Consider the following 55,852-nt stretch of genomic DNA (forward strand, 5'->3'; position numbering starts at 1 on the left):
CCGTCGCGAGGTACGTTCGCTTTACTGCGACCCGTTCCGCCATCGCGCCGACGGGCGGCTGGGGAAAAGCGAAGTACACCCGCCGCCCGTCGTCCAGCCTGCCGACACCGTCGACGCTGGGCACGAACGGCGGCGTCCCGGCCGAGTAGTGCGTGCCCTACGCCTGTACGCGCACGAGCGAGCTTAGCGTCGCCGCCCGCACCGAGACGAGAACCTCGCCCGATTGAGCGACCGGCTCCTCGAAGGTGCGGTACTGGGGGGGACGTTCGAACGATTCGACAACAGCTGCGTTCATGGTGGGGGTAAGGGGAAGTGCGAGACGGGGTGTTTAGACGGGCTCCTACACAGGCCACGTTTGCTGCGTCCACGCCTGATCCCAGAACGTCCACTCGTAGCGGGCGCTGGCGACGAAGACCATCACGGCTCGGTCGCGCTCGGCTGGGCTGGCGGCGTCGGCGAAGCGCTGGAGCCGCTCCAGGAGGTGCCGCATGTAGTCGTTGAAGCCGGGGTCCGCGTCCGGTGGCGCGAGAGCGGCGAGATACCCCCGACCGCCCTCTTTGTCGGCTCGCCGTACGACCCCGACGCTCGCTACGCGAAGAAGCGGACGACGCGCTGGACGGGCTACAAGGTCCACCTGACCGAGACCTGCGACGACGAGCGGCCCAACCTCATCACGGCCGTGGCCACCACGGCGGCCTCGGCCTCCGACGACTCCGTGACGTCCTCGATCCACGCGTCGCTCGAAGAGCGTGACCTCCTCCCCGCGATGCACATCGCCGACACCGGCTTCGTAAACGCCCCGCTCCTGGTCGAGGCCAGGGAGCGCTACGGCATCGACCTCATCGGTCCGACCCGTGGAGACAACCAGTGGCAGCTCAAGGAGGGAGCGGGCTTCGCCGCTCGCGACTTCGACTGGGACCGCGAGCAGGCCACGTGCCCGGAGGGGAAGACCAGCTCGAACTGGACGCCGGCCGTCGACCGCCGGAAGAACGAGGTCGTCAAGATCAAGTTCGCCGCGGCCGACTGCGGCGTCTGCCCCAGTCCGGTTCGGTGTACGCGGTCGTTGCCACCGCGCCGGACGGTGACCGTCCGGCACCGCGCCGAGCACGAGGCGCTCCAGGCGGGTCGCCAGAGAGAGCGGACGGCCGAGTTCGCCGCCGAATACGCCCGCCGGGCCGGCGTGGAAGGGACGATCGCGCAGGGGACGCGGTCGCACGGGCTCCGGCGGTCGCGGTACGTCGGGCTGGCGAAGACGCACCTCCAGCACCTGATGACGGTGACGGCGATGAACGTGGTGCGGCGGCTGCGGTGGCTGGCCGGCGAGGTGAAGGCGGAGACGCGGCCGTCAGCGTTTGCGCAGCTCTGCTTGGCGCCGAGCACGGCCTAAAGCGTCGAAACCGGATTCGCCACCAGTCTCAAAGTGCGGAAGAAACGAGCCGGGGTCACTCCACTTGGGGCTACGTGACAGGCCTCCCGGGTCATGCGACATCGGGGTCACCGGGGTCCACCCCAGGGCCTCCTCGACAACCCCCGCCGGCATTTCCGAGATCTCCGCCGCCCTTTGGAGGCGGAGCCCCAGCGCCATCAGAGCCGCCCCCTCCTCCCCAAGACTCGCGACGGTCGACCAGCCTCTTTAGCCGACCCCGTAGCTCAATAAAAGGTGTTTGCCTTCTTTAACGGCTTATACTGCGCCCCCCACACCCGCCCCTCCTAAGGCGCCCGCCCCACCTATGGCTCTCGCTCGACGCCCGGTCTCTCCCGACACCCTCCGCGCGACGGGGTGGGCGCTCGGCGTGACGGCGGTGCTCGCCGTCCTCATCGTGGTCGGCTCCCGGAACCTGGAGCACTTCGACGCCGCGCTCGTCGGGTACACGTTCGCCGTCCTCTTCGCCACCTTCGGGCTGACGTACCGCTACGCGATGTGGCTCCGGCGCCCGCCGACGGGCGCCTACTGGCGGCGCGGGTGGCAGGCCTTTTTCCGGCCGAACCGCTTGGGGCGCAACCTGGGCGTGGGGGCGAAGCGCGTAGGGTCGGAGGTGCTCGCCAACCGGTTCATCTTCAAGCGCGGCACGCTCCGGGGCGTGACGCACCTGCTCATCATGTGGGGCTGCTTGATCGCGGTCGCGATCACGTTCCCGCTCGTGTTCGGGTGGCTCTACTTCCGGCCGGTCCCCGGCGACCTCGCGCTCTACGAGGCCGTCGTGTTCGGCTTCCCGGCGTTCCGATTCCCGCACGGTTCGATCGTCGGCTTCTTCCTGTTCCACGGGCTCGTGTGGTCGTCGTTTCTGGTCATCGCCGGCGTGATGCTGGCAATGCGGCGGCGGATGCGCGAGGAAGGCGCGGCCGCGGTCCAGCGCTACGCCGAGGACTTTATGCCGCTGGTCCTGCTGTTCGCGGTCAGCGTGACGGGCCTGATGCTGACGGCCAGCTACACCTGGATGAGCGGGTACGCGTACGGCTTTATCGCCATCCTGCACGCCATCACGGTCATCGGGACCTTCCTGTGGCTTCCGTTCGGGAAGTTCTTCCACGTGTTCCAGCGACCGGCCCAGCTCGGCGTCGGGTTCTACAAGGACGCCGGGCGGGGTGGCGAGCCGGCCCACTGCCGCCGGTGCGGGCACGCCTTCTCGTCGCGGATGCACGTTGAGGACCTTATCGAGGTCGAGCGCCAGCTTGGCTACCGCTACGAGATCGCCCCCTCGGGTGACGGCGCGGCCGGCGCCGAGGTCGATCACTATCAGTGGATCTGCCCGCCGTGCCGCCGCGCCTCGTTCGTGACCGCCCAGGCGCTCGCCTGGCAGGGCCGGCGGGGCGGCGAGACGCTGCCGCGGACGGCCGGCCCGCTCCCGATGCCGGTCTACGCCAACCCCGGCCCGGGCGAGGGGCCGCTGGGTCCCGAGGACGCCGCCAACTTCCACCCCTAGAGGCCGACCCACCATGCCCACGACCCCCACGCCCAGCCTCGACCTCGACGCCATCCGCGAGTTCGGCCCGTACCTCCAGTACGCTCGCGACATGCGCGTCGACACCGGCGTTGAGCCCGACCGCTACGTCAAGACGCACTGCTGCTTCTGCGGCCAGCAGTGCGGGATGCAGCTCAAGGTCAAGGACGACACGGTCGTCGGAGTCGAGCCGTGGTACGACTTCCCGTTCAACAAGGGCATGATGTGCCCGAAGGGGATCAAGCGCTACCTCCAGCAGAGCCACCCCGACCGGCTCCTCCACGCCTACAAGCGGGACGCGAGCGCGCCGAGCGGGTTCTCCGCGATGGCCTACGAGGAAGCCATCGGGCGCGTGGCCGCCGAGATCGACCGGATCCAGGCCGAGCACGGTAAGGACGCCTTTAGCATCCTGTCCGGCGCGAGCCTGACGACGGAGAAGACGTACCTCATGGGCAAGTTCGCCCACATGGCGCTCAAGACGTCGAACATCGACTACAACGGCCGGCTCTGCATGGTGAGCGCGGCGGCCGGCAACAAGAAGTCGTTCGGGGTCGACCGCGCGGCGAACCCGTGGAGCGACATCCTAGGCGCCGACGTCGTCTGGATCAGCGGGGCGAACGTAGCCGAGTGCGCGCCGATCACGACGAATTACGTCTGGCAGGCCCGCGAGCACGGGGCGAAGGTGATCGTGGCCGACCCGCGCATCACGCCCATCGCACGGACGTGCGACCTGTTCCTGCCCGTCAAGCCGGGCCGCGACACGGCGCTCTTCAACGGGGTCTTGCACCTCATGATCGAGAACGACTGGATCGACCACGAGTTTGTCGAGCAGCACACGGTCGGGTTCGACGCCGTCGCCGAGGAGGTCCACGCCTGGACGCCGCAGCGGACGGCCGAGGTCACGGGCGTCGCCGAAAAGTCGATCCGCCAGGCGGCCGAGTGGTGGGGGCAGGCGTCGACGAGCTTCCTCATGCACGCCCGCGGCATCGAGCACCACAGCCGCGGCGTCCAGAACGTGATGAGCGCGATCAACATCGTGCTTGCCTCGGGGCGCATCGGGCGCGAGCACTGCGGCTACGGGACGATCACGGGCCAGGCCAACGGGCAGGGCGGGCGCGAGCACGGCCAGAAGTGCGACCAGCTCCCCGGCGGGCGCGACCTGGGCAACCCCGAGCACCGCGAGTACGTGGCGGGCGTCTGGGGCATCGAGCCCGACGAGCTCCCCCAGCCCGGCGTCGACGCGTACGAGATCATCCGGAAGATCCACCGAGGCGAGATCAAGGGGCTCCTGTCGGTCTGCTTCAACCCGGTCGTCTCGCTTCCCGACAACAACTACGTCCGCGAGGCGCTGGAGAAGCTGGACTTCTACGTCGCCATCGACTTTTTCCTCAACGAGACGGCCCGCTACGCCGACGTCGTGCTGCCGGGCTCGCTCCAGGAGGAGGATGAGGGGACGGTGACTCAACTCGAGGGCCGCGTCATCAAGATCAACCCGGCCGTCCAGCCACCCGGTGACGCCCGCCAGGACTGGCGGATCATTCAGGACATCGCCAAGGCGCTCGGCCGCGAGAGGGGTCTCACGTTCGCAAACCCGCGCGAGATGTTCGAGGAGCTGCGCGTGGCGTCGAAGGGCTACACCAACGATTACTCCGGGATCACCTGGGAGCGCGTCGAGGACAACTACGGCGTGTTCTGGCCGTGCCCGTCCGAGACGCCCGAGGGCGTGCCCGAGCCCGGCCCGCAGGGGACGGTCCGCCTGTTCGAACCGGACTCGTGGAACCCGATCGCCCAGGGGGCCGGCCCGTTCTACTTCCCCGACGGGAAGGCCCGGTTCAACGTGACCGAGTACGTCGGCCCGACCGAGGACGTCGACGACGAGTACCCCGTGATCCTGACGACGGGCCGCGTGGTGAGCCAGTTCTTGTCGGGCACTCAGACGCGGCGGATCGGCCCGCTCATTGACCACTACCCCGAGCCCCGCATCGAGATGCACCCGCACCTCGCGGCCCAGCTCGGCATCGCCGACGGCGACTGGGCGACGGCCGAGAGCCGCCGCGGCAACTGCACGCTCCGCGCCCAGGTCGTCAAGACGATCCGGCCCGACACCGTCTTCATCCCGTACCACTGGGCGGGGCGGAAGAGCGCGAACCAGCTCACGATCTCGGCCCAGGACCCGATCTCCAAGATCCCCGAGTACAAGGTGTGCGCCGTCCGCGTGACGCGGGCCGAGGCCCCGCCCGAGTACGAGGAGAAGCTCCAGCCGCAGCAGTAACGCCGCCCCGCCCGTAGCCCCGCCGACCCGTGCCCGTCCCCGAGACCCTGGAGTTCTTTATCGACCCCGCCCGCTGCATCGGGTGCCAGGCGTGCGTCCAGGCGTGCGCCGAGTGCGACACCCACAAGGGCCAGTCGATGATCCAGCTCGACTTCGTCGACCGCGCTCGCTCGACCCAAACGGCGCCCGTGGTCTGCATGCACTGCGACTCGCCGACGTGCGCCGAGGTCTGCCCCGCCGACGCCATCAAGCGGACCGAGGACGGCGTGGTCCACTCGGCGCGCAAGCCGCGGTGCATCGCGTGCAACAACTGCGTGCTGGCCTGCCCCTTCGGCGTGCCCAAGATGGACACCGAGGCGCAGCTCATGATGAAGTGCAACATGTGCTACGACCGGACCTCGGTCGGCCTCAAGCCCATGTGCGCCTCGGTCTGCCCCAGCCAGGCGCTCGCCTTCGGGACGCGCGAGGAGATGGCCCGGCTCCGCCCGAACGCCCGCCCCGTCAACACCTTCCAGTTCGGCGCCCAGACGATCACGACGAAGGTGAACCTGATGGTCCCCGCCGACGGCATCGACTGGGTCGACGTGGCCGCCGCCATGCACGAGCCGACGGTCAGCCACGACCTGCTCGACGACGTGTTCGGCGGCGACATGTACCTCGACCTGCTCGCCGACGACAGCCCACCCCGCCCGAGCGCCCCCCTCTCCGACCGCCCCGCCCAGGCATGACTCCCCACGCCCCCCAGACGCCGCTCGACCCGGAGCGCCGGACGAAAGCGCCCGACGGCCGGCCGCTCGACGCCCAGCCCAAGTGGCGCCGCGACTTCCCCATCGACTGGCCGCAGGACGAGTACGTCGGCCGCCGCGACCTCGTCAAGTTCATCGTGCTGACGAGCGTGGCGTTCGTCGTCGGCCAGGGCTACATCGTGGCCAAGAGCATCGGCCGGAGGCGCGTGCCGCGCGTGGGCGGGGTGGCCGTCGCGCGCGTCGACGAGCTGGCGGTCGGCGAGGGCAAGACGTTCCGCTACCCCGAGGGCAGCACGCCGCGCCTCTTGGTGCGGACGGGCGCGGCCTCGTTCGTGGCCTACGACCAGGCCTGCACGCACCTCATGTGCCCGGTCGTTCCGGCCGCCAAGGGCGAGGGCCACGGCGCCGTCGCGGTCTCGCCGGACGGCGGCGGGCTCGCGCTCCACTGCCCGTGCCACAACGGGTGGTTCGACCTCGAGAGCGGCCGCCCGACGGCCGGGCCGCCCCGGCGCCCGCTCCCGCGCGTCACCGTCGAGGTGCGCGGCGGGACCGTCTACGCGACCGGCGTCGAGGGGGGAGCAGCATGAGCACCCCCACCCCGCCCCCCGAACACACCGCGTCCGGCCGGACGACGGCCCAGGGCGCCCGGTTCTCGCGCGCCCAGCGGATGACGATCGTCAACGGCATCCTCGCCATCGTGGTCCTCATCGTGATCCTCCAGCTCTGGCTGCTCACGGCGTCGATGAACGCCATGCTGGGCGGCGACCACGGCGTCGCCGTGCCGGCCGCCCTCGCCAGCCTCGTCTGCCTCGGCCTCAACGCTGGCCTCCTGTGGTACCTCTACCGCCTCGACGGATGACGCCCGACGCTTCCCCCGCTCCACTCGCCGAGGACGACCGCCAGCCAGGCGCCACGCTCGCCCTCGCGCTGGCGACGCTCGCGCTGGCAGTCAACTTCTGGGCCTGGAACCTGCTCGGGCCGCTCGCGCCGACCTACCGCGAGCTCTTGTCGCTCACACCGTTCCAGGTCTCGCTGCTGGTCGCCGTCCCGGCGCTGATCGGGTCGCTGGCGCGCATCCCTATCGGCGCGCTCACCGACCGCCTGGGCGGGCGCGTGATGTTCACGGCCGTGACGGCGCTCACCATCCTGCCGGTCGTGTTCCTGTCGGTGGCGGACGCCTACTCGTCGCTCCTGGTGGGTGGGTTGTTCCTCGGGCTCGGCGGCGCCTCGTTCGCTGTCGGCATCCCGTTCGTGAACGCGTGGACGCCGCCCGCGCGGCGTGGACTGGCGCTCGGCATCTACGGCGCGGGCAACGTGGGCACGGCCGTTTCGGGCTTTCTCTCGCCCTCGATTGCGGAGAGCATGGGCCGGCCCGCCGCGTTCTGGGTCGTCGCCGTGGCGCTGGCGGCGACGGCCGCCGTGTTCTTCCTCCTCGGCCGCGACGCGCCGGGACGGACGCCCTCGGCGGGGTCTATGACCGCGCGCTTCGTCGAAGCGTTCAAGCTTCCCGTCGCCCGCGACCTCGCGTTCCTCTACGCCGTCACGTTCGGCGGCTTCGTCGCCTTCGGCGCCTACCTCCCCACCTTCCTCGTCGATGCCTACGGGTTGGAGGTGGCAGACGCGGCCTTGCGCGCGGCCGGGTTCATCGTGCTCGCCACCGTGACGCGGCCCATCGGCGGGGCGCTGTCGGACCGGTTCGGCGGCGTGCCGGTGCTGCTCGTCTCACTCATCACGATCGGCCTGGGCGCCGTCGTGACAGCGTTCGAGCCCGGCATCGTGACGGCGACGGTCGGATTCCTGGCGATCGCGGCGGCGCTCGGCGCTGGCAACGGGGCCGTGTTCGCGCTCGTCGGACGGCGCTCGCCGCCGAGTCAGGTCGGGAGCATCACCGGGCTCGTCGGCGCGGCCGGCGGGCTGGGCGGCTTCCTCCCGCCGATCATCATGGGACTCGTGTTCCAGGCGACGGGTTCGTACGCCATCGGCCTCATGCTCCTATCGGACGTGGCCTTCGCCGGCGCCATCTACGCCGCGTGGCGGCTCCGCGAGGTTCGCTTGTCGGACGCGTCATGATCACAGTTGCCGAAGCGGACGCCCTCTTGTCCGAGCACGTTCGCGCGCTGCCCGCCATCGCCGTACCGCTGGCGGAGGCGGCGGGCCGCGTACTCCGTGAGGCCGTCGTAGCCGACCGCGACGTGCCTCCATTCGACCGCGTCACGATGGACGGCGTCGCCCTGGCGTCGGCGGACCTGGACCGGCGGCGCTTCCGCGTCGCGAGCACCCAGGCGGCGGGCGAGCCGCCCCACACGCTGTCCGAGGCCGGCGACTGCGTCGAGATTATGACGGGCGCGGCCCTCGCCGAGGGCGCCGACACCGTCGTCCGCTACGAGGACCTAGTCTTGGAAGACGGCTGGGCCTCGCTCCGAGAGGGCGTCGCCGTCACGCCGGGCCAGAACATCCACGGGCGGGGCGACGACCGCCGCGCGGGCGAGCCCGTGCTCGGGCCGGGCGTCCGAATCGGACCGGGCCACGTCACAGCCCTCGCGTCGCTCGGCGCGGCGACGGTCAGGGTGTCGGCCGTGCCGCGCGTCGCCGTCGTCACGACGGGCGACGAGGTCGTCGCCGTGGCCGAGACGCCCCTCCCCCACCAGATCCGCCAGTCGAACGGGCCGGCGCTCCGGGCCGCGCTCGCGCTCCACGGCGTCCCCGACGTCGCGCTTGCCCACGCGCCCGACGACGAGGCGCGGCTCCGCACCGTCTTCGAGGGGGCGCTCCGCACGTCGGACATGCTCGTGCTCACCGGCGGCGTCTCGGCCGGCCGGTTCGACTTGGTGCCCGGCGTGCTGGCGTCGCTCGGCGTGCGCGAGGTGTTCCACAAGGTCCGCCAGAAGCCCGGCAAACCGCTGTGGTTCGGCGTCGCCGAGGACGGGACGCCCGTGTTCGGGCTCCCGGGCAACCCGGTCTCGGCGCTCGTCGGGCTGGTGCGCTACGTGGTCCCGTTCCTGGACGCCGCCGCCGGCCGCCCCGCCCCGCCCCGCCCGCGGCTCCGGCTGACTGCGTTGCCGCGGCGAAAGAACGACTTTACGCACTTCGTGCCCGTCCGCCGCGACGGGCTCGACGCCCACCCCGCCCCATCGAACGGGTCCGGCGACGTCCTCTCGCTCGTCGCCAGCGATGGAATCGCCGAGGTGGCGGCCGGCGTACAGGAGCCGGGTTCCGTCCCCTTCATTCCATGGAGCCCCCTCTAAGCATGGAGCTGCTCCCCGTCCTCACCGATCCCCACGGCCGCCGCATCCGGAAGCTCCGCGTGCAGCTGACCGACGTGTGCAACTTCCGGTGCACGTACTGCATGCCGCTGTCAGTGCGGTTCCAGCCCAGCGCCACGCTCGTGCCGCCCGACGAGCTCGTGGCGATGGTCGCCGGGCTCGTCGGCGAGGGCGTCACCCAGGTCCGGCTCACGGGCGGGGAGCCGTTCTCGCGGCGCGAGTTTCAGGAGATCGCCGAGGGCGTCGGCGCGCTGCCGCTCCAGAAGTACGGCCTGACGACGAACGGGCACCGCTTGGCCGAACACCTCCCGCTTCTAGACGCCGTCGGTTGCCGCCACGTCAACGTGAGCCTCGACAGCCTGCGCGCCGAGCGGTTCGAGGCCATCACCCGAACGCCGTTCTTCGACCGCGTCGTCGGCGCGCTGTTGGAGGCGAAAGCGGCGGGCTTCCCCGTCAAGGTCAACTGCGTCCTGATCCGCGGCGCCAACGACGACGAGGTCGAGGACTTCCTCGCGTTCTCGGCCCGGCACGGCATTCCCGTCCGCTTTCTCGAATACATGAAGATCGGGCCGCAGCGGGGGGAGCACGACCGCCTGTTCGTCTCGGCCGGCGAGATCATCGACCGGCTCCGCCAGCGGCACGCGCTCGTCCCCGTCGGCGCCGAGCCCGACGCGACGGCGTTCTCGTTTCGCACCGACGACGGCGCCGAGGTCGGCTTTATCGCGTCGGAGAGCCGCCCGTTCTGCGCGACGTGCTCCCGGCTCCGCCTCACGGCCCGGGGCCACCTCCGGGCGTGCCTCATGTCCGAGGACGGGCGCGACCTCCGGGGCGTCCCGCCCGAGCACTACGCCGCCGTCCTGACCGACGTGATGGCGATGAAGCCGACGGGCCGGATTGAAGAGATCGCCCAACCCATGCACGAGATCGGCGGGTGACAACATGAGACACGGCCAGCGTCCCCGCTTCACCTTCCACCCCTTCGAAGTCGCCCTGTGCGGCTACTCGGGGTCGGGCAAGACGACGCTCGCGTGCCGGCTTTTGGAGCGCTGGCGTGACCGCTACCGCGTCGGGTTCGTGAAGCACGACGTGCACCGGTTCGCCATCGACACGCCGGGCAAGGACACCCGCCGGGCGACTGAGGCCGGTGCGGCGGGCGTGATGATCAACGACCCGCACCACTTCGCCCGAATCAGCACGCTCCCGTACTCGGCCGTCGAGCGGGCATCGGCCTTCATCGATGCCGACTTCGTGGTCGCCGAGGGCTTCAAGCGGTCCGACCTCCCTAAGCTGCTCGTCCTCGACGCCGACGGCCGCGCCGAACGCGAGCACCGCGACGGCGTTTTTTCGAACGTGCTCGCCGTCGTCGGGCCGGACAGCGCGCCCCCCGGCCTCGGCGTCCCCTTCCTCCACCGCGACGACGTGGACGGCGTCGCGGACCTCGTCGAAGGGCACGTTCGCGGGCGGGCTGAGTCGCCGCTCTACGGGCTCGTCCTGGTCGGCGGCCAGAGCCGGCGAATGGGCCGCCCGAAGTGGGCCATCGAGTACCAGGGCGAGCCGCAGGCCGCGCGCACGGCCCGGCTCCTGGGCGACGTGTGCGAGCGCGTTTTCCTGTCGGTCCGGCCCGGTCAGACAACCGAAGCGTTGGGCCTCCCCACGCTCCCCGACCAGTTCCCGTCGTGGGGGCCGGCCGCCGGGATCCTAACGGCCATGGAGGCCGAGCCCGGGGCGGCGTGGCTCGTAGCCGCGTGCGACCTCCCGTTCCTCGACGCGCCCACGCTGGCGGCGCTCGCCACCGGGCGCGACCGGCTCCGCATCGCCACGGCCTACCGGAGCGCGCACGACGGGCTCCCCGAGCCGCTCTGCACCGTATGGGAGCCCCGCGCCCGCCAGCGGCTCTTGCAGGCGGCCTCCATCGGGATAGCCTGCCCGCGCCGCGTCTTGCGCGAGTCCCGCCCCTGCCTCCTCGACCTGGACGACTCGCGCGCACTCGACAACGCCAACACGCCAGCCGATTTCGAGGCCGCCCGCTCCGCCCTGACTGACCCATGAAGAACTGACCCATGAAGAAACGCATCGACCTCCTCCACTTCGCCGCCTTCAGCCAGGCCCGCGGGTGCTCCGACGAGACCGTGACGACGGGGGCGGCCACGCCGCGCGACCTCTACGCCGAGTTGGGGCTGGAGACGACCCACCCGCTGGTCGCGCTCCGCGTCGCCGTGAACGACCGGATCACGACGTGGGACCTCCCGCTCAGCGACGGGGACCACGTCGTCTTTCTGGCCCCGTCGTCGGGGGGCTGACGTGTTTGAGATCGCCACCGAACCCATCGACCCCGCCGAGCTTCGCCGAGCCCTCGCGGCCGACGCCGCGGGCGCGTTCGTCGCCTTCGAGGGCTGGGTCCGCGACCACAACGGCGGTCGGGCCGTGACCGCGCTCGAGTACGAGGCCTACACCGTGCTGGCGGTCTCGGAGGGCGAGAACGTCTTGGCCGAGGCTGCCGAGCGGTTTGACGTCGAGGCCGTCCGCGCCGTCCACCGCACGGGGCGGCTCGCCATCGGCGAGCTCGCCGTCTGGGTCGGCGTCTCGGCCGCGCACCGCGGGCCGGCCTTCGAGGCGTGTCGCTACGTGATCGACGAGGTCAAAGCGCGCGTCCCCATCTGGAAGCGTGAACACTACGCCGACGGCGCCGCCGGCTGGGTGGACGGCCTGACGGGCGCTCCCGGACCGACGTCGCCCGCACCGGACGAGAGCGAGGGGCCGCCCCGCTAGCTCAGGATCATCTTCAGCCCTGCCACGACGAGCACGATGGCCAGCGTGCGGCGCACGACGCGCGCCGGGAGCCGACGGCTTCCCAGCCACGCTCCGATGGCGCCTCCGACGACGGCGGCGACGGCTAACACCGGAAGAAACGTCGGCAGCGTCGCGCCCTGCGTCGCCTGCCCGAGCAGGCCCGCGAGCGAGTTGACCAGGATGAACGCCGCCGCGATGCCCGACGCCGTCCGCACGTCCGCCCACCGGGCGAGCACCAGGAGCGGGCTCAGGAAGATGCCGCCGCCCACGCCGACCAGACCGGAGAGCAGGCCGATCGCCGCGCCGCACCCCAGCGCGACGGGCACCGGGAGCGGGCGCGTGTCTCCCGCCGGCGGCGACGGGCGCGCGAGACGGAACGCCGAGTAGAGCAAGACCGCGCCGACGACCGGCCGGTACAGCCCCGGCGGCAGCTCGACGGTCCCGCCGACGAACGCGGCGGGGACCGAGAGCAGCGCGAACGGCCACAGGCGGCCCCATGAGAACCGCCCGGCTCGAACGAAGGCGACCGTTCCGATGCCGGCTACCAACACGTTGAGCGCGAGCGCCGACGGGCGCATGGCCTCGGGCGCCACGCCGACGAGCGCCATCGCCGCGAGGTACCCCGACGCCCCACCGTGTCCGACGGAGGCGTAGAGCGTCGCGGCCACGAACACGAGCCCGACCAGCACCAGGAACGCGGTGGGCTCCATCAGAAGCGTCGGGGGGCGGCCGTTTCGGAGTCTAGGACTCCGAACCTGTACCTTCCCGCGATATGCCCGTCCCCCACTTCCCCGCCGGCACGAAAGGCGAGCTGCTGCTCCTGATGAAGCGTCGCGGCGAGGTCTCGCTCGACGACGCCCAGGCGGCCACGGGCTTGACGCGGCCCACGCTCCGCCAGCACCTCGGTGGGCTGGAGCGCGACGGGCTCGTCGTCCGGTCGACGCAGCGCCAGCCGCGCGGACGCCCGTCGCTGCGCTACGCGCTCGACCCCAGCGCCGAGACGCTGTTCCCCTCGCGCGACGGGCTCCTCTTGGGCCGCCTGCTCGACTACCTCCTGGACCGCGGCGAAGACGACATGGTGCGCGACTTTTTCGAGCGCTACTGGGACGAGCGGCTCCGCGACGTCCAGGCCCGCCTCCGTCAGGTTCCCGCGGGCGACGATGCCGGCCGGCTGGCGGCGCTCGGCGATGTCCTGCGCGAGCAGGGGTTCATGCCCGAGATCCGCCGGAACGGGAGCGTCACGATCCGCGAGTGCAACTGCCCGTTCCCCGAGGCCGTCAAGCGGACGCGGCTGCCGTGCCGGCTCGAGGCCGCCTTCTACGAGCGGCTCTTTGACGACCCCATCGAGCGTGTGACGTATATCCCGGACGGGTTCGCCGCCTGTACGTACGAGTTCGCCGAGCCGCCTGAGGCGTAGCGCTTCGAGATCTGCGTGCGAGAAAATGAGGGCGCGCATCAGGACCGGGGGCGAGGGAGGTCCAAGCTAGCAGCGCCTCGGCCACCGCCCGCGCCACCGAGCGCGGCCATTCCGGCCGCGACCAGGACGGGTCCGGCGGCGCACCCCGCCACGGCCCAGACTACCCACGCCCCGCCCCACGCCGACGGCCACAGCGGCGTCAGCAACACCAAGGACGCCAGCAGCACGCCGACGGCGGCCGCCAGCGCCCAGCGTCCACGCGTGGCCTCAGCTCCCCACACCGCGCGGGCGGCGGCAACGAGCCCAAGCGTCACGAAGCCGAGCAGCATGAGGTGGAGGCAGACGATCCGGAACGCCGGCACCGCGGCCCACCCCGCCCCCACTCCGACGGCCACGACGAGCTGGCCGAGCGCTTTCAGCACGAGGAGTCCGAGCGCGACGCGCCACAGTCCCCGCACGCGCGGCGCCAGCGCGAGCGCCGCCACGACGAGTCCGGCGCCCACAAGCGCGCCGCCGACGCGGGCGAGCGCGCCGAATAGCGGCGGCACGAGGGACGCGGGCATCCCGAGCGCGAACGTGAACGGGACGCGCGCCGCCGCCGCGGCCGCGCCCTATCCCAGAGCGTTCCGCCCCGCCCTGCCGACCGTGCCCCCGGCTTCAGCGGCGGCGAGTCCCAGCACGCCGAACACGAACCACCCCTCCGAGAAGGCATCGAGGAAGAGGTGCGTCAGCGCCGTCTTGAGCGCCGCCCCGCCCACGCCGGTCGCCTGGAGCACCGGGAGCCCCCACGCGCCGAGCGTGGCCAGGACGAGGAAGAACACCGCGAGGTCGAACAGCCGCAGGACTGGCGACGGCGGCGCACCCCGACGGGCGGGGCGGTAGAACGCGACGAACACGTACCACGCGAGCACGTTGAGCTCCGCTGCCATGACTCCGAGCGGGAGCCGGGAGCCGCCGACTTCGGCCGGAGCGTACCCGAACAGCAGGAAGGCCGGGTACGCCAGGAGCGCCAGCGCGAACGTAGCAGCGCCGACGGGACCGGCGCGCGGCGTCACCCGCCCATCCAGGCGGGCAGCCGCCGGACGACGAGCGCGAACAGCGCCGGCGTGGCCCACCCGAAGTACATGCAGGTGCGAGTGCGCGTGGCGGACGTTCATCGGGTCGAGGCCGAACGTGTCGCCCGTCGCCGCCGCGGTCAAGTAGCGAATCTTGTGGGTTCGTGAAAAAGGGCGTGCAGTGGGTCCATGTCGAGATACTTGCGCTCGGCCCAGTCCTCGGAGACCCGTAGGAGCACCGCCGTCGCCAGCGTCTCAGCGCTCTGCTCGTTCGGGAAGACGCCGACGACCCGCGTCCGGCGCTTGACCTCCCGGAAGACGCGTTCCAAGCCGTTCGTCGTGCGGATGAGCCGGTGGTGCGACGACGGGAACGCCGTGTAGGTCAGGGCCTCGTCGAGCCCGCGGCTCAGCGACGCGACCGCCTTGGGGTAGAGCTCGCCGTAGCGCTCGGCGAAGCTGGCCGCCAGCGACTCAGCCGTCTCCCGGCGCGCGGCTTTGAAGACGACTTTGAGGTCTGCCGCGACCGCTTCCGCCTCGGCCTGGGGCACGTGGGCGAGGACGTTGCGCTCGAAGTGGACCACGCACCGTTGCCACGCCGCGCCCGGCAGTTCCACCTTCACGGCCGACTTGATCGACTCGTGGTCGTCGGAGGTCACGAGCTTGACGCCGCGCAGTCCGCGCTCGACGAGGCCCTGGAGCATCCCCCGCCACGTCTCGGTCCGCTCGCCGGCCGCCGCCTCAACGGCGAGCACCTCCCGGTAGCCCTGGTCGTTGACGCCGACGGCCACCAGCAGCGCGACGTCACGGACGGCGCCGGCCCAGCGCGCTTTGAGGTAGGTCGCGTCGAGGTAGACGTACGGGTACGAGCGCTCGCGGTCGAGCTGGCGGCCCCGCCACTCCGAGAACACCTCGCCGAAGCGGGCGACGATCCTACTGACCGCGTCCTTCGAGATCCGTGTGCCGGAGAGCTTCCCGGTGATCTGCTCGACCTTTCGCGTCGAGACGCCCTGGAGGTACATCTCCAGCACGGCCTCCTCCAGCGAGCCCGTCATCCGCCGGTACCGCTCGAACACCTCCGTCAGGAACGGCATCTCGCGGGCTCGGGGCACGCGGATCTGCTCGATGTGCCCGGCGGTCGTGGTGAGCGCGCGGCCGTAGTGGCCGTTGCGCTCGCCGCGCCGGCGCTCGGTCCGCTCGCGGTGCTTGGCCTGGAGTTGGGCCGTCATCTCCTCCTCCATGACTTGTTCGAGCACACCCTTGATGGCGTCGCGGACGCGGTCTTCGAGGGAGGCGGTGGCCTCGTTGGTCCGGTCGTCGGGGGTCATCATCGGTTGGGATGGCTGAACCCACAAGATTCGCTACGCTACCGCCGCCGCCAGACGGAACAGGACACCCGTCGAGCCCGCCAACACGGCGAGGGCGACGTGCCACGCCCACCGCAGCGTCTTGCTGGCGACCGTTGGCGGCGGGGGGGCGAGGCCAACGGACTGGACACGAGGCGCGGACGACTGAATCATCCGGCGTCCTCCGGCGGGTACGTCAGCGCGCCATCGCAGACGCGGGCAAAGCTGGTCAGCGCGTGCGGCGAGACGCGGCCCGGGGCCATCACGTCGAGGACCTCCCAGCCCCGCACCAGGAGCGCATCGGCGACCAGACGGCGGTGGCAGCGCCAGGGGACGGCCTCGGAGCACATCATGGCCGTGCGGCGCTCCAGGGCGGCGGCCTCCAGTTCGGCCAGCCCTTTCTCAAACGCGTCCTCCGCCATGTAGTCGGCGTAGGCGCCGAACGAGGCGACGCGCCAGCCCGTGTTGGGCGAGCCTTCGGTCGGTTTGCCTCGCCGGCCGCCCAGGGCGGGGACGTGCACGTACGCGATCCCACGTCCGTCCAGCGCCTCGCGCAGCGCGTCCCCGCCGAAGTGCGGCTGGCGGCGCGAGCCGGGAAAGCGGCGGACGTCGGCGATCCGCTCGATGCCGGCGCCTTCGAGGAGGTCGAGGAAGTCCTCCAGGTCGCGGTTCGAGTGGCCGACGGTCCAAATGCGTTGGTCGGATGTCATGCCGAGAGAGAAACAGCGGAGAGGCCGGGACGCATGGCGACTGAACCACTATGGGCTGAAAGCCCATAGGTTGGATTCCGGCTGAAAGCCGGGGCCTCGGCTGAAGCCGACGGGAAGATGCACGCTGGAAGCGCGTCACTCCAGAATGAAATTCTCCGTCCCGTTCGGACCCTCGCTGTGCCGGTGATGCTCCAGGTACTCGTCGACCATCGCGTCCGTCCGGTGCTCCACGCCCCGTAGCCGATCCCCCAGAACCCGCCGCCGTACCGGCGCCGCACGCTCGGGTACTCCCGGACCAGCTTCCGAGCGCTCCGCCCCTTGACCTTGCGGACGAGGTCGCTGACCGAGAGCTTGGCCGGGTACGAGAGGTGGAGGTGGACGTGGTCGGCGCTCACGACGCCCTTGAGGACCCGCACGTCGAGCGCGTCGCACGACTGGCGGATGAGGTCCCGGCACCGCTCCTGGACCTCACCGCGGAGGAGCTTGCGGCGGTACTCCGTGATGAACACGACGTGGACCTGGAGGGCGTAGACGCTGTGGCTGCCGCGGCGCTGCTGCATGACCCCAAGCTAGCCGTGCGTGCTGAAAGCCTCGCGCTGAAGCGCGCAGCTTCTACTGGCGTGCTGGGACACTGATGCGTAGCCCCTGGCGACCGCCCTTCCTAACACGCGGGGGCCGCTCGACTAGTAGGGCGTCAAGTCTGATGGGTTATGTTGGACGCTCGCTTCCCGTACGCTCATGTCCGCCCGCTACACCGTCCGCCTCTCCGACGACGACCGCGAGGCCCTCCGCCTCTTCGTTAGCCGTGGCACCGCCCCGGCCCGCGCCATCGCTCGCGCCCGCGTGCTCCTCAAGACCGATGCCGACGGCCCCGCCTGGGACGACGCCCGCGTCGCCGAGGCCCTCGACCTCTGCGCCGCCACCGTGCAGCGCGTCCGCAAGCGGTTCGTCACCGGGGGGCTCGACGCCGCCGTCGAGCGCAAGCGGCCCGACCGCGTCTACGCCCGCGCCCTCGGCGGGCGCGGCGAGGCGGAGTTGACCCGGCTGGCGTGCTCGACGCCCCCGGAGGGCCGGGCGCGGTGGACGCTGCGGCTGCTCGCCGACCGGATGGCCGCGCTCGGTCACGAGGTCAGCCACGAGACCGTCCGCCAGACGCTCAAAAAAACGCGCTCCGACCTCATCTCCACGAGCAGTGGGTGATCCCGCCGGAGCAGGACGCGGCGTTCGTGGCGCGGATGGAGGCCGTGCTCGATCTTTACGAGGAGCCCTACGACCTCGACCGGCCCGTGGTCTGCTTCGACGAGAAGCCGTACCAGATGCTCGGCCATGTCCGCGAGCCCGTGCCGCCGGGACCGGGCCGCGTCCGGCGGACCGACTACGAGTACGAGCGGTGCGGCACCGCCAACCTGTTCGTGTTCTACGAGCCGCTACGGGCCTATCGCCACGTCGAGGTCCGCGAGCGGCGGCGGGCCGTCGAGTTCGCCGACATGATGCGGCTGCTCGTCGACGAACTCTACCCCGAGGCCCCGGTCGTCCGCGTCGTGCTCGACAACCTCTCGACGCATACGGCGGCGAGCCTGTACAGGCGGTTCGCCCCGGCCGAGGCGCGGCGGATCGCGCGGCGGATCGCGCGGCGGATCGAGTTCACGTACACGCCGCCGCACGGGTCATGGCTGAACATGGTCGAGATCGAGAACGCGGCGGTCGGCGCGCAATGCCTGTCGCGGCGGATCGCGAGCATCGAGGCGCTGGCGAGCGAGACCTCGGCGTGGGCGTCGAGCCGGAACGCGGCGGGCGTCGGGACGGACTGGCAGTTCACGACGGCTGAGGCGCGGATCAAGCTGAAGCGGCTCTACCCGACCGATGAGACTTGACGTTCTACTAGACGGATCTCCTAGCTCTACGAGAACCCTGCCGGCTCACGGCCACCGACCTCCCGAAACCTCCTACAACCGGCGTTTTTGACACGGAGCGAAGATCCACCTCCCTCACCTTCAGCGGGACAACGTGATGGGGATTGGCTTGTGTGCAATAACGGTACAACAAGCCCCACCCCGCCCTACCCCCCAAACCGGATCACCTGGATCGGCTCGACCCGCGACGCCGCCCGCGCCGGCACGTACGCCGCCAGCGTGCACAGCGCGACGGCCGCCGCGACCGTCAGCGCCACGTCCAGCAGGCGGACCTCGACCGGCGCCACGCTGAGGTAGTACGCGTCCTCCGGTAGCTCGATGAGCTCGAACCGCGTCTGGACCCATGCGAACCCGAGCGCGACGGCCGCCCCACCCGCCGCCCCGATCACGCCGACGAGGAACCCGAACAGCACGAACATCCGCCGCACCGCCGCCCGGCTCGCCCCCATCGCCAGGACGGTCCCGATCTCCTGCGCCTTCTCGAGCACCACCATGAGCAGCGCCCCAACGATGTTGAAGGCGGCCACGACGACCAGGATCGAGATCACGAGCGGGACGATGCTCTGCTGGAGCTCGACCCAGGCGAAGAGCCCGCGGTAGACGTCCTCGATGGGCCGCGCGTAGACCGGCGGACCGACCTCCTCGGTCACGGCGTCGGCGACGGCCCGGGCCTCTGTCCGGTCGGCGAGCGTGAGGTCGATGCGCGTCGCGTCGGCCGCGCCGAATCGGAACAGCTCGCGGGCGGCGCCCAGCGAGACGAAGGCGTAGCTGTCGTCGAAGTCGCCGAGCCCGGTCTCGTAGACGCCCGCCACGTGGAACTGCTTGACGTAGGGCCGCGAGGCGAGCGCGCCGCCGCCCAGCCCGCGCGTCGAGAACGCTGTCACGCGCTGACCCGGTTCGAGCCCCAGCCGCTCCGCGAGGCGCTGGCCCACGACGAGCCCGGGCAGGCCCTGGGCGTCGGGCGCGAACGAGAACGCCCCGGCTTCGATGTTGCCCGCCACGAACGGCTGCGCGTCCGCCTCGGTCCCCCACGCGAGCACGCCGTCGACCTGGCTCGCCCCGCCCTCGCCGCTCGCGCGCAGCAGCGCGAAGTCGACGACGGCCGGCGTGGCGCGCTCGACGCCCGGGAGCGCCGCAAGGCGGTCCACGAGCGGGGCGGCGTCTTCGAGCGGCGTCCCGAGAAAGCTCTCGACCTGGACCTCCTGCCCGAACCCGACGATCTTGGCCTCGATCTCGCGGCTGAACCCGCGCACGATCATGACGGCCAGGAGCAGCGCGCCCGTCCCCACCGCCACCCCGCCCACGGCGGCGAGCACCACGAACCGCAGGAACCCGCGCCGGGCGTCGCGGCCCTGGGCGCCGCGGAGGTAGCGGAGGGCGAGCGTGCGTTCGAACGGTCCAATCATGGGCGGACCCGATGGGCGGGGCGGGGTGAGCGGGCGGCGGCGCCCCGGGCGGGGTGGAAGATCGCGGAAGAGCGGAAGAGCGGAAGAGCGGAAGAGCGGAAGAGCGGAAGAGCGGAAGAGCGGAAGAGCGGAAGAGCGGAAGGTGCCGTGGGCGGGGCGGGAGCCGCACGGAGCTTTTCGGCCGCCGCCCCGCCCCCTGCTCTACCTGCTCTACCTGCTCTACCTGCTCTACCTGCTCCGGCCCGAGAACGCCGGGCGGGGCGGCGCGTTTATACACCGACACCCCCTCCCCCACCCCGCCCTATGAACAACGCCGTCGCCACCCCGCCCGCCCCCGTCAACGAGACCGTGCTCGGGTACGCCCCTGGGAGCCCCGAGCGCCGAGCGCTCCAGCGCGCCGTCGCCGAGATGCGGGCGACCGAGGTCGAGGTGCTCCCCGTCGTCGGCGGGCGCCGCGTCGAGACCGGGCGGACGGCCACGATGCGCGCGCCGCACGACCTCTCGCACACCCTCGGCACCTACCACAAGGCCCGCACCGAGGACGTCGAGGCCGGCATTCAGGCCGCGCTCGACGCCCGCCACGACTGGATGCGGATGGACTGGACCGACCGGGCCGCCGTCTTCCTCAAGGCCGCCGACCTCCTCGCCGGCCCGTGGCGCGCGCGCATGAACGCGGCGACCATGCTGGGCCAGTCGAAGAACGCCTACCAGGCCGAGATCGACTCGGCGTGCGAGCTCGTCGACTTTCTCCGGTTCAACGCGTGGTTCATGCGCGACATCTACGAGGAGCAGCCGGTGAGCTCGCCCGGCGTGTGGAACCGGACCGAGTACCGCGGGCTCGAGGGGTTCGTGTTCGCCGTCACCCCGTTCAACTTCACGGCGATCGCCGCCAACCTGCCGGCCGCGCCCGCGCTCATGGGCAACACCGTCGTGTGGAAGCCGGCCCCGGCCCAGATGCGCGCCGCCGCCGTGGTCATGGAGCTGTTCGAGGCCGCCGGCCTCCCCCCGGGCGTCATCAACATGCTCCCGGGCGACGGCGCCGACGTGGGCGACCCGGTCCTGGCGTCGGAGCACCTGACGGGCCTCCACTTTACGGGCTCCACGCCGACGTTCAACCACCTCTGGCACTCGATCGGCAAAAACCTCGACCACTACCGGGCCTACCCGCGGATCGTGGGCGAGACGGGCGGGAAGGACTTTATCGTCGCCCACGAGTCGGCTGACCCCGACGCCGTCGCCACGGCCATTGTGCGCGGCGCCTTCGAGTACCAGGGGCAGAAGTGCTCGGCGGCCAGCCGCGTTTACCTCCCCGCCCCGCTCTGGCCCGACGTGCAGGCCGCGCTCGAGTCGCAGCTCGCCGAGATCAAGGTCGGCCCGGTCGAGGACTTCTCGAACTTCGTCAACGCCGTCATCGACGAGAAGGCGTTCGACAAGATCACCGGCTACATCGACCGCGCGCAGGAGGCGAGCGGCGTAGAGGTCGCCCACGGCGGGACGTACGACAAGAGCGAGGGCTACTTCGTCGACCCGACCGTCCTGGTCGTCGACGACCCGGCGTACGAGACGATGGAGCAGGAGATCTTCGGGCCGGTCGCCTCGGTCTGGGTGGCGCCCGAGGGCAAGAGCTTCGACGACGTCCTCGACCTCGTCGACCGGACGAGCCCGTACGCCCTCACCGGCGCCGTCTTCGCCCGCGACCGCGCCGTGCTCGCCCACGCCGCGGACCGCCTCGCCGAGTCGGCCGGCAACTTCTACCTCAACGACAAGCCGACCGGCGCGGTCGTTGGGCAGCAACCGTTTGGCGGCGCCCGCGGCTCGGGCACGAACGACAAGGCGGGCTCCAAGATGAACCTCCTCCGGTGGACCAGCCTCCGCTCGATCAAGGAGACGTTCGTTCCGGCCCAGCACTTTACCTACCCCTTCCTCGCGCCCGACGAGAACGAGCCGGCCGGCGACGGCGCGGCCGAGAAGGTGGTCGTGATGTGAGCACCTCCGGTGGGCACGGGGTACCGGGTACGAGGTACGTCGGACGTCGCCAGGAACCGCCGCCCTGCCCGTTCCACATGGACCCCGCCCCGCCCCGCTCTCAAGCCGCCCCGCCCCGCCCGCCGCTGGGCGGGGCGGTCGTGTTTGCGAGCGTGCACCATCCAGGTGTGGTAGGGCGGCCGTACCTGGCGCTGGAGGCGCAGGCGCGGCCGGTCGCCCTGGCGCTTCTGGTCGTGATGACGGTCGGGCTCGCGGCGGCGCTCCAGGGCGAGGCCATCCTGTGGCCGTTCGTGACGGGCACGGCCCTCGCCTACGCACTCGCCGCGGCCTATGGGCAGAGCACGCTCGTGCGCACGCCGGCCGAGGTCGAGGTGCGCGGCCCGTTCGCCGCCGTCCGCAGCGTGTGGAGCGTGGCCGGCGCGCGCGGGCGGGGCGGGCTGGCGCCGGTCCACTCGGCCCGGCTCGTCCACGGCGAGTTGCTGGTCGGCCTGGGCGACTACGTGACGACGCTCCGCCGCGAGGACTGGCCCGACTTCGACGGCCTCGTCGACGCGCTGCGCGGGGCGGCGGGGGCGGGGCGGGCGCTGGCGGGCGGGGCGGGGTGAGTGGGCGTCCGGGCGAGCCTAATGCCGTGTGCGGAGTATCCGGCAGCACGGGGCGGGGCGGCCCGTGACGCACCCCTGTCCCGCCCCGCCTCTAGCTTCTGCCACCCCGCCCCGCCCTTTCGATTTGCCCATGTCGCTCGACTCGTCCACCCGTTCCCGCGTCGGCGTGCTCACGCGGGGGTCGCTCGGCCAAGGCGTCGAGATGAAGCTGGACCCCGCGCGGTCCGTCGAGTCCGTCCGCGCTGGGACGTTCGTGGTGGTCGAGGGTGAGACGTTCGACTTTTTCTCGCTCATCACCGACCTCTCGATCGACGCCGCCAACGAGGGCATCCTGCTCCGCCCACCCGGCGCCGACGACGAGCTGCTGCGGCGCGTGCTCCAGGGCTCGGGCACGTACGCGACCGTCTCGCTCCGGCCGCAGCTCATGGTCCCGCAGGGGATCGGCGACGAGCCGCCACTGCCGGTCAAGACCGTCCCCGCCCACTTTTCGGCGGTCGGCGAGGCGACCGAGGACGACGTGGCGCGTGTGTTCGGGGCCGAGGCGCTGGACGGCGGCGACCGCTTTTTCCACGTCGGCACGCCGCTCGGGATGGACACGCCCGTGTGCCTCGACCTCGCGCGGTTCGTCGAGCGCTCGAACGCCGTGTTCGGGAAGACCGGGACGGGCAAGAGCTTCCTTACGCGGCTGCTCCTGGCCGGCACGATCGCGACGGGCCGCGCCGTCTCACTCGTGTTCGACATGCACAACGAGTACGGCGACCGCGCGCGCCAGGAGACCGACGGCGACGCGACGGCCTTCGTGCCCGGGCTCCGGCAGCTGTTCGGGCCGAAGGTCCAGATCTTCTCGCTCGACCCGGAGAGCACGCGCCGGCGGGGCGGCTCGACCGACGTTGAGCTCCACCTCTACGCCGACCAGGTCGAGCCCGAGGACGTCCTCCCGCTCCGCGAGACGCTCAACCTCAACGCGACGGCGACCGAGAGCGCGTACGGGCTCAAAAAGCAGTACGGCCGGCGGTGGCTGGCCCGGCTCCTGGAGGCCGCCCCGCCCGAGGTCGAGCAGATGGCCGAGGAGACCGGGGCGCACCCGGGCTCGCTCGCCGCGCTCCGCCGGAAGCTCGACCGCCTGGACGGCCTGCCCTTTTTCCACCTCGAAGAGCAGCGCGGGAAGCAGGACGCCGTCGACGAGTTGTTCCAGACGCTCGACGCCGGGCGCTCGGTCGTGCTCGAGTTCGGCCGCTACAACTCGCTCCTCGTCTACCTCCTCGTCGCCAACGTCATCACGCGGCGGCTGCGGCACCGCTACGAGGCCAAGATGGAGGCGTACGAGAAGACGCAGAACGAGGCCGACAAGCCGCAGCAGCTCCTGATCACCGTCGAGGAGGCCCACAACTTCCTCGGGCCGGAGACCGCCCGCGAGACGCCGTTCGGGAAGATCGCCCGCGAGATGCGGAAGTTTTTCGTGTCGCTCCTCATCGTCGACCAGCGGCCGTCGGGGATCGACGAGGAGGTGTTGAGCCAGATCGGGACGAAGCTCGTGGCCCAGCTTAACGACGAAAAGGACATCGCGGCGGCGCTCGTGGGCTCGCCCGGGGCCGGCGGGCTGAGGCAGATCCTGGCGTCGCTGGACTCGAAGCAGCAGGCGCTGCTCCTGGGCCACGCCGTCCCCATGCCCATCACGATCCGCACGCGCGACTACGGCCCCGACCTGTTCGCCGCCGTCAAGGCGCGGGCGGGGCGGCCCGAGGCCGAGTCGGCGGCCGAGATCCAGGAGGCGATGGGCACGCTGTTTTAGGGCAGCGGGCAGCGGGCAGCGGGCAGCGGGCAGCGGGCAGCGGGCAGCGGGCAGCGGGGGCAAGATGCGCCACCCCGCCCGCGACGTGGGCGGGGCGGGGTCGTAGGGGCGACCGGCGGTCGCCCGTCCGGGCACGGCGCGTGATGCAGGGCGGGGCGGCATCGGGCGGGGCGGTGCCAGGCCGAACCGCCCCGCCCTCGTCACAACCATCCCTAGCCCCTCTTGGCTGCGCCGACGCTTCGCGGTGGCCAGGAGGGGGACTGCCGCCGCCGCCGGTTAACGGCGGCCTCGCCGGTCACCACCCCGCCCAGGTGTGGACGGGGCGGGGCGAAACAAAACGGGCACCACCCCGCCCGCGCGCCCTTTTTCCCGAGGGCGGGGCGGGGCAGAACAAACGGGCGGGGGGCGCATAGTCAGCCGCCGCCCCCGTTGTCGACGGCCGCCCCGCCCGCCGCCATGCCAGAGCTCCCGCGCCTCCGCGCCGCCCTCGCCGTTTGCCTGCTCGTCGCGCTCGCCGGGTGCGCCACGTCGGGCGCCCCGGTCGGCTCGCGGCTCCCAGACGCGGCGGCCCACGCGGAGGCGGACGGGCTGGCCCCGTTCGACACGACGGCCCTCAACTTCCTCGTCGTCGGGGATTGGGGCCGGAACGGGTTCTTCAACCAGCGCGAGGTGGCCCGCGGGATGGGCGAGATCGGCGGCCCGATCCGGAGCCGGTTCACGATCTCGACCGGCGACAACTTCTACACGTCCGGCGTGTCGTCGACGAACGACGTGCGGTGGGAGCGGTCGTTCGAGGACATCTACACGGCGCCCGCGCTCCAGAGCCGGTGGTACGCCGTGCTCGGCAACCACGACTGGCAGGGGAACGTGCCGGCCCAGATCGCCTACACCCGCCGGAGCGACCGCTGGTACATGCCGGCCCAGTACTACGCCGAGGAGATGACGCTCGGCGACGACTCGACGCGCGCGCTGTTCGTGTTCCTCGACACCAACCCGCTCGCCTACCCGCCCGAGGACCGGCGGCGGTACAGCTCGACCGGCGACTGGGACCCCGAGGGCCAAATCGCGTGGCTCGAGCGAACCCTGGCCGCCTCCGACACGCCGTGGAAGATCGTCGTCGGCCACCACCCGATCTACGTCGGGTCGACGAGCTACAGCGACAACCCGCGGCTGGTCGACTCGCTCGTCCCGCTGTTCGAGCGGCACGGGGTCCAGGCGTACTTCGCCGGGCACGACCATAACCTCCAGCACCACCGCCCGCCGGGCTCGAACGTCGACTACTTCGTGTCCGGCGCGGGGTCGCTCACGCGCGAGGTGATCCAGACGCCGAACACGCTGTTCGCGCTCCGCACGCCGGGCTTCATGGCCGTCTCGCTAACGGCCGACGTCATGGCCGTCCACGCCCACGACGCGGACGGCCGCCTCGTCTACCGCGCCGACGTCCCGCGCCGCCGCGGCGCGCGCCTCCCGCTCCCGTTCGGGATCTCCAGCGAACCGAGCGGGGGCGACTAGCCGCTGGGCACGGGCGGGGCGGGGAGCGCGGACCGCCCCGCCCACCGAAGCCAAGGCGATGTCGAGGGCGGGGCGCCGCCCGCCCCGCCCTACGCGGCGGCCGGGGCGCCGGTGCGGGCGCGGACGGCCTTCTCGATCGTCGCCGCCAGGAAGCGCGGGGCGACCGGTTTGGCGAGGTAGTCGTCGCACCCGGCGTCCAGGCACCGCTGGCGGTCGCCCTCCATCGCGTTGGCCGTGAGCGCGACGACGGCCGGCGCCGGGTGCGGCCCGGGGTCCGACCGGATGGCGCGCGTGGCCTCCAGCCCGCCCATCACCGGCATCATGATGTCCATGAGCACCACGTCGTAGGGCTGGCGGCGAACGGCCTCGACGGCTTGCGCGCCGTCCGAGACCACGTCCGGGCGGTAGCCCAGGCGGCGCAGCGTGAGCAGGGCCACCTTCTGGTTGACCGGGTTGTCCTCGGCGAGCAGGAGCCGCGCCGCCGGCAGGATCGCGTCCGCCGACATAACGACGGCCTGGGACGGCGGCGGCGGTCCGTCCGCGGCCTCCTCCCCGCCCTCTGCGGGCGGGGCGGGCGCGGGCGGGGCGACGGCCGGCTCAGGCTGCTCGGAGGCGGGGCGGGACACCCACGCGGCCGAGTCGGGCGGGGCGGCGTCGGCGCGCTCGGCGGGCGCGTCCGCAGAGACGCGGACGGCGACGGTGAAGCGGAACACGGAGCCCTCGCCGGGCACCGACTCCGCGGTCAGCTCGCCGCCCATCATCTGGACGAGCCGGCGGCAGATCGCGAGGCCCAGGCCGGTCCCCCCGTGCGTCCGCGCCGTCGACGGGTCGGCCTGCGTGAAGCGCTCGAAGACGGCGTCCAGGCGGTCCGGGGCGATCCCGACGCCCGTGTCCTCGACCTCGAACGCGAGGGCGGGCGGGCCGCCCGCCGGCGCCATCCGGGCGCGGACGCATACGGAGCCCTCCGCCGTGAACTTGACGGCGTTCGAGAGCAGGTTGACGAGCACCTGCTGCACGCGCGTCGCGTCGCCGCCGACGGCCTCGGGCACGTCGTCCGCCACCTCCGACGTCAGGTGGAGGCCCTTGGCGGCCCCCTGCTGCGCGACCATGCTCAGCGCCTCCTTAACGGCGCGGCGCGCGCTGAACGGCCGGTCTTCGAGCTCGAGGAGTCCGGCCTCGACCTTCGAGAAGTCGAGGATGTCGTTGATGATGGTGAGGAGCGCGTCGCTCGACGTGCGGACCGTGTCGACAAAGTCGCGCTGCTCGTCGTCCAGGTCGGTGTCCAGGAGCAGCGTCGTCATGCCCGTCACGCCGTTCATGAGCGTGCGGATTTCGTGGCTCGTCGTGGCCAGGAACTCGCTGTTGGCGCGGGCCGCCGCCTCGGCCGCCCGCTTGTCGTCGAGGAGTTGGGCCTCGGCCGCCTTCTGCGCCGTCACGTCGCGCGAGACGGCGACGAGCCCGACGACGGCGCCGGCCGCGTCGCGCACGGGGACGCGCGTGGTGAGGCGGACGCGCCCGGACGGCCCGGACTCCTCCTGGTCCACCGGCTCGCCGGCGCGCATGACGGCGTCGGCGGCCCGCCACTGCGGGGCGGGGAGGGTCCGGCCGGAGCCGCCCTCGCGGGTGCCCGCCCGGTTCCGCAGGACGACCTGGCCCGATCGGTCGACGGCGACGACGGGGTCGGGCACGGCGTCGACGACCGTGCGGAGCACGCGCTGCCGGCCCTCGGCGGCCGCGAGCGCGGCCTTGGCCGCCTGCGCCGGCCGCGCGTCGCGGACGCACACGCCAAACAGCGCCCGCCCCGCCCCGAGTTGGACGGAGACGTCGGCGGGGATCTGGGTGCCGTCGGCGCAGACGACCATCCGCCGGTCCGCCGCGGGCGCTCCGGCGTCACCGGACGGGCGGAGCCGGGCGCGGTGGGCGTCGCGGTCGCCGGGCGCGAACAGGGTCTCGGCCAGGGCGGCGCCGGCGAGCGCGTCGGGGTCGTACCCGAGGAGCGTCCGGGCGGCCCGGTTCGCCACCTGCACCCGGTCCTCGGTGTCGACCACGAAGACGGCGTCGGGGACCGCGTCGAAGGCCGCCGCGAGCAAGTCGCCTGAGTCGTCCGCTGGCTCCTCCGAACCGGCCGGCTCCTCAGGCACGTCCGCGGTCCCGCGGAAGCGGCCGGTGACGCGCCGCAGCCAGGACTCGGGCGCCGCCGCGAGGGCCGCGAGCACGGCCGGAGCGGCCGCGTCCGCTCCGACGTGCAGGGCGACCCACAGGCCGAGCAGCCCGACGACGAGGGCGACGCCGCGGGTCGGCTCGTCGGCCGTGGGCGGGGCGGTCGGCGCGTCGGCGGGCGGGCGGCGCTGCGAAGGGATCGGCATAGGGGGATCGAGACGTTGCACCTGGGTATCGGCCGGGGGCGGCCGGGGTTAAACGCCCGTCTTGTTTATGGGGCGCGACCGCCCGGCCGATTCCGTTTGACTACGACCTGCGCCACCGCGGTAGTTTTCTCCCCCGATGGAGCGCCCCCCGGTCCCCACCCGTTTATGCCCCTGGTTTACGCCGCCGTCGCGGTTCTCGTCGCCGCCCTCTGGAGCGCACCCGTCGCGCCGGGCCTCGCGCCCGCCCCGCCCCGCCCGGCCGCCGCGCCGTGGGCCGAGGCCCGTCCGCTCGCCCGGCTAGACACGTTGTCGCTGGAGGCGACCGTCGGGCAACTCGTGGCCGTCCGCGCGGCGGGCACCAACGTCGCCGCGCTCGCGCGGGCGGGGCGGGTTGGCCGCGTCGTCGTCAACGAGCGCGACCTGGGGCGCCACCTCGACGCCCTCCGCGCGTGGCAGGACGGGGCGGCCGTTCCGGTCCTCGTCGCTACGGAGGCGGCGGGCGGGGCGGTCGGGCTGGGGCTGAGCGAGACGCCGCGGTTCCCGCCGGCACTGGCCTACGGAGCCGCCGACCGCCCGGACCTCACCTACCTCACCGGGCGGGCGCTCGCCGACGTGGCGCGCGTCGTCGGCGTTCAGTCGCCCGGAGTCCCGCTCGGCGCGGGCGCGTCGCCGTTCGGCGACGGCTCTGCCGACCGCTCGGGCCTCGCCGTCGCGCTCGCGCGCGGCCTCCGCGACGGCCAGACGATCCCGTCGGCCGACGTGCAGGCCGCGGACCTCGACGCGGGGCGGGGCGGCGACCTCGACGCGCTCCTCGGCGCCGGGCTCATGGAGGTCCGCCTGACACCGGCGCCGGCGTCGACGCAGGCCGCGCTCGCCGCGGCCGTCCGCGGGCTCCGCGAGGGGCGCGGGTTCGCCGGCCTCGTCGTCGTCGACGTCGAGGGCCGCGACTCGCTCGCCGTCGCCGCCGTCGCGGCCGGGGCCGACCAGGTTCTCACCGCCCGCCCCGCCCCGCTCGCCCGCCAGATCGCCGCGGCCGTTCGGGCGGGGCGGCTGGACCGCGCCCGGCTGGACCGCGGGGCCGAGCGCGTGCTCCGGGCCAAGGCGTGGGCCGGCCTCGCCGCCCCGCCCCCGCGCCGCGCCGGCGAGGGCGGGGCGGGCGGCCTCCGCGTGTCGCCGTGGCGGCCGCCGTCGGCGGCGCTGCTCCACCGGGCCGGGCTCCTGAGCGGGGAGGTGGCGCGGCGGTCGATCGCCGTCGTCGAGGACGGGCGCGGGCCGATCCCCGTGGTCGGCGCGGCCGTGCCCGAGCGCGTGGTCGTGGTGACGCTCGACGCCGGGGCCGCCCCGCCCCCGTTCGCGGACGCCGTGGGCGGCGCGCTCGCCGTCCGGTCGTCGCACCGGCTGGCGCTGGGCGCCCCGGACTCGGCCTACGCCGCGGCCGCCGAGATCGCCGTCGCGGCCGCCGAGCGGGCCGACCTCGTCGTGCTCGGCGCGTTCGCCGACGGCGGCGAGCTGCCGCCCCGCCACCGAGCGGTCGCCGAACGCCTGCTGCGGGGCGGGGCGCCGGTCGCGGTCGCCGCGTTCGGGCCGCCGTCGCTCCTCGTGGGTCTCCCCCGCCCCGCCGCGCTCGTCGCGGCCTGGGACGACTCGGCGCCGGCGCAGCGGGCGGCCGCCGAGGCGGTAGCCGGGCAGATCGCCGTTGCGGGCCGGCTGCCCGTCTCGGTCGCTGGGCTCTACGCTGCCGGCGACGGCGCCCGGCTCCCCCAGCAGCGGCTCCGGCCGGGCACGCCCGAGGAGGCCGGCCTCGACGCCGACGCCGCCCGCCGCCTGGACGACGCCGTCGAGGCGGCGCTCGCGCGGAGCGCCTTCCCGGGCGCGGCCGTCGCCGTGGGCCGCGACGGCGTGCTCGTCCGCCTCCGCGGCTACGGGCGGCTCACGCCGGGCGGGGCGGCGGCCACGGAGCAGACGCCCTACGACCTCGCCTCGCTCACGAAGGTGGTCGGCACGACGGCCGCCGTCATGCGGCTCGTCGAGTCGGGCGACCTCGACCTCGACGCGCGCGTGTCGACGTACGTCCCGGCGTTCCGGCCCGAGGGCGGGGCGGCCGTGACGGTCCGCCAGCTCCTCACGCACGCGGCCGGGCAGCGCCCGTTCTACCCGTTCTACGCCCGCGGCATCCTCGACCGCGCCGGCGTGCTCGACTTCGTCTACACCGACACGCTGCGCTACCGGCCGGGCTCGAAGTCGGTCTACAGCGACTTCGACATGATCGTGCTCGGCGAGGTGATCGAGGCCGTGACGGGCGAGCCGCTCGACCGGCACCTCCAGCGGGCCGTGTTCGGGCCGCTCGGGATGGACGCGACCGGCTTCCGCCGGCCGGGCGCCGTCGACCGCGCGGCGGCCCCGACCGAGGTCGACGGCGTGTGGCGCGAGCGGACGCTCCAGGGCGAGGTCCACGACGAGGCCGCCTCGGTCATGGGCGGGGTGGCGGGCCACGCCGGCCTGTTCTCGACGGCCGAAGACATGGCCCGGTTCGCGTTCCTGCTCGCGAGCGGCGGCGAGGCCAACGGGGCGCGGCTGTTCCGGCGGACGACGCTCGACGCGTTCACCGAGCGCGCGCCGGTCCGCGGGCGCTACGCGATGGGGCTCGGGTGGATGCTCCGGCCCCGGGGCGGCGGCGCCTCGTCGTCGGGGAGCCGGTTCGGCCCGCGCTCGTTCGGGCACACCGGCTTCACCGGCACCTCGATCTGGGTCGACCCCGACGAGGACCTGTTCGTCGTTCTCCTGACCAACCGCGTGCACCCGACGCGCCGGACGCGCGGCATCCGCGAGGCCCGCGCCGCGCTCGCCGACGCCGTGGCCGGCGCGGTCGCCGCCCCTCCCGGCGAGCCCGCGCGCGCCTGGGGCTTCGGCCCCGTCCCCGCGGACCTCTAGAGCCCGCGGCTCCGTCCCCCACCCCGCCCGCGCGACGCGCAGGCCCTCCCCCCGCTCCCGCCATGCCCACGTACGAGTACCGCCGCCCCGACGGCACCACCTTCGAGGCGTTCCAGAAGATCTCGGCCGCCCCGCTCACCCACGACCCCGAGACGGGCGAGCCGGTCACGCGCGTGATCTCGGGAGGGGCGGGCCTCCAGTTCAAGGGCGACGGGTTCTACGAGACCGACTACGTCCGCAAAAAGGGCGCCCCGAACCCGTCGGAGTCGAAGGGCGAGACGTCCGAGGGCGGGGCGGACAAGAAGGCGGACGACGCGCCGAAAAAGGCGAAGAAGGCCGAGACGACGTCGACCGCGAAGGCGGACGACTAAGATTCGGTTTGGCAGAGGTTCTCCTTCCCCCACCGGGGGAGCAGGGCTGTTAAGTTCTGAGGATCGCGAGCATCGTCCCCACCCGGTTCGCTAGCCGAGACCGCGCCGCCGTCGGCGACCACTCCCCGTTGTGGCGGAGCACCGACAGCGTGGCGCCCCGGATCAGCGACAGCACCGCCGCGCCCGCCTTCGAGCGCACGCCGCCTGCGTCCTCGTTCTGCAGCGCGTCCTTGCACCAGTGCAGCCGGTTCTCGACGTGCCAGTGCCACCGGATCACCTCGCCGAGCACGGCGGCCCCGTCGGTCCGGCTCGTCACGTACAGCCCAGTCCGCTCGTACGCCCCGCCGTCGCGCGCGCCCGAACGTGTCACCCGCACCACCCGGCCTATGTCGGGCCAGTCGCCACGCCACGCCGGCGGGGCGTAGACCTCGACGACACGCCGGACCACGCGGCCCCGCGTCCGCTCGGTCGTGTCGCTCACCGACAGCGGGTCGCCGACGGTCTGCGCCTCGCACTCGGCGTAGAGCCGGGGCGCGTTCCGCTTCAGCTTGACGAGCCACTCGCCGCCGGCGTCCCGGACGCTGCCGAGCGTTTTTTTGTGCAGTGGAGCGCGTCGAGCGTCACCGTCGTGCCGCGCAAGTCGAGGGCCGCCGCGAGGTCGGCGACGAGGTCCTGGGCGGCCGCGACCTCGCTCGTGTCGCCGTTACGGTAGGCCGTCGCCGAGGCGACGATGCCGGAGCGGACGCCGTAGGCGGAGACGAGGGCCACGAAGTCCTGCTCGGTCGTCGGCCGGCCGTCGGCGTCGTGGCCGGAGACGGTCGAGCGGACGGCCTTGGCGTCGACGGCGAGGACCTCGCCGTCGGGGAGCCGGGCGGTGGCCCAGGCGCGGAAGGCGGCCGAGAGCGCGGCGGGGTCGACGGCCTGCAAGACGGCCCGGACGGTGACGTGGGACGGGAGCGCGTGGCGCTTGAAGCCGAGGTGCTCGCGGAGCGCGTCGGCGTTGTCGCGGAGGAAGCGGCTGATGGGCCGGTAGCCGTGGTGGCCGCTCATCGTGGCCATGACGGCGCCTGCGAGGATGGCGTGGAGCGGGTGGCGGAGCCCCTGGGGGCGTCGCGGGTCAGGGACCGTGGCGAGGTGGTCGAGGAGGGTCATGCACAGAACTTACCAGCCCTGCACCGGGGGAGGGCTGGGGAGGGGGACGGGCATCGGAGCGGCCGCCGAGGGCGGGGCGGTCGCCCCAGGTCCCCCCTGGCTGCGCCGACCTGGCGGTTCTCGACCTCCCCCCGCTGACGGGAGGGGATTCGGAGCCGGTGACCAAACCGTTCCTGAGCGCGCCGCCTGGGCCGCCACCCCGCCCAGGCACCCGCCCCGCCCGCTACGGCACCCGCCCCGCCCGCCACGCCGCCCGCGCGGCCCGCCAGGCGTCCTCGTAGCGGCGGTCGCGGCGGAGCGTGAGCACGTCGAACGGCGAGCCGCCGCCGGCCCGCCCTGCGGTCCGGTCGAAGACGACCTGGGGCGGGGCGGTCTCGCCGCGCCGGTACGTCCACGTCTCGGTGGTCGCGGTCGCCGCGACGGCGTCGGGCGGCCCGAACACGACGTAAACCAGGCCGGGGTCGGTGGCCCACCCCGCCTTCTGGTTGCTGAAGAGCCGGTTGGCCTCCTCGACGCGGCCGTAGAACGCGCGGAGCGCCTCGGCGGCCCGGCCGCGGTCGTCGACGTGGGCGCCCCAGAAGGCGTCGAACGTCCGCTGGCCGCCCCGCCCGAGCGCCTCCGTCTCGCCCGCGTCGGCGAGGTAGACGAGCGGGGCGATGAGGTCGCCGCGGCGCGTGACGAGCGGGAAGTCTCGCCGCCGCACGACGACCCGCCGCGAGACCGTCGCGAGCATCTGCCCCGCCGCCCCCCGCAGCTCCAGCCGGACGCCATAGACGCCCGGCGCGAGGGCGGGGAGGTCCACGCCGACCGCCGACACGCCAGCTGGCACGGCCTGCTCCACGGCGGCGACGGTGTCGGCCGCGCCCACGTTGACGCCTCGGGCTGCTAGCGACGTCGGGGGCGTCGTGGCCCCGGACGGGGGCGCCGCGACGGTCGTATCGGCCTCGAAGCGGACGACGGACGCGGCGAGCGACGAGCCCTCGGGGGCCGCCGCCTGGACCACGACGCGGACGGAGTCGAGCCGCGCCGGCACGCGGAGGGCGTCGAGCGGCCGGCCGCTCGCCCCCACGAGGCGCGGCCCGCTCAGCCACGCGCGATCGCGGGCCGGCCGGACCGTCACGGCCTCGGCGCGGCGGGCCGTCCGGTCGGCGCCCACGTCCGTGACCGTCGCCTCGACGCGGTACGCGCCGGGCGCCACCTCGACGCGCTCGGTCCGCACGTGAGGCGGGGCGGCGCGGGCGGCCTCGGCGCTCGCCACGCGCACCGTGTCGACGCCGCGGACGAACTCGCTCCGCCCCGCCCCGCCCACGCGCAGCGTCCACTCGGCGACGGCCTCCAGCGAGTCGCGGGCGGGGCGGTAGGTGAGCGACGCCGGGTAGACCGTGAGCACGGCGTCGACGCCGGTCGAGCCGTCGCGGACCGCCGCCACGGCGTCGAAGGCGATGTCGGGTGCGCCCGCCTGGTAGGCCCGCGCGGAGCCGTCCAGCCGGGCGCCGCCGCCGCACCCGGCCAGGAGCGCGAGGGCGAGCGCCCCGCCCCAGAGCCGCCCGGGGCGGGGCGTCATCCGGCGCGGCGGGCGCCGGCGTCGTCGGCCGCCGCGACGATCTGGGCAAAGTCCGAGGCGTCGAGGCTGGCCCCGCCCACGAGCGCGCCGTCGAGGTCGGGCTGCGCGAACAGGTCGGCGGCGTTGCCCGGCTTCACGCTGCCCCCGTAGAGCAGGGCCACGCCCCGCCCCGCCCCGTCGAACCGCTCGGCGAGGCGGGCGCGGACGGCGGCGTGCACCGCCTGCGCCTGCTCCGGCGACGCCGTCCGCCCCGTCCCGATCGCCCAAACGGGCTCGTAGGCCACGACGAGCCGGTCCGCCGATGCCAGCTCGACGCCGTCGAGCGAGGCGTCGAGCTGGGCGAGGACCGTCGCCTCGGCGTCGCCCGCGTCGCGCTCCTCCAGCGTCTCGCCCACGCACAGGATGGGGACGAGCCCGGCCCCCATCGCCGCCCGCACCTTTTCGGCCACGAACGCGCTCGTCTCGCCGAACAGCTGCCGCCGCTCCGAGTGGCCGACGACCACGAGATCCACGCCCAGCGCCGCGAGCATGGGCGGGGCGGTCTCGCCCGTGAACGCGCCCTCGGGCGCCGGGTGCACGTTCTGCGCGCCCAGGCGCACGCGGCTCCCGCGCACGCGCTCGGCCACGGCGTCGAGCCACACGGTCGGCGGGCACACGCCGACGCCCGACGCCGCCCCGCCCGTCTCGCGCACCACGTCGGACGCGAGGCGGACGGCGCCGTCGAGGTCCGTGTTCATCTTCCAGTTTCCAACGACGAGCATAGCAGAGGGGCAGCCGGGGGGCGGGGCGGAGAGCGGCGGGTACGCGCGGACGCGGGCCGTGGTTTGCGGACGGCGCTAGTGCCGCTTCAAGCGGTCTCTGACAGATCCGCCTCGGCCGGTTGTGTGTTCCGTGTTGCGTATCGGACTTCAGGACACGCACCACGCGATACGCAACACGTCGCCAGCCCGACAGAATGGCCGTGACGCTGCACTAGAGGTCGAAGGCCTCCACCTTGCCGAGGATCTCGGCCGCGTGGCGGTCCGTCTTCGGGCGCTTAAACACGTGGCGGACCACGCCGTCCGGGCCGATCAGGAACGTGCTCCGCTTGACGCCGACGCTTTTGCGGCCGTAGAGCGTCTTCTCGCCCCACGCGCCGTAGGCCTCGAGGATCTCGTGGTCCGGGTCGGCCAGGAGCGGGAACGGGAGTCCGTGGTTCTCCGCGAACGCCGCGTGGCTCTCGACCGAGTCCGGCGACACGCCGACCACGGCGACGCCGGCCGCCTCCAGGTCGGCCCAGCCGTCGCGGAGCGCGCACGCCTGCTTGGTGCAGCCGGGCGTCTCGTCCTTGGGGTAGAAGTAGAGCGCGAGCGTGCGCCCGGCGAAGTCGCTCAGGCGCAGCGTGTCGCCGGCCTGCGTCGTGCCCTCGAAGGGCGGGGCGGGCTGGCCGGGCTGCACGCCAGCGGGGGCGGGGCGGTCGGACATGGGGAGCCGTTGGAGGCGGCCGCCCCGCCCTCGTGGCGGGCGGGGCGGCCTGGGTGGTGGAGAGAAAGGGGACAGCGACCTGCCCCGCCGGCCTAATCGGGAAGGCGGAGGTCGAGGGCGCGGACGGCGTCGAGCGCGGCGTGGGCCGTGAGGTCGAAGTGGAGCGGCGTGACGGAGACGTAGCCGGCGGCGACGGCCGCGAGGTCGGTGTCGTCGCCGCCGTCGAGGTCAACGAACCGGCCGCCGAGCCAGTAGTACGGGCGGTCGAACGGGTCGCGGCGCTCCTCGAACTCCTCCTCCCACCGCGACCGCGCCTGCCGCGTCACGCGGAGCCCGGCGAGCTCGCCACGCGGGCGGTCGGGGACGTTCACGTTGAGGAGCACGTTCGGCGGGAGCCCGTCGGCCAGCACGCGCTCGGCGAGCGCCCGCGCCACGCGCCCGGCGTCCTCGAAGTCCGCCGGCCGCCACGCGTCGTGCGACACGGCCATCGAGGGCACGCCCAGGATCGCCGCCTCCGTCGCCGCGCTGACGGTCCCCGAGTAGAGCACGTTGACCGCCGTGTTCGGCCCGTGGTTGATGCCCGAGACGACGAGGTCGGGCCGCCGGGGGAGCAGCTTCTGCACCGCGATCTTGACGCAGTCGGCCGGCGTGCCCGTGATGGCCCGCGCCCAGACCGCCCCGCTCGGCCCGTCGAACGGCGTCACGTGCGACCGCATCGGGTCGCGGACGGTGATCGCGTGGCCGACCGCGCTCTGCTCCTCGAACGGGGCCACGACGGCCAGCGTGCCGACCCCGTCGAGCGCGGCCGCGAGCGCGGCGATGCCGGCCGCGTCGATCCCGTCGTCGTTCGAGAGCAGCACGAGCGGCCGGTCGGCGGGGGCGTCGAGCGGGGTGGAGGTCGTCACGCGGGCGGGGCGGAGTGGGGCCGGAAGGTCGCCCCGCCCCACCCCGCCGGGTTGAACGCGCCCGGAAGTTTGCCAGTGGGCAGCGGGCGCGACATACGCCGCCCCGCCCACGACGCGAGGGCGGGGCGGTCGTCGTAGCGGCGTTGCATGCAACGCCGTCGGGCCGCAGCACGGGCGGGGCGGCGGGCGTAGGGGCGACCGGCGGTTGTCCGTCGGCGGGCATGACGGACCCGATTCGTAGGGACACCACGCGTGGTGTCCGCATTCGCCCGGCGGCGCACCACGCCACGGGCGGGGTGGCCACGGTCGGGGCGGCGCCTGCCCAGGCCGCCCCGCCCGCAGCGACAACCACCCCTAGCCCCTCTTGGCTGCGCCGACGCTACGCGGTGGCCAGGAGGGGAACTGCCGCCGCCCTGACTCACCCCCGGCGTCCGTCTCCGACCACCACGCCCTCGTCTGCCGCGTGGGCGGGGCGGAACAAAACCGGCACCACCCCGCCCAGTCCCCAGTCCCCAGTCCCCAGTCCCCAGTCCCCAGTCCCCAGTCCCCAGTCCCCAGTCCCCAGTCCTCAGTAGCTCTCGTCGGCGCTCGGGAAGGCGCCCGCGCGGACGTCGGTGACGTAGCGGCCGACGGCGCCCGTGACCGTCTCGGCGAGGTCGGCGTAGTGGCGGACGAACCGGGGGTTGAAGTCCTGCGTGAGCCCGAGGAGGTCGTGCGTGACGAGGACCTGCCCGCTGCACCCCGCCCCGGCGCCGATCCCGATCGTCGGGACCGTCAGGCTCTGCGTGAGCTCGGCCGCGAGGGCCGCCGGGATCTTCTCGAGCACGACCCCGAACACGCCCGCCCGCTCCAGCTTCAGGACGTCCTCGCGGAGCGTTACGGCCTCGTCCTCGTCGCGCGCGCGCACCTTGTAGGTCCCGAACTTGTAGATGCTCTGCGGCGTGAGCCCGAGGTGGCCCATGACCGGGATGCCCGCGTCGATGATCCGGCGCACCGAGCCCACGACCGCCGCCCCGCCCTCGAGCTTGACCGCGTGCGCGCCCGTCTCCTTCATCACGCGGATGGCCGAGCGGAGCGCCTCGCGGCTCGACCCCTGGTAGGACCCGAACGGGAGGTCGACGACCACGAGCGCCCGCTGGACGCCGCGCACCACGCACTGGGCGTGGTAGATCATGTGGTCGAGCGTGATCGGGAGCGTCGTCTCGTGGCCCGCCATCACGTTCGACGCCGAGTCGCCCACGAGGAGCACGTCGACGCCCGCCGCGTCCAGGAGCCGGGCGCTCGTGTAGTCGTACGCCGTCAGCATGGCGACGGGCGTGCCCTCGGCGCGCATCTCCTGGAGCGTCTGCGTCGTCACGCGGCGGACTTCAGCGGCGGTGCCGACGGGGACGGTCTGGGTGCTCATAGTGGGGCGCGGGCGGGGTGGGCGAAAGGGTCCCGAGGATACGGCCGCCCCGCCCCGCCCGGAAGTCAGCAGAGCCCCCGCCCCGCCCATGCCCGCCGGTGGCGCGGGCGGGGCGGACACAAAAAAGGCGCCGCCCCCGAGGGAGCGGCGCCCGAGGCCAGAGGGCGGGGCGGCTAGCGACCGCCCGGGGCCTGCCCGCCCGGGACCTGCTGCCCGTCGACGGCGCCCGGCGTGGTCGGCTGGGCCTGCTGCTGGCGCGTGAGCGGCTCCGACTCCGGATCGACTCCGAGCCGCTCCATCACGGCCACGGTCAGGTCCTCGACGCGCGGGCTCCGGTAGAGGAAGACCGGCGCGTTGTTGGCGACCGTCGGGAGCACGAGGTCGAAGTTCTGGGCCTCGGCCTCGGCCGTGATCGCCTCGTCGACCTGCGTGAGCACGGGCTGGAGCAGACGAGCCTCGACGTAGCTGAGGTACTGGAGGCCCTCGGCCTCGGCCCGCTCGATCGAGCCCTGGAGCTGGGCCAGCTCCACCTGCCGCTCGCGGCGGGCGTCGTCGGTGGCGACGGCGCTCTGGGCGAACGTCTCGTAGTCGGCCACCTTCGTCTGGAGCTCCTGGCCGAGCGAGTCCTGGACAAACCGGACGCGCTGGCCGACGGCCTGCTGCTGCTGCTGGAGCTGGGTTTGGACGTCGGCGAACGCCGGCATCCGGATCACGATCTGGTCGGTGTCGACGTAGCCGACCTTGAACGCCTGAGCGGCGGCTGGCGGCGCGAACGCGCCGAGCGCGAGCACGGCGGCGAGGAGGGAAACGGTGCGGGTCATCGGGGTCATGGGGGGAGAGACAGTCCGGGGGGGAAGAAGCCGCTAGCGGCCGGGCGAGCCGACGCCCACGCCGAGCTCGTCGAGGACGCGGTCGGTGAGGTCGTTGGCGGGTGCGGCGAACAGGAAGAGGTAGTCGCCGTCGCGGTCGAACACGTAGTCGTAGCCGCCCTCGCTCGCGACGGCCTCGACGGCGGCCAGGAGCCGTTCTTGGGCGGGGCGGAGAAGCTGCTGTTGCTCGCGGAACAGCTCGCCCTCGGGGCCGAAGTACCGACGGCGGAGGGCGTCGACGGCTTGGCGGCGGTCGGCGAGCGCGGCCAGCGCGCGCTCACGCTCCTCGTCGGTGTAGAGGATCTCGCGGGCGGTAAACTCGGCGGCGGCCTCGTCGGCCTCGCGGGCCGACGCGTCGACCTCGGCCTGGTACCGCTCGCCGAGCCGGTCGACTTCCTGCTGGGCCGACTGGAATTCGGGCATCTGCTCCAAAATCACGGCCGAGTCGACGTGGCCCACCCTCTGCTGCGCGGCGGCGGCCGGCGCGAGCGCGAGGAGGACGAGCCCTACGAGCGGGATCTTCGGCATAGCGGGCGGGGCGGCCGGGCCTAGCGGCCGCCGAGCGAGAACTGGAACAGCCACTGTGGCTCGCGCAGCTGCCGCACGCCGTCTTCGATCTCGAAGACCGGGTCGATCTGGTAGCCGTAGCTGATGTCGACGGCCCCAACGATGGGGAGGAACAGCTTGGCCCCGACGCCGACCGAGCGGTACAGCTCCGACGGGTCGAAGTCGCTGAACCCGGCGTAGGTGTTGGCCGCGTCGGCGAAGAGGTACGGGGCGGCCGAAAGCTGGGGCGTCTGGAGCAGGAGGTACGAGAGCTCGGCCTCGTACTTGGTCAGGATCTGGCCGCCGACGGCGACCCCGTCGCGGTACGGGGTGATGGACTCGGCCGGGTAGCCGCGCAGGAACACGAGGTCGCGGCCGATCCCCTGCCCCACGCCGTTGGCCGAGCTGGCCTCCAGGAGCGTCCCGCCGACGAGGTAGCGCTGGAACCGGACGGGGTCGCCGGTGAGCGACCCGATGTAGCCGGCCCGGGTGGCCACGCTGGCCGAGAGCTTGCCCGCGACCGGGGTGTAGAAGGCGGCGTCGAAGTCCGTCTTGTGGTACTGGATCGACTCGCCGATGGGCGGGGCCACGGTAAAGCTCAGGTTGAGCGACGAGCCGGCGCGCGGGAAGGTCGGGTTGTCGAGCGCGTTGCGCGAGAGCGTCTGCGTCAGCGTGACCTCCTGGCTGAACCCCTCCGGGAGCCGCGTCCGCGTGCCCTCGCCGACGTCGTAGAGCCGGTAGCCGATCGACGTCCCCGTCTGGAAGTAGTCGTCGGGCCACTTCAGGCGCTGCCGGTAGAACACGTTGGCGCTGGCGAGGCCGAGGTCGTAGGTGGCGAAGTTGGAGTTGGAGTAGCTGAGCGAGAACCCGATGGGCGTGGGCCGGCCGCGGAACCACGGCTCGGTAAACGAGACCGAGTACCGCTGCGACCGCGTCCCGTAGGTCTGGACCTGGAGCGAGAGCTGCTGGCCGTCGCCGGTCGGGAGCCCGCCCTTGAACCCCTGGAGCAGGTTCTGGAGGCTGAAGTTGGTGAACGTGACGCGGGCCGTGAGGATGAGCCCGAGGTTGGCCCCGCCGTAGCCGCCGGAGAGCTCGAGCTGGTCCGACGACGTCTCCGAGAGGTTGTAGACGAGGTCGATCGTCCGGTCCTCGTCGTCGATCGCCGTCTCCGGCCCCTGGCCGAACGAGGCGGGGTCGAAGTAGTTGAGCGTCGAGAGCTCGCGGATGGACCGCTCGATGGCCTGGCGGCTGTAGGGCTGGCCCGGGACCGTCCGGATCTCGCGGCGGATGACGTGCTCCTTGGTCCGCGTGTTGCCGGCGATGCGGACGTCGCCGAACTCGTAGACCTCGCCCTCGAACACCTCGAACGCGAGGTCGAGCGAGTCGCCGGGCGCGACGGTGACCTCGGGCTGGACGTTGAACCGGAGGTAGCCGCGGTCGGCGTAGAGGCTCGAGACGTCGGTGTGGTCGGGGGCGTAGTACAGGTTGCGCTCGAGGAGCGTGCCGTTGTACGTGTCGCCGCGCTCGATGCCCAGGGCCAGCCGGAGCTGGTCGTCGGTGAACACGGTGTTCCCCTCGAAGGTCACGTCGCGGACGGCGTACTGCGGCCCCTCCTCGACCTCGACCTGAACGACAAGGTCGCGCGTGCCGTCCTCCGTCGGCTCAAAGAACACCGAGTCGCGGACGACGCGGGCGCCGTAGTAGCCGCGGTCGTTGTAGAAGCGGACGAGGCTGGCGAGGTCCTCCTCGAACGCGTCCTCGTCGAACGTCTCACGCTTCCAGAACCGCCACCACCGCTTTTCGGGCGTGTTCGCGAGCTGCTTGCGGAGCGTGCCGTCGGAGAACACGTCGTTCCCCTGGAACCGGATCGACGCGACCGCCACGCGCTCGCCCTTGTCCACGTTGTACGTGAGGGCCACGCGGCCGTCGGTGTCAGTCCGCTGCTGGACGTCGACCGTCGCGAGGCGGAACCCCTTGTTGCGGAGGTAGGACTCGATCTCCATCCGCCCCCGCTCGACGTCGGCGGGGCGGACGCTGCGGCCCCGGAGGAGCGGGATGGCGTCGGCGAGGTCGTCGCGCTCGCCGGACTTGACGCCCTCGATCGTGAACGACCCGAGCCGCGGCTGCTCGACGACGGAGACCGTGAGCGCGACCGCCCCGCCCTCGGCCTCGCCGGCCTCGACGGAGGCGTCGGAAAAGTTGCCGCGGGCGTAGAGGTTGCGGACGGCCTCGGCGAAGGCGGGGTCCCACGGGAGCTGGACGCGCATGCCCGGGCGGAGCCCGCTGACCTGGCGCGCGAGCGACTCGCTGTTCGCGTCGGCGGCCCCCTCGATGGTCACCTCGGTCACCTCGTAGGTCTGAGGCGCGGCCGAGGCCGGAGGAGCCGGGGTCTGGGCGCTCGCGGCGGGCGCCCCGAGGGCGGCGGCGAGGGCCGCCAGGCCGGCAAAGCGGGCGAGGAACGTGGTCGCGGTCGGACGGGGCATGCGGTCGAGCAGAGCGCGTGGGGCGGACCCGAGGGGCGGGCGTCGGAAGATATCGGGGCGTCCCCGAGGGACCGGCGCAGAGGCAGCGAAGACGGCGCTCTGGAGCGGCCCGGGTCGAACGGCACCTCCAATCCTTTATTGCAGCTGGGGACGCCGAGATGCCCCACCCCGCCCCCGAAAGCGGCGAGCGGCGAGCGGCGAGCGGCGAGCGGCGAGCGGCGAGCGGAAGATGCCCCACCCCGCCCTCGCAGCTCGCGGGCGGGGCGGCCGCTCAGCCAGAGCAAAGCACAGAGGTACAGGGTACTCGGTACGAGGTACGCGCGCTGAGGCTCAGATCGGGCCGTACCCGGTACCCCGTACCCACCCGAAGGGTGCTCTAGTTGCCGAGGGCGGGGCGGCGCCCGCGATCCGCCCGTGCGGCGAGGGCGGGGCGGACATAGGACGGACATGATGACACGAGGGCGGCGACGCGGCAGCGTAGGCTGTCCCTCCACCTACGCCCCTCTCCTCATGGACACCCTCTTAACGCCAGACCAACTCCTCGACCACTGGCTCGGCCACCGCCGCCTCACACGGCGCACGATCGAGGCGTTCCCGAGCGACGACGCGTTCACCTCGTTCTCGGTCGGCGAGATGCGGCCGTTTGCCGGCCTCGTGGGCGAGCTCCTCTCGATGTCGGTCCCCACCCTCACGGGCGTCGTCTCGGGGGAGTGGCCGATGGAGCAGGCCACCCCGCCCGCGACCCGCGAGCGCGCGCTGGCGCGGTGGGACGCCGACACGGAGCGGATCGAGGAGCTGTGGCCGCAGATCCCCGACGGCCGGTTCCAGGAGGTCGACACGGCGTTCGGGCAGTGGACGATGCCGGTGTGGGAGCTCCTGTTCTACGTCGTCGACAACGAGGTCCACCACCGCGGCCAGGCGTACGTCTTCCTCCGTGCCCTCGGCGTGGAGCCCCCCGCGTTCCCGGACCGGGCCTGACCGGCCCCTCCCCCACCCCGCCCCGCGTCTCGTGGGCGGGGTGGCCGGGCGGGGCGGGCTAGCCCTCGCGCACGCCGCCGAACCGGCGGTCGCGGTCCTGGTAGCTCCGCACGGCGTCGTAGAGCGCGTCGCGGCGGAAGGCCGGCCACGGCCGCTCGGTCACGTAGAGCTCGGCGTAGGCGATCTGCCAGAGGAGGAAGTTCGACACCCGGAACTCGCCGGCCGTGCGCACGAGGAGGTCGGGGTCGGGCAGGCCGCGCGTGGCGAGGTGGGCCTCGACGGTCTCCTCGGTCACCGCGGCCGGGTCGAGCCGCCCCGCCGCGGCCTCCTCGGCGATCTGGCGGGCGGCCCGGGCGATCTCCCACCGCGCCCCGTAGCTGAGGGCGAGCGTGAGCGTCATGCGCTCGTTGGCGGCCGTGAGCTCGCACGCCTCGCGGAGCTCGCGCTGGCCCCGATCGGGGAGCCGCCCGAGGTCGCCGATGGCGTGGAGGCGGATGCCGTTCTCGTGGAGCTTTTCGGCCTCCTTGCGGACCGTCCGCACGAGGAGCTCCATGAGGGCCGAGACCTCGGCGGCCGGGCGGCCCCAGTTCTCGGTCGAGAAGGTGTAGAGCGTGAGGTAGCCCACGCCGATCTGGGCCGCCGCCTCGGTCACGTCGCGGACCGAGACCACGCCCTCGCGGTGGCCCGTCACGCGGCGCTTGCCCTGGGCCTTGGCCCACCGCCCGTTCCCGTCCATGATGCACGCGACGTGCGCGGGGATCGGGCCGCGCGCCTGGAGCGCGGCCTGCGCGGCGCGGTCGGACTCGGTCTGCGTGACGCCGGTGAGGGCGACGGCGGGCGGGGCGGTGTCCATGCGGCAAGGTACCGCCCCGCCCGGGCGGGGCGGAGGGATGGGCAATGAGGGATGGGGCAAGAGGTCGTCCTGTTCAACCGCCCCGCCCAGCGGACGCCGCCCCGGCCCTAGCAAAGCGCTGGGCGGGGTGGCCGGTCTCACGCCGCCCCGCCCAGCGCGGGCCGCGCCTCTCCCCTCTTCTGAAGATTCCCGGGCGGGGCGGTAGAGGTCGCGGAGCCACCGTGCCCAGCGCGACGCCTCTTCTCCTCCTCCCCGCCTTTTCCCCCCCGCCTCCCGCACCCGAGGGCGGGGCGGCTCCGACGGCGCCACCCCGCCCCTCTGCCCGTTCCCAGTTCCTATTCCCCAGTTCCCGGCGAGCCCGGCGAGCCCCGCGAGCCCTACCCGAACCAGCGGACGGCGTCGTTGAAGATGACGAACACCATGAGCGCCAGGATCAGCGCCACGCCCACCTGCTGGACCACCATGCGCACCTTGAGCGACGGCTCGCGCCGCGCGACGGCCTCGTAAGCCAGGAACACGAGGTGGCCGCCGTCGAGCGCCGGGATCGGGAGCACGTTGAACACGGCGAGCGCGATCGAGAGGTAGGCCACGAACTCCCAGAACGACCGGAGCCCGCGGTCGGCGGCCTCCTTCGACTGCTTGGCGATGATGAGCGGGCCGCCCACGTTCTCGCGCACGCTCTCGCGGCCCGTCACCAGCTTGCCGATGAACGCAAATGTGGCGCCCGTGATCGACGCCGTCCGCTCGACGCCCGAGGCGAGCGCCGTGCCCGCGCCGACCCGGTCGACGCGCTGGCCGAGCGCGGTGATGTCCTGCTGGATCCCCAGCACGTAGCGGTCGCCCGAGCGCCGCGGCGCGACGGTTGCCTCGTAGACCGTGGCCGCTCCGCGGTGCTGGACCACGCGGGCGCCCCCGGCGGCCTCCGCCCCGCCCTCCTCCAGCGAGTCCGGCCGCGCCCAGCGGACCGCGAGCGGGCGGCCGTCCGACGCCAGGATGCGGTCGGTGAGCCGGCCCCACGAGTCGACGGGCTCGCCGTCGACGGCCAGGATGCGGTCGCCGGCCTGGAGCCCGGCCTGGGCGGCGGCCGAGCCCGGGGCCGTCCCCGCGAGGACGGTCGGGAGCTGGATGTCGGCGCCGAAGATGCCGCCCAGCGAGACGGGCTCGCCGGCCTCCTCGACCTCCCGCTGCCGGCGCGAAAACCGCGTGAGGAGGTCGTCTGGCCCGTCCAGCTCCACCTCCTCCCCGCCCCGCTCGACCGTCAGGCGGAACGGGTCGGCCGAGAGCGCGCCCGGCGTGAACACCTCCTCGAAACGCTCAACGCGTTCGCCGTTGACGGCCACGATCCGGTCGCCCGTCTCCAGACCGAGGTCCGACGCGATCGAGCCGTCGGTGACCTCGAGGCGGATGTTCTCGAGCGGCGTGTAGGAGACGCCGTAGGCGAAGGCGAGCGCCGCGTAGAGGAGCGAGGCCAGGATGAGGTTGAAGACCACGCCGGCCGAGATCACGACCATCCGCTGCCACACGGGCTTGGCGCGGAACTCGTCCGGCGCCGGCTCGCTCTCCAGCCCCTCGGCGTCGAGGCTCTCGTCGACCATCCCGGCGATCTTCACGTAGCCCCCGAGCGGGACCGCCCCCAGCCGGTACCGCGTGGCGCCGACCTGCTTGTCGACGATGTTAGGCGGGAAGCCGATCGAGAACGCGTCGACCCGCATCTTAAAGAGGCGGGCGGCCAGGAAGTGGCCGAGTTCGTGGATCGTGACCAGGATGCCGAGCGCGACGGCGACCCAGAGGAAGTACGAGAGCGAGTTGAGGATCGCGTCCATAAAGAAAGGTCGGCTCGGGGGGAGCGCTGGCCCCGGGCGCCCAGGAGCGGGGTGGGGCGGTCAGTCGGGGGGCGGTCCACCCCGCCCGCGCGGGCGGGGTGGTGCGGGGCGGCTAGGCCGGCTGGAGGGACCGGGCGGCCTCGGCGGCGAGCCGCCGGGCCTCGGCGTCAACGGCGCGGAGGGCGCCGAGCGTGCCCGCCCCGCCGGCGGCGTCGGCCGCCCGCATGCCGGCCTCGACGAGCCGCGGGACGTCGGTAAAGCGGACGGCGCCGTCGAGGAAGCGGGCGACGGCCACCTCGTTGGCCGCGTTGAGCGCGGCCGGCGCCGCCCCGCCCGCGCGCAGCGCGTCGTAGGCGAGCGTGAGGCACGGGAAGCGCTCGGGGTCCGGCGCCACGAAGTCGAGCGGGCCGGCGGCCGGCCAGTCCAGCCGCTCGTGCGGCGCCGGCCACCGCTCGGGGTAGGACAGCGCGACCTGGATGGGCACCTTCATGTCGGGCACGCCCAGCTGCGCCTTCGACGAGCCGTCGACGAACTCGACGACCGAGTGGACGACCGACTGCGGGTGGACGACCACGCCGATCCGCTCGGGCTCGACGCCGAACAGCCAGTGCGCCTCGATCACCTCGAGGCCCTTGTTCATCATCGTCGCCGAGTCGACCGTGACCTTGGCGCCCATCGACCAGTTCGGGTGTCGGAGCGCCTCGGCCGGCGTGATGGCGTCGAACGTGCGGGCGGGGCGGTCGCGGAACGGGCCGCCCGACGCCGTGAGCAGCAGGCGCTCGACCGAGGCCGGGTCCTCGCCCACGAGGCACTGGAAGAGGGCCGAGTGCTCGGAATCGACCGGGACCACGACCGCCCCGCTCTCGGCGCAGGCGGCGGCCACGAGCGCGCCGCCGACGACGAGCGACTCCTTGTTGGCCAGCGCGACGCGGGCGCCGGCGCGGGCCGCGGCCAGCGTCGACGCCAGCCCGGCCACGCCGACGACGGCGGCAACCACGACCTCGGCGTCGGCGGCCAGCGCGGCCACGGCGTCGTCGCCGGCGGCCACCTCGACGCCGGTCCCGGCGAGCGCGTCGCGGAGCGGGACGTACGCGCCCTCGTCGGCGATCACGGCGCGGGCGGGGCGGACGCGCCGGGCCTGCTCGGCGAGCGCCTCCCACCCCGCCCCGGCGGCCAGCGACCGCACGCGGACGCGCTCGGGGAAAAGGGCGGCCACCTCCAGCGTCTGCCGCCCGATCGACCCCGTCGACCCGAGCACGGCGACCTCGCGCGGCGCGCTAGAGGGGCGGGGCGGGGGCGGGCGGAGGTCGGGGAGCATGGGCCGGCACGATCCCGCTCGGGCGGGCGTTGGGAGCGGGGCGGGGAAGATAGCGGGCGGCAGCAGGCGGGGCCGCCCGCGGCCTATGTTCCCGCCGCCCCGCCCCGCCCATGCGCCTCGTCCTCCTCGCCGCCCTCCTCCTCCCCGCCCTCGCGGCGGCGCAGCAGGGCGGGACGGTGATCCTCCGCGACGGCGACCGCGGCGCCGTCGGCGATCAGCAGGCGTACGTGCTGGCCCTCCAGCTCCTGGCCAACGGGCGGACCGGCGAGGCCATCCCGCTCCTCGAAGACCTCGTCGCCGCCGAGCCCGACGCGCTCCCGGCGTGGCTCAAGCTGAAGGAGGCCTACGCCACGGCCCGCCGCTTCGACGACGTGCTCGCCCTCGTCGACGGCCGGATCGCGCGCGTCGGGCCGGCGCCGGACCTCCTCGCCGCGCGCGGAGCGTCGCTCTACCGGGCGGGGCGGGGCGGCGAGGCCGAGGCCGCGTGGCAGAGCGCGCTCGCCGCGGCCCCGGACGAGGCGCAGACGTACCGGACCGTCGCCTCGGCGCTCGCTGACCTGCGGCTGTTCGTGCGCGCCGCCGAGGTCCTCGACGCCGGCCGCGAGGCGCTGGGCGACGACGACCTGTTCCGCCTGGAGCGCGCCCACCTCTACGGGCTCGGGCTGGACTACGCGGCCGCCGCCGACCTCTACCTGGACCTCCTGGCCGACGAGCCCGAGTACGCGCCGGCCGTCCGCTCGCGGCTCACGCGGCTGCTCGACGGCGACGGGGCGCCGGCCGTGTTCGCCGCGGCCGTCGACGCGGCCATCGCGCGCGACCCGCTCAACCGGGCCTACCGCGAGCTGGCCTCGTGGCTCGCGCTGGAGCGGGGCGACTACGACGCGGCGCTCGACGCCGTCCGCGCCCTCGACCGGCTGGAGGGCGAGGAGGGCCGGACGCTCGTTGCTTTCGCCGAGCAGGCCGAGGCCGCCGGCGCGGGACCCGCGGCCGGCGCCGCGCTCGACGAGGCGCTCCGCCGCTACCCGAACGGCCCGGTCGCCGCCGACGCGCTCCTCGCGCGCGCCCGCCGCTGGGACGCCGACGCCCGCGATGTGCCCCGCTCCGACGGCGCCGCCCCGACGCCCGCCGCCGACTCGGCGCGCGCCGCCTACGCCCAGTTCCTCGACCGCCACCCCGCCCGGCCCGACGCGCCGGCCGCGGCGCTCGCCCTGGCCAACCTGCTGCGCGACCGCTTCCGCGACTACGAGGGCGCCGAGGCCCGGCTTGCCGTCGCCGCCCGATCGCGCGACGAGGCCGTGGCGTCCGCCGCCCGGCTCGCGTTGGGCGAGGTGGCCGTCCGCCGCGGCGACCTCGACGCCGCGCGCGCCCGGTTCTCGGACGTCGACGAGGGCGTCCGCGTCGGGCCGGTGGCCGAGCAGGCGCGGTACGAGCTGGCGCTCATCGACTTCTACGAGGGCTTGGTGTTCTCAGCGCTCGCGCGCGTCGAGGCGCTCGACGAGAACACGGCGGCCGACGCCTCCAACGACGCCATCGCGCTGCGCGTGACGCTGGGCGAGACGCTCAACCAGGACGAGCCGCCCGAGGCCGACCTCGCCCGGCTCCGCACCTACGCCCGCGCCGCGCTCGCCTTCCGCCGCGGCCTCGCCGACGAGGCGCTCGCCACACTCGACTCGCTCGACGCCTCCGCCCCGCCCTCGTCGCCCGGCGCCGACGTCCTGGGCGACGAGTCGCTCTACCTCCGCGCGTCCGTCCTCCGCCGGGCGGGGCGGGCCGCCGACGCGGTCGACGCGCTGGACCGGCTGGCCGAGGCCTACCCGCTCTCCTTTTTCCGCGACCGCGCGCTCCGCGTCCAGGCGCAGGCGCTGGAGACCGACCTGGGCGACCGGGGCGGGGCGGCGGCCCGCTGGGAGCGCCTGCTCGAGCTGTTCCCCGGCTCGCTCTACGCGCCCGAGGCGCGCCTCGAACTGCGGCGCCTCCGCGCGGAAACGTGAGCGCGCGGGCGGGGCGAGCGGAAGGTGCCCGCCCCGCCCTCGCGCTTAGCCGGCAGGGCGGGGCGGCCCCTCGCGGGCGGGGCGGTCTCGGTCGCGTGGGAAAGATGTCGGCTCGGCGGCCGTTGTGCCCCCGCCCCGCCCCCGGGTCCACCCCACCCCGCCCATGTCGCGTCTTCTGCTCACCGCCTTCTGCACGCTGCTCACCGGCCTCCTCCCCGCCCGGGCGCAGGACGTGCTCATCCCGATGGACGAGGCGCAGGGCGACCACCTCCGCGCCTACGGCGCTGTCTACTGGGCGCTCGACCACGGCCTCCAGGTCGACTGGCTCCTCAACGTGCGGGGCGGGGCGTTCCTCGCTGAAGCCGCGCCCGAGTTCGAGACCGAGCTCCGCGTACGCGGCGTGTCGTTCGAGGGCGCCAACGGCGCTGCGGTCCTGGCGCAGGCCGAGTCGCCGGCGGCCAACACGTCGGTCGTGCGGCTGGAGAAGGCGCCGAAGATCGCCGTCTACGCGCCCAAGCAGACGCTGCCCTGGGACGACGCCGTGCTCCTCGCGCTCACCTACGCCGAGGTCCCCTACGAGCAGGTCTACGACGACGACATCCTGGCGGGGCGGCTGAGCGAGTTCGACTGGGTCCACCTCCACCACGAGGACTTTACGGGCCAGTACGGGAAGTTCTACGCCTCGTACCGGGGGCAGGCGTGGTATCAACAGCAGCAGCTCGAAGCCGAGGCCGCCGCGCGCGCGCACGGCTTCGCCAAGGTGCCCGAGCTGAAGCTGGCCGTCGCCGAGGCCATCAAGAGCTACGTGGAGGGGGGCGGGTTCCTGTTCGCCATGTGCTCGGGGACCGACACGTTCGACCTGGCCCTGGCCGCGGCCGGGCTCGACATCGTCCCGCCCGAGATCGACGGCGACGGCGTCATGCCCGGGGCCGCCGACGCCCTCGACTTTTCGCGGACGCTGGCCTTCCAGGACTTCCGCCCGATCCTGAACCCGATGGAGTACGAGCACTCGGACCTCGACGCCCCGCCCCCGCCGGCGCTCCGCAACCCGCTCGCCGACTACTTCACGCTCTTCGACTTCTCGGCCGTCTGGGACCCCGTGCCGACCATGCTCACGCAGAACCACGTGGCGTCCGTCCGCGGGTTCATGGGCCAGACGACGGCGTTCCGCGCCGACGCGCTCAAGCCGGGCGTCGTGGTCCTTGCCGAGAGCCCGGCGACCGGCGCCGTCCGCTACCTATACGGGCCGGCGGGCCAGGGCTTTTTCGCCTTCTACGCCGGCCACGACCCCGAGGACTACCAGCACTTCGTGGGCGACCCGCCGACCGACCTCGCGCTCCACAAGACGTCGCCGGGCTACCGGCTCATCCTCAACAACGTGCTGTTCCCGGCGGCCAAAAAGCAGAAGCAGAAGACGTGAGCAGAGGTGAGAATGGAGAATGCGGAATTGAGAAGTAAAGGCGGGGCGGGGTGGTCCGCGGCTGCGCGGCGAGCGACCTTCGCGGGCGGGGTGGGCACCCTTTTTCCATTCTGAACTCTCTACTCTCCACTTTGAAGGGCACCTGCGAGATGACGGAGCTCGTGCTCCCCAACGACACGAACACGCTGGGGAACCTCATGGGCGGCCGGCTCCTCCACCTCATGGACGTGTGCGCGGCGATCGCCGCCAAGCGCCACTCGAACCGGACGGTCGTCACGGCGAGCGTAGACTCGGTCGACTTCCAGAACGCGATCGGGCTGGGCGAGGTCGTGGTGCTCAAGGCGGCGGTGAACCGGGCGTTCACGACGTCCATGGAGGTCGGCGTGAGCGTGTGGGCCGAGGACACGACGACGGGCCAGCGGCGGCGGTCGAACCGGGCGTACTACACGTTCGTGGCCGTCGACCAGAGCGGGCGGCCGATCCCGGTCCGCCCGGTCGAGCCCGAGACCGAGGCCGACCGCGCGCGCTACGCGGCGGCCGGGCGGCGCCGCGAGCTCCGGCTGGTGCTGGCGGGGCGGCTCCCGATGGAGGACGCCGAGTCGCTCCGCGAGCACCTCGCCGAGGTCGCCGCCCCGCCCGAGGCGGGCGGGGCGGAAAGCGGGGGCGGGGCGGGCTCCGAGGGCGGGGCGGTAGCTTAGGGCTCGCCATGCGCCTCCTCCTCCCCGCCCTCGTCCTCTGCCTCGCCGCCCCGCCCGCGGCGGCCCAGCTCGCCGTCGGCGGGCAGGTGGGGACGCCGACCGGGCTCTCGCTGAAGCTGGGGGCGGGGCGGGGCGCCGTGCTCCTCGCCGCCGGGTGGGACCTGGGCGACGCCGTCGAGGTCGAGGGGAATTACCTGCTCCGCGACCGCCAGCGCGTGGGGTCGTCGGGGCGCGTGGGCCTGTTCTACGGGCCGGGCGTGTTCGTCCAGGCGGGGAACGACGACACGGACGCCGGGGTCAGCCTGGCCGCGGGGCTGAGCACGTTTCTGACCCGGGAGCTCGAACTGTACGGGCTCCTCTCGCCCCGCCTCCAGCTGATCGGCGACACCGACGTCGACCTCGGCGGCGGGCTCGGCCTTCGCCTGACCCTATGACCGCCTCCTCCCCGCCCCACCGCCCCGTCCGCGTCCTGATGGCGAAGGTCGGGCTCGACGGCCACGACCGCGGCGCCAAGGTGGTCGCGGCCGCCCTGCGCGACGCCGGCATGGAGGTCGTCTACACCGGACTGCGCAAGACGCCCGAAGTCGTCGTGCGCGCGGCCGAGGAGGAGGACGTCGACGTGGTCGGCGTGTCGATCCTGTCGGGCGCGCACGGGACGGTCCTCCCGCGCCTCCGCGGGCTCCTCGACGCGGCCGAGATGCAGGACGTGCTGCTCGTGGCCGGCGGCACGATCCCCGAGGACGACGCCCGCGACCTCGTCGCGCGCGGCGTGGTCGACCAGGTGTTCACGCCGGGCGCGTCGCTGGCCGACATCGCCCGGTCGCTCTCCGACGCCGTCGTCGCCCGCCGCGGAGACGAGGGATGACGGAGGGATCGGGCACGGAGGGATGAGCGCGTCTCCCCGCCACCCCGCCCGCCCATCCCTCAATCCCCCTTCCCTCCACCCCTCCCCCCGTGCTCCCGCCCCGCATCCTCGTCACCGGCGCGAACGGGCTCGTGGGGCAGGCGCTCGCGCGCGCCGCCGGGCGGTGGCGCGGGGCCGACGTGCTGGCCACCGGCCGCCGCCCCGCCCTCGCGCTGGGCGGCTTCGCCGGCGGGACGGCCGCGCTCGACGTGACCGACGCCGACGCCGTCGAGCGGGCGCTCCAGGACTTCGCGCCGGACGTCGTGCTCCACGCGGCGGGCCTGGCCCAGGTCGAGGCGTGCGAGGCCGACCGCGAGGCGTGCTGGGCGCTCAACGTCGAGGCCACGACCGCGCTCGCCGCCGCGTGCCACCGCCACGGCGCCCGGCTCGTGCTGCCGTCGACCGACTTCGTGTTCGACGGCGAGCGCGGCCCCTACGCCGAGGACGCCCGCCCCGCCCCGCTCACGCACTACGGGCGGACCAAGCTGGCGGCCGAGAACGCGCTGAAGGCCTCGCGCCTGACCCGGTGGGCCGTCGCGCGGACGACGCTCGTGTTCGGGGCGCCCACCGGCCCCGCCCCGCGCCTCGATTTCGTGCGCTGGCTCGTGCGCGAGCTGGGGGCGGGGCGGCCCGTCCGCGTCCCCAGCGACCAGGTGCGGACGCCGACCTACGACGAGGACTTCGCGGACGGCGTGCTCCGCATCGTGCGGTTCGGGAAGAGCGGGACCTTCCACGTCGCCGGCCGCGAGGTGCTCACGACGTACGCGCTCGCGCTGCGCGTGGCCGAGGCGTTCGGCCTCGACGCCGGGCTCGTCTCGCCCACGACGACGACCGCGCTGCACCCGGGCGCGCCGCGCCCGCTGAAGGCCGGGCTCCTCATCCTGCGCGCCGAGACCGAGCTGGGCTACCGCCCGCGCCCGCTCGACGCCGCGCTCGCCGACCTCCGCGGCCGGCTCGGCGTGCCCCGCCCTAGCGCGCGCCGCTAGCCGCCCCGCCCGGGCTCGCGCCGGGGGCGGGGAGGAGCAGGACCTGCGGGCCGCCCGCGAGCGGGTCGGGCTCGACGACGAGGTAGAGGCCGTCGCGGCGGAGCGTCAGGAGGCCGGCGAAAAAGTCCTCCAGTTCCAGCTCGCCCGGGCCGCACCGTCGCCGCGTGCACGCGAGCGGCTCGGCGACTTCCAGCTGGTCGCCGCTCACGGCATACGTCCCGTTGCACACGTTGCACGACGAGACGCTGAGGCTGCCGCTGGACCCGAACGTGACCTGGCCCTCGCCGCGGAGCACCTCGCCGTTGCCGGTCACGACGCGCTCGACGGTCCACGTCGAACCAGGGACGTCCGCTTCGAGGCCGGTGGGCGTGCTGCCGCACCCGAGCGCGACGAGGGGCAGGGCGAGGCAGAGGGCGAGCGTGGGGCGCACGGGTTCCAGCGGGCGGGGTGGCCGAAGCTACGGCCGGCCCCACGGGCGGGGCGGTCGTTGGAGAGGGGGCGAAGCCTGAGCACGGGGGCGGGGCGGACCGGCGGGGCTCGCTAGCTTGGCCGCCCCGCCCCCGTGCTCTTTTCGCCCGCCCCGCCCCCGGGCTCCGCCCATGCTCGACCTCGACCTGATCCGCGACGACCCCGACCGCGTCCGCGCCTCGATGGAGGCCAAGCGGATCGGCGACCCCGGCGCCGTCGACCGGGCGCTCGACACGGACCGCGAGCGGCGCGAGGCGGTGACGGCGCTCCAGGCGCTCCGCGAGGAGCAGGGGGCGATGGGCCACCAGATCGGGCCGCTGATGAAGAGCGGGAAGCGCGACGAGGCCGCCCCGCTCATCGAACGCTCGAACGAGATCAAGCAAGACGTTAAGGCGCAGGAAGAAGCGGTCCGCGACCTCGACCAATGCCTGAGGTCGCTGCTCCTGGAGATCCCCAACGTGATCCACGAGAGCGTCCCGGTGGGCGGGGAGGACGCGAACGAGGTGGCGGCGGAGTGGGGCGAGCGGCCTCAGTTCGACTTCGAGCCGCTCCCCCACTGGGAGCTTGCGGAGAAGCACGGGCTCATCGACTTCGAGCGCGGGGCCAAGGTGAGCGGGGCGGGCTTCCCGTTCTACGTCGGCCAGGGCGCCCGCCTCCAGCGCGCCCTCATCGCCCTGTTCCTGGACCTCGCGGTCGACGAGGGCTACACCGAAGTTGAGGCGCCGATCCTCGTGAACGAGGCGAGCGGGGTGGGGACAGGCCAGCTGCCGGACAAGGAGGGGCAGATGTACGAGGTGCCGGCCGACGGGCTCTATCTCGTCCCCACGGCCGAGGTGCCGCTGACCAACTTCCACCGCGACGAAGTCCTCGACGGCGCGGCGCTCCCGCTCCTCTACACCGGCTACACGCCGTGCTTCCGCCGCGAGGCCGGCTCCTACGGGAAGGACGTGCGCGGGCTCAACCGGCTCCACCAGTTCGACAAGGTCGAGCTCGTCCGGTTCGTGCGGCCGGACGAGAGCTACCGGCACCTCGAAATGCTCCGCGAGGACGCCGAGCGGGCCGTCCGCGCCCTCGAACTCCCGTACCGTCGGCTCGTGCTCGCGTCCGGCGACCTGGGCGTGACGCAGGCCAAGACGTACGACCTCGAGGTGTGGAGCGCCGGCCAGGACCGCTGGCTCGAAGTCTCGTCGGTCTCGAACTTCGAGTCGTTCCAGGCGCGGCGCGCGAACGTCCGCTACCGGCCAGAGCCCGGGGCCAAGCCCGAGTTTGTCCACACGCTGAACGGGAGCGCGCTCGCGCTGCCGCGCATCGTGGCGGCCCTCCTGGAGAACGGCCAGCAGGCGGACAGGTCGGTCGTCCTCCCCGCCCGCCTGGCCGAGTACGCCGGGTTTGACCGGATCGGGTAGCTCCGCCCCGCTCGCGCGGGCGGGGTGGATGGGCGGGGCGGTAGAACCGGGCGGGGCGGCAGTCGGTAGGCGCCTCTCCCCTCCCCGCCCGCCCCGCCCGTGAGCCCGTTCGTCCGCCTCCAGCACGCGATCCCCCAGCATTTTCTGTCCCGCGCCATCGGTCGGCTCGCGGCGTCCGAGGTGCCGTGGCTGAGCGCCCCGCTCGTTCACCTGTTCGCGAAGGCGTACGCCGTCAACATGGCCGAGTCCGAGCGGCCGGGGCTCCGCGACTACCGCTCGTTCAACGACTTTTTTACGCGCTCGCTCGCGCCGGGCGCCCGGCCGGTCGACCCGGACCCGAGCGCGGTTGTGTCGCCGGCCGACGGGGTCGTGAGCCAGTCCGGTGTCGTTGAGCGGGGCGAGCTGATCCAGGCGAAAGGCGTCCGCTACTCGCTCGGCGGCCTGGCCGATGTGTGCGCAGGGCCGGAGTACGAGGGCGGGGCGTTCGCCACCGTCTACCTCTCGCCGAAGGACTACCACCGGGTCCACCTGCCCGTGGCGGGGCGGCTCGTGCGGACGGTCGCGATTCCGGGAAAGCTGTTCTCGGTCAACGCCTCGACCGAGGGCGAGGTCGAGGGACTGTTCGCAATCAACGAGCGGCTGGTGTGCGAGTTCGAGACGGCGTTCGGCAAGATGCTGGTCGTCCTCGTGGGCGCGCTCATCGTGGCCAGCATCGAGACCGTGTGGGACGGCCCGCGCTCGCCCTACAAGACGAAGCAGGTCGTCGAGCACGACCGGGCGTTCGAGACGGGCGACGAGATCGGCCGGTTTTTGCTCGGCAGCTCGGTCGTGCTCGCGTTCGAGCGGGGCGGGGTGACGCTCGACCCGTCGCTCGTGGCCGGCGCCGAGGTGCGGATGGGCGCGCGGATCGGGGAGGGCGCCTAGCCCGCCCCGCCCTCGCCGAGCGGAATGCTCGTCCCGCCCCGCCCACAGAGTCGCCCGGGCGGGGCGGCGCGTCGGCTGCGGACGTGGCAAGCCGTGTCCCACCGAGCGCCGACACCGCCCCGCCCTCGCCGGGCGGGGTGGCTCAGGACGCCTCGCGCTCGCGGAACCAGGCGACCGTCTGCTCCAGCCCGTCGCCCACCCTCACCGTCGGCTCCCAGCCGAGCACCTCGCGCGAGTGCGACACGTCGAGGACGCTCCGCTGCTGCTCGCCCGGC

50 protein-coding genes and 4 pseudogenes (1 of these 54 cut by a window edge) are annotated in these 55,852 nt (G+C 73.6%); 29 read left to right on the top strand and 25 right to left on the bottom strand.

Annotation, left to right across the window (positions count from 1 at the left end; translation table 11 throughout):
* Positions 1 to 157 precede the first annotated feature (157 nt).
* Both RM540_RS16490 and RM540_RS07290 read right to left on the bottom strand, forming a co-directional pair.
* Positions 158 to 295 (bottom strand): hypothetical protein, encoded by a 138-nt coding sequence (locus RM540_RS16490; protein WP_311662895.1) that lies wholly within the window; start codon positions 293 to 295, stop codon positions 158 to 160.
* Between the two features lie 45 nt (positions 296 to 340).
* Positions 341 to 490, bottom strand: coding sequence for a hypothetical protein (locus RM540_RS07290; RefSeq protein WP_311662896.1), 150 nt, complete (start codon positions 488 to 490; stop codon positions 341 to 343).
* Between the two features lie 15 nt (positions 491 to 505).
* Between RM540_RS07290 and RM540_RS07295 the strand changes: the two are divergent.
* From RM540_RS07295 to RM540_RS07350, 12 genes and pseudogenes are all read left to right on the top strand, one after another.
* Positions 506 to 1,387, top strand: a pseudogene (locus RM540_RS07295) (transposase); the annotation flags it as partial.
* A 343-nt stretch (positions 1,388 to 1,730) separates the two neighbouring features.
* A complete protein-coding gene (locus tag RM540_RS07300) occupies positions 1,731 to 2,924 on the top strand; it encodes a hypothetical protein (protein WP_311662897.1) in 1,194 nt (397 codons plus the stop codon).
* A 13-nt stretch (positions 2,925 to 2,937) separates the two neighbouring features.
* Positions 2,938 to 5,214, top strand: coding sequence for a molybdopterin oxidoreductase family protein (locus tag RM540_RS07305; RefSeq protein WP_311662898.1), 2,277 nt, complete (start codon positions 2,938 to 2,940; stop codon positions 5,212 to 5,214).
* 29 nt (positions 5,215 to 5,243) lie between these two features.
* Positions 5,244 to 5,942 carry a 4Fe-4S dicluster domain-containing protein gene (locus RM540_RS07310; protein WP_311662899.1) on the top strand — a complete coding sequence of 233 codons (699 nt, stop codon included), beginning with the start codon at positions 5,244 to 5,246 and terminating at the stop codon, positions 5,940 to 5,942.
* Positions 5,939 to 6,547: a Rieske (2Fe-2S) protein gene (locus RM540_RS07315; protein ID WP_311662900.1), complete on the top strand. Its 609-nt coding sequence runs from the start codon at positions 5,939 to 5,941 to the stop codon at positions 6,545 to 6,547. Before RM540_RS07310 ends, RM540_RS07315 begins: the two co-directional genes overlap by 4 nt.
* Positions 6,544 to 6,819 (top strand): DUF6755 family protein, encoded by a 276-nt coding sequence (locus RM540_RS07320; protein WP_311662901.1) that lies wholly within the window; start codon positions 6,544 to 6,546, stop codon positions 6,817 to 6,819. Before RM540_RS07315 ends, RM540_RS07320 begins: the two co-directional genes overlap by 4 nt.
* Positions 6,816 to 8,030, top strand: coding sequence for an MFS transporter (locus tag RM540_RS07325; RefSeq protein WP_311662902.1), 1,215 nt, complete (start codon positions 6,816 to 6,818; stop codon positions 8,028 to 8,030). Before RM540_RS07320 ends, RM540_RS07325 begins: the two co-directional genes overlap by 4 nt.
* Positions 8,027 to 9,205 (top strand): molybdopterin molybdotransferase MoeA, encoded by a 1,179-nt coding sequence (locus RM540_RS07330; RefSeq protein ID WP_311662903.1) that lies wholly within the window; start codon positions 8,027 to 8,029, stop codon positions 9,203 to 9,205. Before RM540_RS07325 ends, RM540_RS07330 begins: the two co-directional genes overlap by 4 nt.
* A 2-nt stretch (positions 9,206 to 9,207) precedes the next feature.
* Positions 9,208 to 10,158: a GTP 3',8-cyclase MoaA gene (gene moaA, locus RM540_RS07335; protein ID WP_311662904.1), complete on the top strand. Its 951-nt coding sequence runs from the start codon at positions 9,208 to 9,210 to the stop codon at positions 10,156 to 10,158.
* A 4-nt stretch (positions 10,159 to 10,162) separates the two neighbouring features.
* Complete coding sequence (gene mobB, locus RM540_RS07340) at positions 10,163 to 11,272, top strand: molybdopterin-guanine dinucleotide biosynthesis protein B (protein ID WP_311662905.1); 1,110 nt, start codon at positions 10,163 to 10,165, stop codon at positions 11,270 to 11,272.
* 11 nt (positions 11,273 to 11,283) lie between these two features.
* The gene (locus RM540_RS07345; RefSeq protein WP_311662906.1) at positions 11,284 to 11,523 is read left to right on the top strand and encodes a MoaD/ThiS family protein; all 240 of its coding nucleotides are present in this window, start codon (positions 11,284 to 11,286) and stop codon (positions 11,521 to 11,523) included.
* 10 nt (positions 11,524 to 11,533) lie between these two features.
* Positions 11,534 to 11,992 carry a molybdenum cofactor biosynthesis protein MoaE gene (locus RM540_RS07350; protein ID WP_349256303.1) on the top strand — a complete coding sequence of 153 codons (459 nt, stop codon included), beginning with the start codon at positions 11,534 to 11,536 and terminating at the stop codon, positions 11,990 to 11,992.
* On the opposite strand, the gene RM540_RS07355 is transcribed toward RM540_RS07350, so the two are convergent.
* On the bottom strand, positions 11,989 to 12,723 hold the full coding sequence (locus tag RM540_RS07355; RefSeq protein WP_311662908.1) for a sulfite exporter TauE/SafE family protein: 735 nt from the start codon (positions 12,721 to 12,723) through the stop codon (positions 11,989 to 11,991). The genes RM540_RS07350 and RM540_RS07355 overlap by 4 nt on opposite strands.
* A 62-nt stretch (positions 12,724 to 12,785) precedes the next feature.
* Between RM540_RS07355 and RM540_RS07360 the strand changes: the two genes are divergently transcribed.
* Entirely contained in the window at positions 12,786 to 13,430 is a 645-nt protein-coding gene (locus RM540_RS07360) for a helix-turn-helix transcriptional regulator (RefSeq protein ID WP_311662909.1), read from the top strand.
* Between the two features lie 38 nt (positions 13,431 to 13,468).
* Here the strand turns inward: RM540_RS07360 and RM540_RS07365 are convergent, their stop codons facing one another.
* From RM540_RS07365 to tnpA, 5 genes and pseudogenes are all read right to left on the bottom strand, one after another.
* On the bottom strand, positions 13,469 to 13,993 hold the full coding sequence (locus RM540_RS07365; protein ID WP_311662910.1) for a hypothetical protein: 525 nt from the start codon (positions 13,991 to 13,993) through the stop codon (positions 13,469 to 13,471).
* Between the two features lie 48 nt (positions 13,994 to 14,041).
* Positions 14,042 to 14,587 carry a hypothetical protein gene (locus RM540_RS07370; RefSeq protein WP_311662911.1) on the bottom strand — a complete coding sequence of 182 codons (546 nt, stop codon included), beginning with the start codon at positions 14,585 to 14,587 and terminating at the stop codon, positions 14,042 to 14,044.
* Between the two features lie 38 nt (positions 14,588 to 14,625).
* The gene (locus RM540_RS07375) at positions 14,626 to 15,813 is read right to left on the bottom strand and encodes an IS256 family transposase (RefSeq protein WP_311662912.1); all 1,188 of its coding nucleotides are present in this window, start codon (positions 15,811 to 15,813) and stop codon (positions 14,626 to 14,628) included.
* A gap of 185 nt (positions 15,814 to 15,998) precedes the next feature.
* Positions 15,999 to 16,538, bottom strand: coding sequence for a DUF488 domain-containing protein (locus RM540_RS07380; RefSeq protein ID WP_311662913.1), 540 nt, complete (start codon positions 16,536 to 16,538; stop codon positions 15,999 to 16,001).
* Between the two features lie 135 nt (positions 16,539 to 16,673).
* Positions 16,674 to 17,098 (bottom strand): annotated as a pseudogene (gene tnpA / locus RM540_RS07385) (IS200/IS605 family transposase).
* Positions 17,099 to 17,276: 178 nt separating this feature from the next.
* On the opposite strand from tnpA, the pseudogene RM540_RS07390 reads away from it, so the two are divergent.
* Positions 17,277 to 18,412 (top strand): annotated as a pseudogene (locus RM540_RS07390) (IS630 family transposase).
* A 185-nt stretch (positions 18,413 to 18,597) separates the two neighbouring features.
* Here the strand turns inward: RM540_RS07390 and RM540_RS07395 are convergent.
* Entirely contained in the window at positions 18,598 to 19,857 is a 1,260-nt protein-coding gene (locus tag RM540_RS07395) for an ABC transporter permease (RefSeq protein ID WP_311662914.1), read from the bottom strand.
* Positions 19,858 to 20,160: 303 nt separating this feature from the next.
* Here RM540_RS07395 and pruA point away from each other — a divergent pair, with 303 nt between their 5' ends.
* The 4 genes from pruA (at position 20,161) to RM540_RS07415 (ending at position 25,752) form a co-directional block, all read left to right on the top strand.
* Positions 20,161 to 21,843: an L-glutamate gamma-semialdehyde dehydrogenase gene (pruA, locus tag RM540_RS07400; RefSeq protein WP_311662915.1), complete on the top strand. Its 1,683-nt coding sequence runs from the start codon at positions 20,161 to 20,163 to the stop codon at positions 21,841 to 21,843.
* A 77-nt stretch (positions 21,844 to 21,920) separates the two neighbouring features.
* Positions 21,921 to 22,448: a hypothetical protein gene (locus RM540_RS07405; protein ID WP_311662916.1), complete on the top strand. Its 528-nt coding sequence runs from the start codon at positions 21,921 to 21,923 to the stop codon at positions 22,446 to 22,448.
* A gap of 130 nt (positions 22,449 to 22,578) precedes the next feature.
* Complete coding sequence (locus RM540_RS07410) at positions 22,579 to 24,240, top strand: ATP-binding protein (protein WP_311662917.1); 1,662 nt, start codon at positions 22,579 to 22,581, stop codon at positions 24,238 to 24,240.
* Positions 24,241 to 24,696: 456 nt separating this feature from the next.
* Positions 24,697 to 25,752 carry a purple acid phosphatase family protein gene (locus RM540_RS07415; RefSeq protein ID WP_311662918.1) on the top strand — a complete coding sequence of 352 codons (1,056 nt, stop codon included), beginning with the start codon at positions 24,697 to 24,699 and terminating at the stop codon, positions 25,750 to 25,752.
* A gap of 89 nt (positions 25,753 to 25,841) precedes the next feature.
* On the opposite strand, the gene RM540_RS07420 is transcribed toward RM540_RS07415, so the two are convergent.
* On the bottom strand, positions 25,842 to 28,118 hold the full coding sequence (locus RM540_RS07420; protein ID WP_311662919.1) for a hybrid sensor histidine kinase/response regulator: 2,277 nt from the start codon (positions 28,116 to 28,118) through the stop codon (positions 25,842 to 25,844).
* A gap of 165 nt (positions 28,119 to 28,283) precedes the next feature.
* On the opposite strand from RM540_RS07420, the gene RM540_RS07425 reads away from it, so the two are divergent.
* Together RM540_RS07425 and RM540_RS07430 are read left to right on the top strand one after the other, a co-directional pair.
* Positions 28,284 to 31,049, top strand: coding sequence for a serine hydrolase (locus tag RM540_RS07425; protein WP_311662920.1), 2,766 nt, complete (start codon positions 28,284 to 28,286; stop codon positions 31,047 to 31,049).
* A 62-nt stretch (positions 31,050 to 31,111) separates the two neighbouring features.
* A complete protein-coding gene (locus RM540_RS07430) occupies positions 31,112 to 31,420 on the top strand; it encodes an FmdB family zinc ribbon protein (RefSeq protein ID WP_311662921.1) in 309 nt (102 codons plus the stop codon).
* Positions 31,421 to 31,469: 49 nt separating this feature from the next.
* On the opposite strand, the pseudogene RM540_RS16495 reads toward RM540_RS07430, so the two are convergent.
* The 10 genes and pseudogenes from RM540_RS16495 to bamA form a co-directional block, all read right to left on the bottom strand.
* A pseudogene (locus RM540_RS16495) lies at positions 31,470 to 32,572 on the bottom strand (ISAs1 family transposase).
* Between the two features lie 223 nt (positions 32,573 to 32,795).
* Positions 32,796 to 34,136: a GWxTD domain-containing protein gene (locus RM540_RS07445; RefSeq protein WP_311662923.1), complete on the bottom strand. Its 1,341-nt coding sequence runs from the start codon at positions 34,134 to 34,136 to the stop codon at positions 32,796 to 32,798.
* Complete coding sequence (tpiA, locus tag RM540_RS07450) at positions 34,133 to 34,897, bottom strand: triose-phosphate isomerase (RefSeq protein ID WP_311662924.1); 765 nt, start codon at positions 34,895 to 34,897, stop codon at positions 34,133 to 34,135. The genes RM540_RS07445 and tpiA overlap by 4 nt, the downstream gene beginning before the upstream one ends.
* A 211-nt stretch (positions 34,898 to 35,108) precedes the next feature.
* The gene (bcp, locus tag RM540_RS07455) at positions 35,109 to 35,600 is read right to left on the bottom strand and encodes a thioredoxin-dependent thiol peroxidase (RefSeq protein ID WP_311662925.1); all 492 of its coding nucleotides are present in this window, start codon (positions 35,598 to 35,600) and stop codon (positions 35,109 to 35,111) included.
* 92 nt (positions 35,601 to 35,692) lie between these two features.
* On the bottom strand, positions 35,693 to 36,505 hold the full coding sequence (surE, locus tag RM540_RS07460; RefSeq protein WP_311662926.1) for a 5'/3'-nucleotidase SurE: 813 nt from the start codon (positions 36,503 to 36,505) through the stop codon (positions 35,693 to 35,695).
* Entirely contained in the window at positions 36,502 to 36,654 is a 153-nt protein-coding gene (locus RM540_RS07465; RefSeq protein ID WP_311662927.1) for a hypothetical protein, read from the bottom strand. Before RM540_RS07465 ends, surE begins: the two co-directional genes overlap by 4 nt.
* A 419-nt stretch (positions 36,655 to 37,073) precedes the next feature.
* Positions 37,074 to 37,910: a 3-methyl-2-oxobutanoate hydroxymethyltransferase gene (gene panB / locus RM540_RS07470; protein ID WP_311662928.1), complete on the bottom strand. Its 837-nt coding sequence runs from the start codon at positions 37,908 to 37,910 to the stop codon at positions 37,074 to 37,076.
* A 173-nt stretch (positions 37,911 to 38,083) separates the two neighbouring features.
* Positions 38,084 to 38,731 (bottom strand): OmpH/Skp family outer membrane protein, encoded by a 648-nt coding sequence (locus RM540_RS07475; RefSeq protein ID WP_311662929.1) that lies wholly within the window; start codon positions 38,729 to 38,731, stop codon positions 38,084 to 38,086.
* A 42-nt stretch (positions 38,732 to 38,773) separates the two neighbouring features.
* Positions 38,774 to 39,307: an OmpH/Skp family outer membrane protein gene (locus RM540_RS07480; protein WP_311662930.1), complete on the bottom strand. Its 534-nt coding sequence runs from the start codon at positions 39,305 to 39,307 to the stop codon at positions 38,774 to 38,776.
* A 20-nt stretch (positions 39,308 to 39,327) separates the two neighbouring features.
* The gene (gene bamA, locus RM540_RS07485; RefSeq protein ID WP_311662931.1) at positions 39,328 to 41,808 is read right to left on the bottom strand and encodes an outer membrane protein assembly factor BamA; all 2,481 of its coding nucleotides are present in this window, start codon (positions 41,806 to 41,808) and stop codon (positions 39,328 to 39,330) included.
* A 510-nt stretch (positions 41,809 to 42,318) separates the two neighbouring features.
* On the opposite strand from bamA, the gene RM540_RS07490 reads away from it, so the two are divergent.
* The gene (locus RM540_RS07490) at positions 42,319 to 42,786 is read left to right on the top strand and encodes a DinB family protein (protein ID WP_311662932.1); all 468 of its coding nucleotides are present in this window, start codon (positions 42,319 to 42,321) and stop codon (positions 42,784 to 42,786) included.
* 58 nt (positions 42,787 to 42,844) lie between these two features.
* Here RM540_RS07490 and uppS read toward each other — a convergent pair whose 3' ends face one another.
* The 3 genes from uppS to dxr form a co-directional block, all read right to left on the bottom strand.
* Positions 42,845 to 43,639 carry an undecaprenyl pyrophosphate synthase gene (gene uppS / locus RM540_RS07495; RefSeq protein ID WP_311662933.1) on the bottom strand — a complete coding sequence of 265 codons (795 nt, stop codon included), beginning with the start codon at positions 43,637 to 43,639 and terminating at the stop codon, positions 42,845 to 42,847.
* Positions 43,640 to 44,016: 377 nt separating this feature from the next.
* The gene (gene rseP, locus RM540_RS07500) at positions 44,017 to 45,462 is read right to left on the bottom strand and encodes an RIP metalloprotease RseP (protein ID WP_311662934.1); all 1,446 of its coding nucleotides are present in this window, start codon (positions 45,460 to 45,462) and stop codon (positions 44,017 to 44,019) included.
* A 112-nt stretch (positions 45,463 to 45,574) separates the two neighbouring features.
* A complete protein-coding gene (dxr, locus tag RM540_RS07505; RefSeq protein WP_311662935.1) occupies positions 45,575 to 46,780 on the bottom strand; it encodes a 1-deoxy-D-xylulose-5-phosphate reductoisomerase in 1,206 nt (401 codons plus the stop codon).
* A 110-nt stretch (positions 46,781 to 46,890) separates the two neighbouring features.
* On the opposite strand from dxr, the gene RM540_RS07510 reads away from it, so the two are divergent.
* The 6 genes from RM540_RS07510 (at position 46,891) to RM540_RS07535 (ending at position 52,779) form a co-directional block, all read left to right on the top strand.
* Positions 46,891 to 48,771 (top strand): tetratricopeptide repeat protein, encoded by a 1,881-nt coding sequence (locus tag RM540_RS07510; protein WP_311662936.1) that lies wholly within the window; start codon positions 46,891 to 46,893, stop codon positions 48,769 to 48,771.
* A gap of 163 nt (positions 48,772 to 48,934) precedes the next feature.
* Complete coding sequence (locus RM540_RS07515) at positions 48,935 to 50,191, top strand: asparagine synthetase B (protein ID WP_311662937.1); 1,257 nt, start codon at positions 48,935 to 48,937, stop codon at positions 50,189 to 50,191.
* 149 nt (positions 50,192 to 50,340) lie between these two features.
* Positions 50,341 to 50,889 carry an acyl-CoA thioesterase gene (locus RM540_RS07520; protein WP_349256304.1) on the top strand — a complete coding sequence of 183 codons (549 nt, stop codon included), beginning with the start codon at positions 50,341 to 50,343 and terminating at the stop codon, positions 50,887 to 50,889.
* Between the two features lie 8 nt (positions 50,890 to 50,897).
* Positions 50,898 to 51,323 (top strand): hypothetical protein, encoded by a 426-nt coding sequence (locus RM540_RS07525; protein WP_311662939.1) that lies wholly within the window; start codon positions 50,898 to 50,900, stop codon positions 51,321 to 51,323.
* On the top strand, positions 51,320 to 51,754 hold the full coding sequence (locus RM540_RS07530; RefSeq protein WP_311662940.1) for a cobalamin B12-binding domain-containing protein: 435 nt from the start codon (positions 51,320 to 51,322) through the stop codon (positions 51,752 to 51,754). Before RM540_RS07525 ends, RM540_RS07530 begins: the two co-directional genes overlap by 4 nt.
* Before the next feature lie 89 nt (positions 51,755 to 51,843).
* A complete protein-coding gene (locus RM540_RS07535) occupies positions 51,844 to 52,779 on the top strand; it encodes an SDR family oxidoreductase (protein WP_311662941.1) in 936 nt (311 codons plus the stop codon).
* Here the strand turns inward: RM540_RS07535 and RM540_RS07540 are convergent.
* Positions 52,763 to 53,209, bottom strand: coding sequence for an META domain-containing protein (locus RM540_RS07540; RefSeq protein ID WP_311662942.1), 447 nt, complete (start codon positions 53,207 to 53,209; stop codon positions 52,763 to 52,765). The genes RM540_RS07535 and RM540_RS07540 overlap by 17 nt on opposite strands.
* A 169-nt stretch (positions 53,210 to 53,378) precedes the next feature.
* Here RM540_RS07540 and serS point away from each other — a divergent pair, with 169 nt between their 5' ends.
* Together serS and asd are read left to right on the top strand one after the other, a co-directional pair.
* Complete coding sequence (gene serS, locus RM540_RS07545) at positions 53,379 to 54,653, top strand: serine--tRNA ligase (RefSeq protein ID WP_311662943.1); 1,275 nt, start codon at positions 53,379 to 53,381, stop codon at positions 54,651 to 54,653.
* A gap of 99 nt (positions 54,654 to 54,752) precedes the next feature.
* The gene (gene asd, locus RM540_RS07550; RefSeq protein WP_311662944.1) at positions 54,753 to 55,577 is read left to right on the top strand and encodes an archaetidylserine decarboxylase; all 825 of its coding nucleotides are present in this window, start codon (positions 54,753 to 54,755) and stop codon (positions 55,575 to 55,577) included.
* Positions 55,578 to 55,719: 142 nt separating this feature from the next.
* On the opposite strand, the gene RM540_RS07555 is transcribed toward asd, so the two are convergent.
* Positions 55,720 to 55,852 carry the final stretch of an NAD-dependent epimerase/dehydratase family protein gene (locus RM540_RS07555; RefSeq protein ID WP_311662945.1) on the bottom strand. 830 nt of this gene lie beyond the right edge of the window, so 133 of the gene's 963 nt are visible here — the last part of the coding sequence; its start codon lies off the right edge, out of view; the stop codon is at positions 55,720 to 55,722.

The sequence above is a fragment of the Rubrivirga litoralis genome (assembly GCF_031846415.1).
Classification (GTDB): Bacteria; Bacteroidota; Rhodothermia; order Rhodothermales; family Rubricoccaceae; genus Rubrivirga; species Rubrivirga litoralis.

Coding starts and splice junctions, on each gene's coding strand:
- RM540_RS16490 (WP_311662895.1), bottom strand. CDS start 295: ATGAACGCAGCTGTTGTCGAATCGTTCGAACGTCCCCCCCAGTACCGC.
- RM540_RS07290 (WP_311662896.1), bottom strand. CDS start 490: ATGCGGCACCTCCTGGAGCGGCTCCAGCGCTTCGCCGACGCCGCCAGC.
- RM540_RS07300 (WP_311662897.1), top strand. CDS start 1,731: ATGGCTCTCGCTCGACGCCCGGTCTCTCCCGACACCCTCCGCGCGACG.
- RM540_RS07305 (WP_311662898.1), top strand. CDS start 2,938: ATGCCCACGACCCCCACGCCCAGCCTCGACCTCGACGCCATCCGCGAG.
- RM540_RS07315 (WP_311662900.1), top strand. CDS start 5,939: ATGACTCCCCACGCCCCCCAGACGCCGCTCGACCCGGAGCGCCGGACG.
- RM540_RS07320 (WP_311662901.1), top strand. CDS start 6,544: ATGAGCACCCCCACCCCGCCCCCCGAACACACCGCGTCCGGCCGGACG.
- RM540_RS07325 (WP_311662902.1), top strand. CDS start 6,816: ATGACGCCCGACGCTTCCCCCGCTCCACTCGCCGAGGACGACCGCCAG.
- RM540_RS07330 (WP_311662903.1), top strand. CDS start 8,027: ATGATCACAGTTGCCGAAGCGGACGCCCTCTTGTCCGAGCACGTTCGC.
- moaA (WP_311662904.1), top strand. CDS start 9,208: ATGGAGCTGCTCCCCGTCCTCACCGATCCCCACGGCCGCCGCATCCGG.
- mobB (WP_311662905.1), top strand. CDS start 10,163: ATGAGACACGGCCAGCGTCCCCGCTTCACCTTCCACCCCTTCGAAGTC.
- RM540_RS07345 (WP_311662906.1), top strand. CDS start 11,284: ATGAAGAAACGCATCGACCTCCTCCACTTCGCCGCCTTCAGCCAGGCC.
- RM540_RS07355 (WP_311662908.1), bottom strand. CDS start 12,723: ATGGAGCCCACCGCGTTCCTGGTGCTGGTCGGGCTCGTGTTCGTGGCC.
- RM540_RS07360 (WP_311662909.1), top strand. CDS start 12,786: ATGCCCGTCCCCCACTTCCCCGCCGGCACGAAAGGCGAGCTGCTGCTC.
- RM540_RS07365 (WP_311662910.1), bottom strand. CDS start 13,993: ATGCCCGCGTCCCTCGTGCCGCCGCTATTCGGCGCGCTCGCCCGCGTC.
- RM540_RS07370 (WP_311662911.1), bottom strand. CDS start 14,587: ATGAACGTCCGCCACGCGCACTCGCACCTGCATGTACTTCGGGTGGGC.
- RM540_RS07375 (WP_311662912.1), bottom strand. CDS start 15,813: ATGATGACCCCCGACGACCGGACCAACGAGGCCACCGCCTCCCTCGAA.
- RM540_RS07380 (WP_311662913.1), bottom strand. CDS start 16,538: ATGACATCCGACCAACGCATTTGGACCGTCGGCCACTCGAACCGCGAC.
- RM540_RS07395 (WP_311662914.1), bottom strand. CDS start 19,857: ATGATTGGACCGTTCGAACGCACGCTCGCCCTCCGCTACCTCCGCGGC.
- pruA (WP_311662915.1), top strand. CDS start 20,161: ATGAACAACGCCGTCGCCACCCCGCCCGCCCCCGTCAACGAGACCGTG.
- RM540_RS07405 (WP_311662916.1), top strand. CDS start 21,921: ATGGACCCCGCCCCGCCCCGCTCTCAAGCCGCCCCGCCCCGCCCGCCG.
- RM540_RS07410 (WP_311662917.1), top strand. CDS start 22,579: ATGTCGCTCGACTCGTCCACCCGTTCCCGCGTCGGCGTGCTCACGCGG.
- RM540_RS07415 (WP_311662918.1), top strand. CDS start 24,697: ATGCCAGAGCTCCCGCGCCTCCGCGCCGCCCTCGCCGTTTGCCTGCTC.
- RM540_RS07420 (WP_311662919.1), bottom strand. CDS start 28,118: ATGCCGATCCCTTCGCAGCGCCGCCCGCCCGCCGACGCGCCGACCGCC.
- RM540_RS07425 (WP_311662920.1), top strand. CDS start 28,284: ATGCCCCTGGTTTACGCCGCCGTCGCGGTTCTCGTCGCCGCCCTCTGG.
- RM540_RS07430 (WP_311662921.1), top strand. CDS start 31,112: ATGCCCACGTACGAGTACCGCCGCCCCGACGGCACCACCTTCGAGGCG.
- RM540_RS07445 (WP_311662923.1), bottom strand. CDS start 34,136: ATGACGCCCCGCCCCGGGCGGCTCTGGGGCGGGGCGCTCGCCCTCGCG.
- tpiA (WP_311662924.1), bottom strand. CDS start 34,897: ATGCTCGTCGTTGGAAACTGGAAGATGAACACGGACCTCGACGGCGCC.
- bcp (WP_311662925.1), bottom strand. CDS start 35,600: ATGTCCGACCGCCCCGCCCCCGCTGGCGTGCAGCCCGGCCAGCCCGCC.
- RM540_RS07465 (WP_311662927.1), bottom strand. CDS start 36,654: ATGCAACGCCGCTACGACGACCGCCCCGCCCTCGCGTCGTGGGCGGGG.
- panB (WP_311662928.1), bottom strand. CDS start 37,910: ATGAGCACCCAGACCGTCCCCGTCGGCACCGCCGCTGAAGTCCGCCGC.
- RM540_RS07475 (WP_311662929.1), bottom strand. CDS start 38,731: ATGACCCGCACCGTTTCCCTCCTCGCCGCCGTGCTCGCGCTCGGCGCG.
- RM540_RS07480 (WP_311662930.1), bottom strand. CDS start 39,307: ATGCCGAAGATCCCGCTCGTAGGGCTCGTCCTCCTCGCGCTCGCGCCG.
- bamA (WP_311662931.1), bottom strand. CDS start 41,808: ATGCCCCGTCCGACCGCGACCACGTTCCTCGCCCGCTTTGCCGGCCTG.
- RM540_RS07490 (WP_311662932.1), top strand. CDS start 42,319: ATGGACACCCTCTTAACGCCAGACCAACTCCTCGACCACTGGCTCGGC.
- uppS (WP_311662933.1), bottom strand. CDS start 43,639: ATGGACACCGCCCCGCCCGCCGTCGCCCTCACCGGCGTCACGCAGACC.
- rseP (WP_311662934.1), bottom strand. CDS start 45,462: ATGGACGCGATCCTCAACTCGCTCTCGTACTTCCTCTGGGTCGCCGTC.
- dxr (WP_311662935.1), bottom strand. CDS start 46,780: ATGCTCCCCGACCTCCGCCCGCCCCCGCCCCGCCCCTCTAGCGCGCCG.
- RM540_RS07510 (WP_311662936.1), top strand. CDS start 46,891: ATGCGCCTCGTCCTCCTCGCCGCCCTCCTCCTCCCCGCCCTCGCGGCG.
- RM540_RS07515 (WP_311662937.1), top strand. CDS start 48,935: ATGTCGCGTCTTCTGCTCACCGCCTTCTGCACGCTGCTCACCGGCCTC.
- RM540_RS07520 (WP_349256304.1), top strand. CDS start 50,341: ATGACGGAGCTCGTGCTCCCCAACGACACGAACACGCTGGGGAACCTC.
- RM540_RS07525 (WP_311662939.1), top strand. CDS start 50,898: ATGCGCCTCCTCCTCCCCGCCCTCGTCCTCTGCCTCGCCGCCCCGCCC.
- RM540_RS07530 (WP_311662940.1), top strand. CDS start 51,320: ATGACCGCCTCCTCCCCGCCCCACCGCCCCGTCCGCGTCCTGATGGCG.
- serS (WP_311662943.1), top strand. CDS start 53,379: ATGCTCGACCTCGACCTGATCCGCGACGACCCCGACCGCGTCCGCGCC.